We start from the raw sequence: 57,671 nt of genomic DNA, 5'->3' as shown, positions 1-57,671 counted from the left end.
GCAGGCACGGACCGTCGACCTGCTCGAGCAGCAACCGTCCATGAACGGCACCGCCAATCCCGCACCGCACGTCTACCGACTGCTGGCGGACCATCTCGCCGCCCGCATCGCAGCCCAGCCCCCGTACGAGCACGGCGGAAAACAGCTGGCGTTCCACCAGGTCGCCGGTCTCGGCGGAGCCCGGGGCGCCGGCAGCGGTGGCGCGGAGCTGATGTCGTGGCCGCCGATCAAATACCGGACCAAACGCGGCACCGGTACCCCCGCGTACTACTCGGCCACCCTCCGAGTCACCGTCCGCACCGTCCCGTTCTCCCCCGTCCCACGTGTCCACCTCAGTGCAGGGGTCCGCCGCTTCGTCAGCGGCCAAGTATGGCTTCCCTACCGCAAGGGAGCCTCGGTGTACCTGCTGCCGGACTCCTCCTTGGTGCCGAACGGGCCCTCATCCACCCGCTTCTCCGTCGCCACGCTCCAGTGGCGCAATGGCACCACGGAATGGCGCCAAGGCGGCGCCGGCGGAATGCTGGCTGCCGTCACGGCACTCGACCACATTCCCTCCCCGGAGCGACTGGTGAAGGAGGCCGAGCACTGGATCGGCGGCCGTGACGGAATCCAGCTCGCAGTCGGTCATCAAACGGCCATGGGATCCCACTCGGTGCACTCCGGCCTCATGCCGAGCGAGCGCCGCCGAGTCGTCGAGTGGGCCGAACAGGCGCTCCTGCCCGACCTCATGCCTGCCCCGTACCTCGAGCGCAGCCGGCTCGCCCGGCCACCGAAGAAGCAACTCCGCAAACTGCCGGCCATCCCGAAGAAGGAGACCTTGCCGGAGAAGCTCGCCGCCATCCTGGACACCCATGGCCAGATCTCGGCAGCCAACGCCGCGACCCGCCGCCGGGCGATGGCCGAGGCACTGCCCGACACCGAACTCATCGGCGTACTGCTGTACCAGTCGGACGGTCAACGCGACCGGCTGGTCGCCGCTGCTGAGAAGGGACTCGGCCTGGTCGACGGGCGGGCCGAACACGGCCCGAGCAGCTGGACGTGGAAGACGCCTGAGCTCACGGTGCGGCTCCACGCACACCCGCTGGGCGCGCTCGGCGAACCGCTCGGCCGTGACCGCGTCCCGCGGATCGGCATCGAGCACGACGAGGCGATCGCGGACCGGCGGCGGCTGGTCTCCGCCGAGGTGGCAGCGCTGCGCGAGCGGGTACCCGGCGCCCAGCTCGCTCTCGTCGAGCTGGAGGGCCTCGATGTGTACCGCGGCCCCCGGCGGCGTGCCGACCCGAAGCACGCGATCCGGCTGGGCTGCGCGGACGGCGGGTTGGTCACCCAGTTCATCCGGCCGCTGGACACGGAGGGCGATCCGGAAAAGGCGGCTGAGGAAGCCGCTCTTCGGGCCGAGGCCGCGTGGGCGGACGCGCTCCGTCAGCTCGGTCTGCGGCTCGTTCCCCAGCACACCTTGGGCGAGCTGATCCCGGAGGGGCTGAACCAGGTCGCCTTCCATCTGGTCGAACGCCGGAGCGACGGGCCGACCGGCAAGCCGCAGTTCACCCCGATCGCGGTGCTACTCCGTCCCGGCGCCACCTGCGTCCTCGGCCGAAGCGCCGACATGCAGGAGTGGGTGCCCTACCCGGTGCTGCTGAAGTCGCTCACCGGGCGGGTGCGGGACGAGGAGCTGCGGAGCGAGCTGGCTCAGTCAGCCCTCACGGCAGCGTTCATCAAGAACACGCTGTCGCGGCTGCGCAGCACCCCCACCCTGGTCCTGGCCCACGCCCAGGACATCCGCAAGCGCTGGCCGTGGCTGCGGAACGACGGGCTGGAGCGAGACAGGCTCGGGCTCGACGGCGGTCCGACCCAGCGACTCGGCCTGTACGGCAAGGGGCTGCGGATCGTCCGGATCGCTGACGCCACCCGGGACGAAACGGCGCAGTGGTGGGCAGAACGGGAGGAGCTCACCGCGGACCTCGCCGGCCAGCAGCGCGGCGGCATCGCCAAGGGGCTCTGGGTGCCGACGGAGCCCGACGCATCGGGCCGCGTCTTCTACAGCACGGCCGACAAGTCGAGTACGCAGACCGGTCTGACCAACGACGACGCCAAGCTGACCCCGCACGTCAACCCGAGTGGGCGGGATGCATACCGCCCCACCGCGAACGCCTGGAACCCGAGCCTGCTGGAGGTCACCGTCGCCTGCCTTCAGCCGGGAGACGACGCCGAGGCATGGGCGGCCTTCGTCCACCAGCAGCGGTTCAGCGAGGAGTACCGCGACGCACTCGGGCTGCCGCTGGTCCTGCACCTGGCGAGGCTGGCCGACCAGTACGCGCTCCCCCACGAAGACGAAGACGACGTGGTAGACCCGACTGATGCCGCAGACCTGCTCCCCGAAGCGGCTGTGCCCACGGAACAGCTGTTCTTCGCCTTCGACACCGACGAGTAACCTAGGAACGCCCCAGGGCCGGAACCGCACTCGGCCGGACCGGCCTGCACACTATGCCCGAACACCGAAAACGGGTCGGGGTCGTCCTCCACCAGTAGCCGGCGTCCGGTCGGTGCGACGGGACGCCGGGGAGATCCCCCTTCACGAATTCTCCGCCCCGGCCGTGAATCGGCCGAGACGTTACATCCACTCACCTGGTGGCGGCCGGGACTGGGTACCGGCGCAAAGCCGTCACTCCTCTTGTGGCAGGACGAAGCGCAGCCGCATCGCGGTGCTGACGATCTGATAGACGGTCAGGCCGGACTCGCTGAAGGGGTTGGGCAGCGGCGTGATCCTCCGGCGCTCGTGGTCGTTGACGTGGGAGACGTAGACAATCCGGTACTCAACGTCGGGCTCCAGCTGGCTCGCCCGCGCGGCCCGCGTCTCGGTGTCCCCGAGGTGGATGTCGCCGTCCGCGCCGGTGGACGACTTGACCTCGAAGAGCAGCGTGCGCTCGCCGTCCCGGATCAGGAAGTCGTAGCCGAGGCTGTCGTTGCCCAGCCCGTCGGCGAGTACATGGCGGCGCATCTCCGACTTCCACGACTCCTCGGGCGGCACCCCGAAGTGCCGTTCCAGCCAGGCGCCGACCACCACCTCGCCAGCGAGGCCGACCGCGACGGGCTTCTCGCCATTGCCGGACTCCCGCATGCCGCCCGTGCCGTTCCCTGAGCCGCCGGATCCGCGCTGGCGCGGGATGGCGACAGCGGGGCCGGGAGCCTCGGGGGGCACCACGTTGACCGGCGTCGCCAGCTGCGCCTCGGTAAGGTCGCCTACCACTGTGCGCGCGAGTTCGCGCAGGTCGTCGCTCCCTATGGGCAGGAGCTCGCCGTTGAACTCCAGCGTCGGTGTCTGGGACCGCCCCGACGGTGCCGCTGCCCGGCGGTCGCGCGGCGACGACGGCCGACGGCCCGCCATGTCGCCCTCCAGCCCGAGATCGGCGAGGTTCGTCGTGGCTGGCATCCCGTCCGGCCAGTAACCACGCGAGCGCAGCCAGGCAATCAGTGCCTTGCGGGTGAGCGGAGCGAAGTCGAGGAGCCCCTCCGCCTCCATCTCCTGGGCGACTCGCGCCGCCCCAGGGCAGGTGAACTCCATGCCGGCCCCCTGCCGGGTGACCCAGCGCTCGATCAGGCTGCGTAGTTCCGGCAGTCGGGCGTGCACGAAGCCCACACACACGCCCCGGACCTCGCTCACCGGCGGCAGCGCCCCCGAGTCCTTGCCCGCCGGGGGCAGGTGCTCGGCCAGCCACCGGTCCGCATGGTCGGCCATCAGCTGGACGGGGAGCTCCCAAAGCGTCCGGTGCCACGCCGGGTCGGGGCCGAGCCCCGGCAATTCGCGAAGCCGCAGGTACTCCCCCAGCGCCCGCCCGGCGCGGTGGGAGGCCTCGAACGCGTCGCGCACCCGGTCCACCAGCCGCGAGCGGTTGCCCTGCAGCCATGCCTCGAATTGGCGGGTATGCAGGGCGGAGTTGTCGATCGTGGCAAGCCCGAGGACCTCCCACGCGCGGTTGGCCCGCTCCAGCGGCACGCCGAGCCGTAGCAGCAGCCGCTGCCAGTCGTCCTCCGGGAGTGAGAGCAGCAGCTCGGCGCGATCGTCGCCGATGTTCTCGGCCAACCAACCGCGCAGCTCCTCGCGACTGTTGAACGTCTCCTGGAGCTGTTGCAGCTGTTCCGCCAGCTCGACGTCCTCGCAGGCGAGCACGGGGACCATCCGGGCGCTGCCCGAGCGGGCGGAGGCACGGTCGGAGAGCACCGCCTCCAGCCGGTGGAGCGGCAGGCGGAGTGCTGCGGCCAGGTCAGCCTCCGTCACCTCGGCGGTTCCACGATTCCGCATTCGCTGCCCCAGTCTCACCAGGGCGATCTCCAGTGCGTCGGCTCGGTACGGCGCGCCGACCAGCTCGGCGATGCCCGGCGCGGCCGCCTCCAGGATCGGCCAGTCCGCTCGCGGCGGTGCCTGGACGACGACCAGGCAGGGGCGCTCGGGGTCGTCGTGCAACACCGCGCGGTCGGTGGCGGCCAGCACGTGTCCGGCGACATGGGTGACGGCCTTGGCAGCGAGCACCAGGGAGCAGGAGCGCAGCCTCCGGGTGAGCCGGGCGACCGTGACCGTCCCCGGACGCAGGGCGCGGTCCTCGTCGTACTCCACTACCGCGGCCACCAGGGTGCGCAGCCAGGGGCCGGCGAACTCCAGCAGGGGCGTGCTCGGCGCCTGCGGTGCGGGCAGCTGGTCCGCGACCACCTGGACCGCCGCCTCGCTGCACGGACGGGGCTCGAACCCGTCGTGGTCCGAGAGGTGCTTGTACACCCGGCCGCCCAGCGCCCGGTCGTCCAGCGGCAGCACCGGCACGGGGACCTGGTCGAGCAGATTGCGCTGCTGGCTGCTGCCCGGGTCCGGCAGGTAGACCGGCTCGGCGGCTTCACCGTCGGGGCCGACTTGAAGGACCTCCAGGGCGCCGGCCCGGGAGATCACGAGGGCTTCCGGCACGGTGGGCCGACCGCCGACCGGACGGACGTCCCGGCCTGGGTGGGGCGGCAGCAGGTCCGACCAGGCCCGCTCGTAGGCGCGACGGATCGCGTTGACGTGAACGCCGCGGCGCAACTGAGGTGCCTGGATGAGGAGTTGGGGCAGGTGACGAAGCCGGTCCAGGGCGGTGCGGGGGTCGGACCAGCGGCGCACGCCCAGCAGGTCGAGCCGGCCCAGCGCCGTGCCGGTGGCCAGCTGCCGCAGCCCCGCGGGCACGACGGAGAGGTAGGCGGGCGGCTGCTCGCTCTCGCTCCACCACCACGCGGTGGAGACCGGGGCGAAGGTGCTCCGGCCGCGGTGGTCCAGGGTCTGCGGTATCCACGGCGCGTGGCAGAGGAAGGCGGCGAGCGGAGTCGGCCAGAGGGCGCCGGAGCGGTCGCTGCCTCCGGTGAAGCGGACCTCCAGCGCGCTGTCCCGCCACCTGTCCAGGCCGTGGACGATCAGCTCGGCGTAGAGCCGACGGCCCTCCTCGGAGAACTCGGCGTAGACGTCCTGGCCCGGGAGCTTCGCCAGCACGCCGTTGTGGGGCCGGTAGGCCACAGTCGAGTAGAGGCTCCCGCGCCTGTTCCGCCAGTTCTGGGCCGTCTCCGTCCAGGCCCGGTGCGCCAGGAGGGTACTGCAGACGGACCCGTACGCGTCCAAGGACCTCGGGTAGTTGAGCTGGCTCCCCTTCACCGACCCCATGACAGCCCGGTACGTCGGGCGCAGGCCGTGGCTCACACCCTGGCGCTCCAGGAAGCGCTGGAGCGCGGCCGGATCGGTGCCGCTGCCCTCGCACACCTCGGCGGCCGGCCGGAGGAGCGCGTCGTGGGCCTTCCGGAGGGAGTCGTCCAGGGCCTGAGTCAGGTCCAGGAAGCTGACGAGCGTGTCGTCGACGGCCGAGGTCACGCCCAGCCAGCCCGGGCCGAACATCGCGTGCCGGGCGGACGACCACCCTCTCCTGGTGGGAACGAGCAGGCCCTCGATGCGACCGGCCCGCTGGCCCTGCGCGCTCCACAGGCGGCAGGCCAGGTGCAGGCACTCGCGCCGGGTCTCGTCGTCCTGCCCGTCCTGCCGCATCACAGCGGTCAGGACGGGCAGCAGCGCCACCGGGGTGTACGTCTGCACGAGCCCCTGCTGCTCGAGCCACCGGCGCCCGGCGACACGTCGGCTCCGGGCCCGGCCCCGGCCTCCCGACCACGGGATCGCGTCGTGGACGAAGGCGAGGTGCTCCCGCACGCGGACGGGCAGCGCGTCGGGTTGGAGCAGGACGTCGCCGGTGTCGGGGAAGAATACGTGCTCGCCACCGGCGGGGACGAGTCGGCCGCTCGTGTCGAGGACGATCCGCTTGCCCCGTAGCTCGGCGGCGTCGGGGAACGACAGCGCCAGGTCGTGGTAGAAGTCGGCCCAGCGCTCGTGATCCGCCTCCTCCGTGCCGGTGTCTGCGGCCAGCCCCTCGGCCACAGCCTCGGCCCACCGCGCGAGTTCGGCGGTCGGTGGCTCCAAACGCAGTCGGAGCAGACGGCCCATCGTCCGGAGCCGTTCGGCGCGCAGCGGGTCCAGGGCCGGGTCGATGATCTCGGCCCTACCGGTCGCGCCGATGGCCTGCGGGGTGAAGACCTCGACGCCCTCGGGCTGCTCGACGAGGTAGCCGTGGTCGAACGAGGTGCGGGAGCCCTCCGGGTGGACCCTCGACATGAAGGCCACCTCGTTGAGCTTGCGGTCCAGCTTCCGGAACGCTTCCCGCAGGCGCTCCAGTTCCGCGCCCTGTCGGCAGACCAGGTCGATCACGGCCTCGCCCGGCAGCGACACCCGCCCCTCGTCGACCAGTACGGCCGCGCGGGCGCAGGCCCTCGCCACCTCGTCCAGCAGAAGCTGGTTCCACGGCGTCTCGACGGCGAGTGAGCGGCGGCTGACATGGGCGAAGAACGGGGCGTTGACGTACCCGTCAACCGGGCACTCGGTCGTGGTGCTCATCGGCAGGAAGGTGTAGAGCCGGCCGCGCGTCAACGGCTTGCCCACCGGGACCGCCACCACCACCTCGGCCGACCCGCGCCACTTGTCCCATGCCGTGCCCATGTCGCCGCTGGCCGCGATGGCGGGGAGGACGCGCTCCTCCGGCACGCTGCTGCGGACCAGGACCAGCTTCAGGCGCCCCCGGCGCAGCGCCACCTCCTCGATCCTGAGGCCGCGGGCCTTGTACAGCGTCGTCACCCGCCGCCCGAAGACGGCGCGTGTCGGGGCGGCACCGGCCTCGGCGTGGGTCACCACGACCGTGGCCAGCCGGTCGAGGAAGAGTTCGAACGGCGCGCTGTCGTCGATGAGTTCGCGCAGCTGTCGGGCGGCCGAGGCGCGGGCGGCGGCGTCCTTGAGGGGCAGGCGGACGACGGTGACGATCCCGTGGCGACGGAGCTGCCGCACCGGCTCGGGGATCTCGTCCACCAGCACCGGGACGGTCAGCGCGGACAGGTTGGCGCGCAGCTTGTCCGCCGCGCCGGGGTCGTCCGGGGCCGCCTCCGCCGCGAGCCGGTCGAAGTCCGACGGCAGGGCGAACCGGAAGCAGTAGCCGTCGAATGCCTTCGCGGCCGGGCCCGAGACGCTGTACAACTCCGGAGCCTCGGTCAGCTCACGGACGCTCTTGAAGCCCACCCCCTTGTGCCCGATGCCCTCGTCCGGCCGCTTGCTGGACGACGCGACCCGGCACAGCGCGCCGAAGCGCTTCGGCGTCAGCTCACGGCCGCCGTTGGCCACGTAGAGGACCCCGTGCTCGCCCTCGGTCTCGTCGAGCAGGATCTCCACCCGCCCGCCGCCCGGTGTGGCCAGGTGCGCGTCGTGGGCGTTCTGCAGGAGCTCGACGATCACCCGCCCCTTGTACTCGGGTGCCAGTACCTCCTCGATCACGTCCTTCAGCTCGCGCGAGGTCGTGTCGCCCTCCGCCAGGCCCCTCAGGCAGATCCGCGCCTTCCTCACGGACTGCGCCCACACCTGCCGCCGACGGGAACCCGCCGCCCCGGAGCCCTTCAACCGCCGCCTCCCCGTGCCGTACGAAATCATCCGCGGCCACGCTACTAGCTGGCTGGTCAGGAGGCGGGGTGTCGGCAAGGGTCTGGCCGTCCTCACCGTCGCTCCTCAGCAGGGTCACCGAGCAAGCTGACCCTGCCTGCGCGGTTACCCACTATGAGCTGGTCATCTGCTGCATCGTGGGTGCCCGGCACGACGAACGGCAGATGCACCCCCGGCGCCACCGCCGGCTGGGGCGCGCCCGGGGACGGCGAGTGGGCACGTGGCACTACATCAGTGAGTGCTCGACTGGGCGCCCAGGCAGGCGTTGCCTCAGCGACACAGCTTGCTGCTCGACAGACCCATGCCCGATAAACAGTCCGCCGAGCCGGTCAGGTCCGGCCGGTCCATGCAGCAAGTGCCGGCCACGTGGGCGTGGGGAAGGTTCCGACACTACCCTCCTCGCCGACGTGTGCTCGAGCGAACTTGAGGGCTGCGCTGGGGCTCGGCGCGCTCTTGGATCGCTGGAGCCCATCAAATTGGAGAATGTGTATGGATCCCGATGATTCGGCGACGGTGGAGACCATCAGCGGAGTCAAAGAGATCGGTTCGGCGTCCTTGTGGAGAAGCAGGACGGAGCCGTTGACCGGCGGATTCTTGGCGGACACCGTATTTGGACTGGGCCTCCCGGTTCCGCGGAAGGTCAGGACGTCGACGGCGTAACTCTCCCCGTCATAGGTCATGGCCGTGGCGACGGCGATCTCGCCGACGCCGGACGAGACGGCCCGGTGCGCGAAGCGGCGCAGCAGCGTGTCGAGGCGGTCCAGGTCTGCTCGGCGTGCGGTCGTGCTGCCGTGGGCGAGTTGGTTCCGGATGGTGACGAATTCCTGGATGGCCTGCCGGGCTTGGGAGTCTGGTGCGAGGCAGGCGAAGAGACGCTGGAAGCTGCCGCTCGGGGCGGGGCTGTTGGCGAGTGCGGTGCACAGGGTCAGCCACGTTCCCATGCTCGGGGCGGCGAGGCGGTCGAGGGTGATCCCAGGTAGGGCGAACGGTGGTGTGCTGGCCAATCCGATCAATGCGGCGAGGCGGAGTACTGCCTCGAGGGTGTGGAGTCCTTCGGTCAGCTGCTTGTCGGGGTCGGTTGTCCGGAGGTAGCGGGCAAGGCGGGAAGCGACGGGGGTAGGGAGTTGCTCGCTGCCAGCGGACAGAGCCTGCTGATGGTGTTGGGCGAGGATGGTGATGGTTCGGTCGAGGAGTTCCTTATCTGTGTCGGCTTTGTCGATCCAGTCGGTGGCTCCTAGGCGCATGGCCTGGATGACCTGCTGCTTTGCTCCTTCACCGGAGAGGACGAGGGTTGGAGTTCGCGAGCCGCTGGTCTGGAGCTGCTGCAGGAGCCAGACGCCGCCCCATTCGTCGGGGGGCATCTTCATATCGAGGAGGACGAGGTCAAAGGAGTTGCTGGCGAGGGCCTGGAGCGCTGCTTGGCCGTCCGTGACGAAATGCAGGCGTGCTTTGGCCCGGCGGAGTGGACTGCACAGAGTTCTGGCGACGTCTTCTTGGTCGTCTGCTACGAGGATACGGACGTCGGCGAGGGGTTGGGTCACGATGTCTCCCGGGACGGCGCTGGTGCGACGGGAAGGGTAAGGAGCCAGGTGGTGCCGGACGCGGTGGGTGGCGCGGCCAGGTGTCCGCCGGCGCGGGTCAGGAGTGAGCGTGCCCCGAGCAGGCCGAGTCCGTTTCCGCCGGGTTTGGTGCTGCGGATCCGTTCGCCGGAGGTGAGGGCGTTGAGGATGTCGGGGGGTACGCCGGGGCCGGTGTCGGCGATCTCGACGACGGCCTCATAGTCGTCGGCGGTCCATTCAAGGGTGATCGCGCCTCCGTGGGGCATGGCTTCGATGGCATTGCCGACGAGATTGTCCAAGATGGCGCGGAGCGTTCGATCTCCGATCGCTATGTGGGCGGCGCGGCGGGCGTCCGGTATGGACAGGGAGATCGTTCCGGGGAGCCGGGTGAGGACGGTGGCGGCGTACGTGCGCAAGAACGGCCCGAGCTCGATGGCCTGTTCGCCGTCGTAGCTGAGCGTGGAAGTGGAGGCTTTCAGACGGATGGCCAGGGCCTGGGCCTGGTCGAGGTGCCGGCTGGCGGTCAGCTGGTGCTCGAGTCTGGCCGTTCGGCTGTTGGCCGGCGTCGAGGCCGCCGTTCGCGCGGCGGTGACCTGGTTCTTCAGGTCGTGGAGGAGGTCGGCGACGGAGGCGAGGTACGGCTCGGTGCCGGGTCTCAGCGCAGTGAGGGCGGCTCGGGTGATGGGGCCGCGGGTCGCTGGGGCGTGGGTGCCGGCGATGGTTGCCTCTATGCCCTGGTGTACGGGTGTGATGGTCACAGTCCGGGTTACGCCAGCCCAGAGCGTGCATGCCTGGTCGACGGCTTGCTGTTGGGTGGCGTCGAGGTCGGCGTTGAACCGCAGGCGCAGCGGCTGGCTGCCAAGTATCTCGACGGAGGCCGTGCGGGCGGTCTTGAGGAGGGTGCTGGCGAGGGCGTCGAGAACGGCCCGTTCGCGGCCTGTGAGTTCGGCGTCGGGCTTGTCCGGGCTGCCGGTGATGTCGAGGCGTCCGCGGTGTAGCAGGGTCCAGTCGTCGACGATGTCCGCGAGGGCGGTGTCGGGATCATCGGTGCCCATGCAGCGGTAGATGTCGCATAGCTGGACCAGCCGTTGGAGGTCATCGCCGGTCAGGGCTTCGGGGTCGTCCAGGCGCTCGATGCGGCCCAAGAGGTTGGAGAGCTCGAGGTCGATGCTGCGGGCCTGGTCATCAGCCCGCTCGGCGTCGCGGGCGGCTCGGAAGGCCTTCTGGAACGAGCTGATTCCGTCCGCGAAGCTCATTGCGCGCGTCATGAGCTGGTCTGCTTCGGTGGCCCACTCGAGGAGGGCTTCGGATGAGGCTGCCCAGTGGAGGCCGAACAGCTGCCCGCTGATCCAGCGGGGCAGAGGGATCGTGCTCCGTGTCAGAGCGGCGGCTTGGTGGGCGAGGATGAAGCGGGCGACCGATCGGTCGCGTTCAGGCGCGGCGGCGAGCGCCTTGGCGGGCCTGCGGCTGGCCAAGGCGTCGAGGATGTCCAGCACGACCTGGGCCGCGGCCTGCCGTGCGGCCTTCTTCGCGGAGATCGGCTCACCCTCGCGGGCGCTGACACTGGTCTGCAGTAGGGGGCTGGTCAGTACGGCAGTGGCGCGGCGCTGCTTGTCGTGGTCCGGGCCGTACTCGCGGTACGTGTACTCGACCTGCAGTTGCATGCCGCTGGCGATCTTCTCAAGCGCCGTTGTGGTGTCGAATGCGGCTTCGGGCATGAGCCCGGGCCATACAGCCTTCCACTCCAGCGGCCAATCCTCCGCGAGGGAGGGCGGGAAGTTCTTGGCGACGAACACGGCGGCGATCACCGCTTGGAAGGCGTTGGAACCCAGTTCGATGGGAATGCCCTGACCTTCTTGGCCGACCCCGAGTAGCAGTGCTGATTCAAGGCCTGCCAGGCGGAGAGCGGAGTCGTAGACGGCGTTGGGCACGGATGTGCTGAGAAACGCGTCTGGGGGTGAGAGAACCGCGCGGCGGGCTTGGGCGAGAACGTACTCGAAGCTGAGGACGTGCGACCCGATGAACCCGAGTGGCTGGTTGTCGTGCTGGTGCATCGCTTCGAGGAGCGGGCGCTGTTCATATGCCCAGGACGCATGGACCAGCGCCTGTCCCAGCAGCGGGCGGGCGCTGGGAGGCAACGAGAACAGATCCTGGATTCGCCGGACGGCAGCCACGTGTGCTGCGTGACCCGGTATCTCACCTGGCGGCACTCGTCGGACTTCGAGGCGCTCGACGGCCTGGAGGGCATGGGGCAGGTGGCGGGCGATGAAGTCCAGCGCCGCGTTGCGGGAGGCTGCCTTCTTGCTGCTGCCCCTCCCAATTCCCTGCCGGCCCGTGCTGTCGGCCGCTATAGCCGTGAACACCGCCTCGTGGTCAGGGCCTTCACGGTTGAACTCGTAGGTCGGCGCGTCCTTGCCGAGAAGAACCTGGAGTCTCGTCTTGGGATCGGCGACTGCCTCGGATCGGGTCACGTCGGCGACCAGGCTCTCGGTGAGCCTCTCGGCCACATCCTGCCGGTCCAGCACGCACAGCACTCCAACTAGCTGGAGGAGCACGGTGGCAGCCACTCGAGGCGGCAGTGGCTTCCCTTCCAGTCCCGTACTCAACCGGCACGAGCGCAAAAGCCAGGGCTGCTGCATGGCCCAGTCGGGGACCTGGCGGGAGACCGTGCTGGCATGCTTGCTCAGCGCGCCCGCCGTGAGCGGGGACTGTAGCTGCTGGTATCCCCGGATCCCGGCATGCCGCCAGATGTAGGTGTTCCCGAGTCCGTACAGCGTATCCAGCAGACCTCTCGTCACACCGGGAAACAGATCAGGGTGTTCGTAGAGGAACGAGCAGTGGGCGAGTCCGACCGCCAGAGAACGCTTCACCGTCCAGGAAGGATCGCGCAGCCCGAGGTCGTGAAGGTGGTTCAGGACCGGGGTGAGGTCATACCCGGCGTCCAGTACGGCCTGCTCCAGCACGCCCAGCGACCCCGTGCGAACAGTTGCAGGCGTGCCTGCGGCCATCTATCCCCCCACACCTGATCAATGGTCGTAAGACTCCCTGACTCAAGGACCCTAGCCGCGACATGGATGACGCGTTGGGTGATCACCGAGATCCGTCCCGCGACCCGCGCCCGCGGCCTCTGCCGTCGGCAATCTCCTGTCACGGGCCAGCCGAGGGATCAGGACCCGCCGGAGCCGATGCCCGATGTGCCGAGGCTGCGTTCCGCCCAGCGCCCACCACCGTCCGGGCCCATGTCCGCGTGGACCCGGTCCATCCAGTCCGGTCTGTCGTCGAGACGTGGAGGTTGTTGTTCTGCGGTCGGTGAGGGCTGTGGTCTCGAGCGCGGTGTCGGAGCAGCGAGCGGCCGGCAACTCGATCGACGTCCCGCGTCATGCGCCTTGTTGCCGCACTCTCGCGTTGAGTTGGGCGGGCAGGTACCAACCCTCGACGGTCGGCGCCATGTAGAGGCGGGCCTTGAGGCCGATCAGCAGCTGGCGGCGGTGCTCCTGGCCAGCTTGGGTCCAGGCGTCGGCGAATGTCTGGCCGGTCTCCACGTCCACCCAGGCGGAGGGCCGTTGCGGGAGGGCGGCGAGGCGTCGGCGTTCGTCGACAAGGGTTTCGAGGGCTTCGGAGTACTCGTCGTCACCGCCCGGGTAGTCGAACAGGCCACGGCGCTTCTCCTCCCGGAGGTCCTTCATGGCCTGGGCAACGTGGTTCAGCTGCTCGGTGTGGTCTTCCCCGGGGATGAACTTGCGGACCGTCATCGCCATGCCGGCCAAGCGGTCGACCAGTGCGGCGACCGCCGCGGTCACCCGCTGCGCCTTCACGGACTGCCCCTTGCACGCCGGCTTCCCGGTCTTCCGCACGCACCGGTAGTACTCGTAGACCCGACCGTTGCGGGCGTGGTTCTCCTGCCGGTAGAGCCGGTCCCCGCACCGGTCGCAGTGCACCACCCCCAGCCACGGCGCCGCCCCGTTCGAGCGCTCTCTGGTCACCGACCGCTCGTCCATCGCCGCCTGGATCGCCGCCCATTCCTCGTCGGTGAAGAGCGGCTTGGCCATTCGGATCGGGAGGCCCTTCGCGTCACGGGCGAGCCTGCGGGCCTTCACGGAGCGGCCGATCAGCTTGAAGCCCATCGTCGCCGGAGAGCGGAGGATCTTGCCGACGCTGGAGGCGTTCCAGTGGTTCGACGGCGGCGTCTTGCGCTTGCTCGAGTACGTCTCGCCCTGGTGCTTGAACACGTGGGTGGCGGGGGTGTCGAAGCCGGCCGCTTCCAGGGCCGTGGCGATCATCCACTGGCTCTGCCCCTCCAAGAGCAGCTTGCCCATGTAGCGGACCGCCTCGGAGGTGACCGGGTCCGGCTCCAGCGTCCGCCCGCCGCCAGGCCGGTCGACAATCCGGTACCCGTACGGCGGCTGCCCGCCCGCCCACCGGTCCGTCTTCCGCAGATGCCGGTGCGCGCCGGCCACCCGGGCCTTGATCCGCTTGAGCTCCATCTCCGCGAAGATCGACGCCAGCATCAGGAACACCTTGGCCAGCTCGTTCCCGAACGACGACTCCCTCCCCTCCCGGTAGTCCAGGGTGATCCCGTCGTCGGTGAAGACCAGGACCTTGCAGTTCTCCTCCGCCCAGTGCGCCACGTCCGCGCAGTCCTTCGCCGACCGGAACGCCCGGTCCACCTTGGCCCACACCAACGCGTCCCACTCGCCCTGCCGGTCGGTGAGCCACGGCCCCAGGTCCGGGCGCTTCCACGGCGTGATCTCCGCGGAGACGTCCAGGTCCTCGAACGACCCGACGATCTCCCACTCCTTCGACAGCGCGTGCCGGGCAGCGGACTCCGCCTGCACCAGGTGTGAGACCTTCCCGTCCTGCCCGTGCGTGTCCGAGACACGCGAACCAACCACCGCCCGAACCGGCGCCAGGGTCGTCATACTGCCCACGGGTAGTCCCCTCCGCCCAGGCCAGCCGACGTATCCGAACCACCCGCACTCGAACGGGTGGACCTTTTAGAAAACGCGTCGTTCCGCTGGAGGATCGACCTAATCGTGTCCACCAAGAATCTCGCCGATAAGGCCATCGAGGCCTACGTCGAGCGGGCGGCCACCCATGCCGACCGTTGGTCCGACCACGCACCGGTCACCGCCGTGTTTGATCTCGGCTAACTGGCGGACAGCCAACGATAGTTCAGCAGCACTGAGAGGCAGCCAGAGCCGCGAGGACCCGGACGGGCTTATCTGGGCGGACCGGCTCGACCAGGCCGCAGAGCGGGCACACGACGATCCCGACATCGACAGCCGCCGAACCACACTCGTCCTGCTAGCCCAACTCCAGCTCAACCGCGGACAACCAGAGATCGCCCTACACTTGGCCGACGAGGCGGTCCTGCTCGACAGCGACGACGAGAATGCCTGGGTCACCACGGGCTACGCCGAGCTGGTGGGTGGTGACGTCACTTCCGCAAGGGAGAGTCTGCGGCAGGCGCTGCGCGTCAACTGCGCCTCTAGCGGCGCCACTGCGCTGCAGGCCACCATTGAGCACTTGAGTGGCGACGAGAACGCACCGTTCACGCTAGCCCGAGCAGTCACCCTCGGCGTCATCTTTCGGCCGCCCGGCTGAGCAGGTTCGTGCGCGTCACCGCCACGGATGCTGATGGCCAACTGCACAAAAACTGCTTGGACAGGCACGGCGATGAGAGGTTTTTCGGCGACCGCGCCATGGCACGAACCCGTGACTACCCGGTGGAGGAAGTCAACAGTGGCGCGGTCCGCGCCTGGAGGATCGAACGGATAAATGACCGGGACCGAGCCGGTCGACGGCGGCGTCCTGGTGGTCAACTACCAGACCAAGATCCCGCCGGCGCGGCGGGACGCCAAGGTCTACACCGACCGGGCGTTCGCCGAGGCGTTGGCCGTGCCGGTGATCGGCAGCACCCACCCGTTCGACTGGTGGCGCAGCGAGGACTGGGAGGCCGTTCGACGTGCCGTCTTCGTCGGCACCAATGAGGTGTAGCCCGTCGAGACCTCCGTGCCGGACGTGGTGCCGAAGCCGTCCGGGCTGTCCGGATTGTTCGCGCGCTTCCGCCGGTAGTCGGCGGCCGTCGGAGCGCGGCGGGCCGTTAGTCCTGCTCGGCCTTGAGGATGTCCGGCGGCAGGTGGACCATCCACGGCAGCACCACGCCGAGGAGCAGGAGGCAGGACGACTCACCCAGGGCCGGCCACCAACCCCATCCGAACACCGGCCCCTGCTGCTGGTGCCACGCTTGGTGGACCAACACCATCAGCAGCGCACCGAGGGGCACCAGCAGCAGCCGCTGACGCAGCGCGAACGCCGCGAACAGCGGCAGCACCGCGGGCGCGGCCCAGGCTTCTACGGGCCCGAACCCGGCCTCGCGCAGGGACGGTCCGAGGTCGGTGAGCAGCAGGCCCCAAGTCGCGAGCGCGACGCCTCCGGCAGCGCCGGTCGCCAGGAGAGACGGGAGGCTGCGCCCACGGGTGAGCGGCAGGGAGTGCAGGATGGTCACGGCCGGACCGTACCGCCGTACTCCCGTTGGCCAGACTGCGGCGCGCGCTCAGGTCGCCCGGTCGAGCTACGCGGCCTGCACACTTCCGAGCAGGCCAAGGCGCGGCGCCGCGAGGTGCGAAAGCGGTGGCGCGATACGGGCGGCCGCGGCTGGATCGCCCTGCTGTGCCGCAACCACCGCCCAGCGCGGTGAGTCTCACGAGCAAAGGACCAGGACGGTGTCCGCGCCCCATTGCGCCGGCGTGTCCGCCGTCAGTTCCGCTCGCCGGGACCCGCAGCGAGGCGGCCGAGCATCCCGAGTACGGTGATCCGCGCCGCCTTGTCGTTCGTCACCGTACAGTGGGCATCGACGCCGCGCGCGTCCGGTGCCTGATCCGGATCAGCGAGGCCCACCCAACAGATCAGGTCGACGGTGTACTCGTGGAACCGGGAGTAGTGCGCCGCTGCGCTCACTGCTTCGACGTGGTCGATGCCGCCGGGGTCCGCACCGCGCAGCAGCGCCAGAGTGGGCAGTGGGCCCAGCACCTCCCCGACCCACCCCGAGACGGCCTCCCGGGAACAGCCCCGTTCCAGCTTCGAGGCGGTTGCGGCGGCGAGCACCAGGTGGATGAGAAGCGACCCAAACCAGGTGGCAGCTTCGGCCGGAGGTGTGGCGGTGCCGGCTGGCGGCATGACGGCCCGGTACAGCTCTGCAGAGTCGTCGGCGTGCGCGGCGGCAACGACCGCCTTCACGGCGCCATTGAGGGTGGCCCGATCGATGGTCATGTCAGCGGTTCTCCCACGGTCCACGGCAGACCGTCAACTTACCGCTCCCGGCACGCGGGTCGGGAACGACTTGCAACTACAGGGCACGACCAGCGGTGCAGCGCGGACGGTTCGGGGCGCGCCCCTCGCGTGACTGAGACCGTTCTGAGATCTGCCGTTTCCCTTGGCGGGCGGGCTCCGCCGTCGGCTGGCTGCTAGACGGCGAGAAAGCACGTGCGCTCGCTCTGATCGGCGTGCCGCGGACGCGGGACTGCTGTACGTCGGCTCGGTCAGCACCGGGCTCTCGACAGCCGCGCGGCGGGCCATGGCCGCGGCGCTGCGCCGCAAAGGGGGACACACTCAGAGCGCTAGCGGAGCCCGTTCGCCGGCGACTGGGTGAGGACGCAGGTGAACCCGATGCCCCACTCGTCGCGGTCGTCGCAGCGCAACTCCCGGTCGCCGAACGCGTCCAGCAGGTCTTCCAGCGGGACGACGGTGCCCTCGGCGGTGGGCTCAGCGACGTGCAGCACCTCGATCGCTCCCTCGCGGACGAACCGGACCACCGGGGCAAGCTCCGCCGCCACGTACGCCCGCAGCTCCTCGCCCTCCAGCTCGGACGGCAGATCGGCGAGGATCCCGAACGGTCCGGTCAGCCAGCCGCTCGCTTCCATGGCACAGACCCGGACCCGGTCCTCGTCCTCCGTCAGGTCCAGCTGGTGGATGGTGGGCGGGGCGTCTGGAGCATACGCCCGGGCCTCCCAGCGGCGGCGCCCCTCGTGGGTGGCCCGCAGGGAGAGCTCCGGCGCCCCGGACCGGTCGTCGCACGACCACACCCACGTCCCCGGATCGGAAACCAGCAGCTCCAGCTCCATGCCCGTCACCTCCGGGCTGTCCTCCTGGACGAACGCGGTGCCGAACGCCCGACGCAACGTCAACCACCTGTCCGCGACCAGCCCGAGCGTCGCCACCGCCAGCTCCGGCCCCCGCGCCGACTGCTCCTCGGGCGATGTGGTGCGCCGCCTCGGTACCTCTGGCGAGCCCGCCCAGCGCAGCACGGCCGTGACGTGCTGCGCGCTTCCACGCGGGGTGGCGCCGTTGACAGCGCGGCGGACCAGCACCTGCTCGGTGACAGTCAGTTCGTCCCAAGTCTTCACAGCAGGCGATCCTGACACACTCAGCCGCTCTGACGTGGTGGCTTTTCGCCCGCGGCCCCGGACCCTGATGGGGCCCTACCGACAGTTGCGCAGACCACCCGGACACGGGCAGTCGGACCGTCCCACATCCAAGCCCCGGCTGGCACCCAATGCCGGGACCATCCGCTACCGCTGACCACCCGCCAGGCGCACATCGCGAGAAGTAGCCCGTCTGCCCCACGTCCGTCCTGTGCCGGCAGCCACCCGAGGAAGGCATCCAGCGGGAACGGTCACACGGTCACGGAGTAGGCCAGTGCAGTCCGTCGCGCCACTGCGGAGCAGTCAGAAGGAGCCGTTTGCCGACTGTCTCCTGGGCGAGCCGGCACCCGCGGGTGAGGAGCGCAGCGGATTGGCTCGCATGCGGCTCGCCGAGCCAGCTGGTCAGTTCCGCGGCCTTGTCCTGGGAGAGCCGTGGTTGTCCGGGTTGCGGCACACCTGCCTGGAGGAGTAGCTGATACAACCCTGTTGCTGGCCGGACTGGGGGCAGTTCATCTCGCGCGGCGGTCGCGCTCGCGCTGGTAGGGATGCGTAGTCCGTCCGCGTCGATGTCACCGAAGTAGGCGACGTGCCGCACCTCGGTCAGGTCGGCGATCGAGGCCACCGAGGCCTCGAAGGCCGCACCTGCCCCCCACGCGATCCAGCCCACCTCGCAAGGTGCGTCAGTCAGTACCCGGCTCAGCGTGTCGAAGGTGTCCGCGTTCTCCACAACGAGCATGACCGGGCCGTCACCAACGCGGCGGGTCGACAGCGGTGGACGGGACCGGAATGTGCGTAGCAGAGTCAGACTGAGTCGATCTGGGGCGAACAGCGACGTACCTAGCAGCGTGTCAAGGCGCTTCTCGTATCCGAACACTTCGAGGGAGCGTTCCCGCAGCGGCGCGTTGTCGTCGTCGCGGCCGCGGTCGCGTAGCCAGACGTTTACCGCTCGCAGCACCTCGACTTGTCCGAGTGTCAGCCTTGCTGAGGTAGCCCATGCGAGTTCCGGCCGCCAGGCGATGGTGCGTGCCAGTGCTGCGGCCGTCGGCGACGGTTGCGCGCTCGGCAGGGTGAGCCTGGTCGGCAGCGCTGGTGTCGCTGAGGTGTCGCGGGTTCGCGAGCAAGTGATCAAACGGGCCGCGATGAGCGCCTCGAGAGTGGTGGCGAGTTCGGCACGCCGGGTTGGGCGCATGGCTGAAGCGGGGTCGGCTGTCGCGTACACATCCCACACCTCGGAGAGGGTGATGGTGCGTCGTGGCCACTCCTCCAGCGCAGCTGCGAGCCGAACTGCTCTGGCTGGTAGTGGGTCTGAATGGTTGGTGTAGGCGATCACGCTGCTCATTCTGTGGTCACCCTCCGGCGGTAGACCCGGGCGGCTGTGATGGCTCCTGGTGCCGATGTCGGGCTGTCGGCGTCGGGGGCGTCAAAGGGGTCCGGCAGTTGAGCACGGACGATCTCAGCGACGCGGATGTACTTCAGTCCGGCGCGCAGGTCAGCGTCATTGCGCATGCGGATCCACAAGGGGAAAGCCGCAAGGGCCCTGTCGTCGGACAGTCCAGTCGTGTAGATGAGTTGGACGCCCAGCGCGGCGGCCACGCCTTGCTGCAAGTCCAGGAGGTAGGTGGCGCTCGCCTTGCCGATTGGGTTGTCGAGGAACAGAACACCAGAATGGCGGGTCCGCATCTGGCCTCGCTCGTTGGCTCGAAGTGCCGCCATGGTGCAGTAGAGAATGATGGCGGCGGTGAGCTCTTGCCCCCCGGAGAACACGTCATTCATTTGCTCGACCGCCACCCGTTCGTCCCGCAGTACGGCGTCCGGCTTGAGTACGTCGACGGTGAATCCCTTGGGCACGGCTGCCTCGGCCGATCGCAACAGCAGAGTCATGCCGTCACGCTTCGAGGCGCTGCCGCGGTTGCCGAGCTTCCGGTTCGCCGTGGCGGCGGCGAGTTCGTCGACGAGCTCACCGATGCGCGCAACGAGCAGGCTTGGATCGGGGTCCGCGAAGCGGATGCGGAGGAACTCCTTCCCCTCCCATTCGCCCATGCCGGAGGGCAGGCGGGACAGTCGTGATGCTGTGCGCAGCGTCTTCAGCGCGCCTTCGGTCAGTGCGGCGAGCCGGTCAACGATGAGCTTGCGGTGCTTGCTTGCACTGTCGAGGTCCGTGTCCAGGGTGGCGAGGCGTTGCGCGAGCTGGTCGGCGAATTCAGCGACACGGACGCCCAGGTGTTCCCGCCCGAGGCTGATGATTGCCCGTCGGGCCACGTTCGTCATTGCTTCGAAGCGCGGCTCGCTGGCGTAACGGACCACCGCGTCAATGAGGCTGTGGAGCTTTCGTGTGGCAGCTGCCTCTGTGGCACGTGCATCGCGTAGGGAGCTCCTGAGGTGCTGGGCTTGCTCTCGTGCGGTCTCAACAGACTTGTCGTAGGACGCGACCGTGTCGGTGGCCGTCCCTGCCGTAGCGGTCTGGCGTGTCGGGTGGGCTGCGCTGTCGTCGAGGCCGGCCTCGAGGGCGACGAGCGCTTCCCGGAAGTCTCGGGCAGCCTCTCCGGCGTTCTGCGCCTTGTCGTGCAGGTCAGCGGCGTGCCGCACTGCATTGTCGAGGGCCTCCTGCGCGTCACGTTGCTGGGCCTGTGCGTCCTCCAGTAGCTGATAGCCGTGTTGCACCGTGGTGGGCCGGCGCTCGTCTGGTAGGACGATCCATACGTTGCGGTCGCGGTCAGCGGGGCTCGCTTGGCGTAGCTCACTGGTCAGTTGTCCGACTCGTTCGGCTGCGGTGCTGAGTACTGTGCGGAGTCGCTCCTTCTCCCGGTTGGCCCTTGCGATGGCTGCTTCCCGACCGGCGCGGTCGGCGCCGGCCGCAGTGGCGAGCAGCTGTTCGGCTTCGGTCAGCAGGTCGGGCGGAAGGCGCTCGGCTTCGCCGCGACGGCGGGCGGCCTCGATGGCAGCCCGTTCGGCCTCTGCACGGAGATCGTGGCCGACCTCGACCTTGCGGTAGGCATCACTGGCTGCGGCGTAGACCTGTCGTAGCGTCAGCAGGCTCTCACTCGGCACTGTCGAGCTCACTTCGCCACTGGAGGTGACGACTTCTTCCGCCGCGGCCAGGTGCCGCGAGGCGCGGTCGCGGGAGTTTTCCGCGGCCCGAGCCGCCTCTTCCGCTTTCTCCAACGCGCGTTCCCACACCGCTTTCGCGTCAATGGCCTTGCGGTGGGCCGCCTCTGCGGTCTGCTGGTGCTCGATGGCGCGGCGTTGCGCGACGGTGGCGCGCTCTACCCGAGCGGCGAGCTGTTCCAGAGCGTTTGCCGTCTCGGCGGCTGCTCGCTCTGCGGCGCGCAGCTCGGTAGTGAGGGCCGTGCTCTCAGAGATGCGCTCCCGCAGGGTGCTGGCCTCGGTTTCCGCTGTCGTTTGCTGTTCTCTGGCAGTCTCGACGAGGGCTTCCAAGGTCCCAAGCTCCTCAGCCAGTTCGGCGAGCCTGCCTGCTGGGCAAGCTCGCCGCCAGGCGGCCAGCTCGGCCACCACGTCACGGGTACGGAGCAGCGCTGTCGACATCGGCGTGATCTGGTCACCGCGGCGAGCCATGCCGTCCCGCAACGCGAGTCGGCGCAGCTCCGCGGCGTCTTCGTCGAACATGGCTGGGTTCGGCTCGATGACATAGCGGCTGCTGACCTGCTCTGTTTCGATGAGCAACGTCGCGCCAGAGTCAACGGTGATAGCGGCCGCTGGGAGCAGTCGCGCAGTCTCCAGTACGACACGCGCCCTTGGCAACTGAGCGGAGTCGATGAGGACGATCCCGTCGGCGATCTCAGGGTGGGTTGCCACCAGGGTGGCGCGCTCGCCCGTGGGCGCGTTCTGTGCCAGGTAGCGCCAGCCCGGATGCGCAGCAATCCCAGCTGCGTCCAGGACCTCGATGGCCGCCTCCACTTCCGCTCGGGCCGGCAGCAATCCACCGTTGCCGAGGGCGTTGAGCACCCTCTGGTCCTCGCGTTGCTCAGCGCGAAGCGCGTCCAGACGCTCCTCACGTGTGGCGATGTCGTCGGCAAGCTGGCTTGCGAGTGCGTCCGCGGACGCGTCCAGTGTGTTTGCGTCAAGCGTGGCGACTGCGAGCGCGGCAAGGATGACATCGTCGGCGCCCAGGCGTACCGCTCGATCAGTGACATCCTGCAGCTGTTGGGCTTTCCCGTCCCGCTGCTGCTCGAGGCGCGCCACTTCGATGGTGGTCCGGCGGGCGAGAGCGTCTGCTGACTCGAGGCTGCTGGCGAGGGTGTTACTGTCCGTCTCCGCAGTCGTGAGTGCCGTGGCGAGCCTGGTGGCCTGTGCGCGCGCTGCGGCTGCTGCCGTGGGCACGTCCTCGCCAGCGGATAGGAGTCCGTCGACCGTGGCTCGCTCGACCTCCCGGCCGATCTCAGCAACCTCCTCCAGGGCGGACTTCCGCCCGCTGCGAGCCCGTTCTTCAGCCACCAAGGCGTCAGTGCGGTCCTGATCTGCCCGCTTGGCATCCTTCTTGAACTGCGCGGCGGCGCCGTCCTGCACTGTGGCGTCAGTTCGAGCCTTGTCCACCTCATCGTGCAGTTTCGCCAGAAGCCCCGCGGCGGCAGCATCACGCGCGGCAAGGGCCGGCCGTGCGCCCTCTTCTGCATCAGCCAAGCGCTGGGCCAGTGCTTGTGCGTCCGCGACTGCCTGATCTCGGACCTGGACTGCCTCGCATGCGGCCCAGGCGGCGAGCTCCCTGTCGATCGCAGCTTGCTCTCGCCCCGTGTTCTCGTGGTCCTTTTCGGCGAGAGCGAGCGCCAGGCTCAGTGTTTGCCTGCGGATCTCATTGACGGCGTCTCGTGCCCGGTCGCGATCGCTCTCGCGCGCGCTCGCCTCTGTGGCAGCCGATGAATGCGTACTTCGGAGCGCTTGGGCCTCGTCCTGCTCTGCGAGGTGCCGTGCGGTGACCGCGGCGACAAAGTCCCTTGCGGCGAGCTCTGTTTGCTCCAACTCCGCCCGTGCCGTGACCGTCCTGCCGTGTGCCTCACCGGCAGGCCGCAAGGCCGAAACGGCGCCCTCGGTGAACTCCCTCTCCAGCAGCATGGCTGCCCGGTCGCCGATGTTGACGGTGTAGCTGTCAAAGTTCTCGGCGACGCTGACCGCGTCCGCTGGGTCCAGCACAACCGTCAGCAGCCAGTCGACGAACTCCTTGCTGCTCTTGAACTGGAATGCGTTCGCGGCGTCGCCCTCGTCGGCGTTCATTCGTCGCTGGATGGAGAACAGGTCGGGCTCGATGCCAAGGCTGCGCAGGTGCTCGACCCACTCGCCCTGATTGCTGCCAAGCCAGGCCAGCTGCGTCGTCGGGTGTACGCGGTCGAGTTCCTCCAGTGCTTCTTTGAAGCCGTCCATTCGAAGCCGACGTCCATCGAGGGCAAATGGCAGCGTGTCCAACTCGACTTCAGTCCTAGGGCGCAGTGACCACCAGGCTTCACCCAACTTGCTGCCCTCGCGGTTACTCGTCCGCCGCCACTGGTACGTCTTTCCCGTGATCACCCGCTCGGCTGACTTCACGTGCATCCACTCCAGGACGACGTGCCCGGCCTCCTCCCCTACGACGAACTTCTCGAGCACGTCGGACGAACCCCCCAGCGTGTTGCGCTTGCCAGGCAGCATCACTGAGAACACCAGCTTCAGGAGAACGCTCTTGCCCCCGCCGTTCTCGAGCATCAGCAGGCTGTAGGGACTCGGCCGGCGCGGCGGTGCCTCGAACAGGCTTCCGCTGCCGATCGGCGCTCCCACTCCGGACAGGTCCAGCACGACGTCACCGAAGCGCGCTCCTCGCGGTCCCATGCCGAACAGTCGAACCCGGTTCAGCTCGTACACAGCGCCCTCTCACAGCCTCGTTACGTCTTCAGGAGCCCACTCGACAGCCAAGCTTCCTGTTCCGTCGGTGACTTCAGTGATGCCCAGTTCCAGCAACTCACCGAACATGAGCGCGCCGGCCTCCCGCACTTGTGCCCGATAGCGCGGCGTGGTCCGGTAGGTGCCTCCACGGTCATCTCCGGTGCGCACCAGAAGGCCCTGATCCGCCAGGAAGGTGAGCGCTTTTCCGACGATGCCGGTCGTCGAGCTGTACAGCTTGCGCTTGTCTCCGGTTGCCCCGGTGCGCGCCCTGCGCACGTAGACTCGCCACACCGCCTCCAGCCCTGGGCGGCCGCTGGAGGGGTCGGTGATCTCGCCCTCTTCAACTGCTTTCTCCGCGACCCGGTTCGCCGCCTCGCGCACGAACGCTTCGACGCCTTCGACCGTGACTCGTCCCAGGTATGAGTCGTCGGCAAGGTCAGCCGGGCGGGGGAAAGCCAGTGTGGCGGCGCCCAAGTGCGCCAGTGCGTGCAGGACTCGCTCATGTGCCTTGCCCTCGCCACCGGTTCGGCGCGCGTACTCGCCCATCCGGACAGCAAAGACGCTGTCGTCCAGCGACGCCGCCACGATCCCAGTGCGCTCGGTCACCTCAAGAATGACCAGACCCAGCCCGTTGGCGGCAGCAGCCGTCACGGCCGCGAACTCGTCGTCAGTACGGAATCGCTGCACGAGCCGCCGGTACTCTTCGTCCCGCGATGGAACCATCTTGGGCCGCAAGCCAAACGCTAAGAGACGGTTGGCGTCAGCGGTCGTCTCAGTGCCACTCATGCTGCACCCCTTTCACGCATCGAGGGGAGGGAGAGTCTCGGATCGTCTGCCCGGGCTCCGCCCATGTGAGAGTGCTCCTCCAGCTCCTGGGGCGGTACCAGGACGGCTCGAGCGACGAGCAGGTCAGTGCCTGCGAACTCGTCGTCCTCCAAGACCGTGCCGTCGTCGACGGCAATGAGGACCGATTCTGCGCCGTGCCGCCTCGCTGGGCCGATCTCCTGCGCCGCGAGCGCCAGCACCCGAACCACCAGGAGGAGCGGCAGTTCTGGGTGCAGTTCTCGGGCCTCCTCCAGCAGGCCGGACAGACGCCGCGGCGCCTCCGGATCCAGGTCCAGGAGTCCATCCAGATAGTCATAGCACTCATCTGGAAAGGCCGGAGGCTCCGGCTCGTCGGACAGTTCCGGCTCCTCGATCTCCCCTCCCAGCAGTTCCCGCTCGATCGGCGGTGTCACCAAGGCGGTGAAGAGGTCAACCAGGCGTAGCGCCAGCGGTATCGTCAGGCCGGCCTCGCGGGTGAAGAACGTGCTCAACACGCCGTCGGCATCGTGTACCGGCAGTGCCAGGACGGGCTGGAGCAACTGGGCGTGCAGATCGATGTCGGCCCGCGCAGGCTGCGGTGCGAACGTCTGGCGGTCCTGCTCTGCTCGGAACCGCCGCCCAGCGTTCTGCAGTCCGGCCTGGAGCTGCTCATGGCGTCGGAGGCAGTCACGCACAATCTCTACCAGCGCTGCGGCCTGCTGCTTGCGCAGGGGAGTGTCAGCGGTGTCGCGCACATCTGTGATGTTCACCAGGATGGCGTTCTCGGCCTTGTACCGCGCCTCGATGTGTTCCAGTGCCTCTGCGATGAAGTCCGGCATGCTGGTCAGCCAGTCAACAGAGCGGACGTCGCGGCTGGTCGCCTCGAGCCGCTGGCGCAGCATCTCACCGTACTGGATCGTGCGGTAGCGAGCGGCCTGCGCAGCAGCCTGCGCGTCGGACAGCCGACCGCGGCGAATCAACGTCTCCAGGCGTATGTCCGCCGCAATCTGCGCGGACTCGATGTCGATCTCGAGCGCGCCGACGAGGACGTTGACCGCCTCGTTCGAGGCCCGCAAGTAGATGTCACCGTCGGCCCCCGGGACCTCCTCCAACAGCTTGAAGTCGAAGTCTCGACGTTCGTAGTGGCCATCCGCCCCGGTCAGGCCATAGACGGCACGAAAGCCACGGTCGGCTGAGCCGACATTGATCAGGTTCTCAAGCACCCACCGAGCGACCCTCTCGTATTCGCCCGTCGGGCGCTCCGGGACCTGCCTGGCCGCGAAGGTCGACAAGTCTGCAACGACGCGCTCCGGGGAAGCGCCGGCATCGAAGTCCATCGCGAGGGTCACGAGATCAATCGCGTGCAGAGCCAGCTCGCTCATCTGATAGACCGTAAAGTCAGCAGCCTGAACTGCCGACTTCCGCCCATCGAGATCATGTAGAGGTGCGGTGCACGCCAACGCCTTCATGCGGTGCGCGAACCCGGTATCCAAGAGCGCCTGTCCAGCAGCCACGCTCAGACGGTAGCCCCTGGCACCGACAAGCCGACGGCTGTTCGGCGAATCCCGGACCTGAAACAGGCATCCCGTGGCTAGAAAAGGGCGCCTGACATGGCCAACGATGCGCTCGGTTAGGTGCTCGACGATCAGGCTGGCCGCTTCCTCGGAGTCCAGGCCCCTGAGAACGGCTCTGGCCGGAGTCCGTGAAGGCCGAGGTCAGCCCCGTGAGGGCGATGGCTGGCGAACCCGGTCTCAGAAGGAGCGTGGCTGCATTAGAGCGCGACAGCCGGCAGGTCGGTAGCGACTTCGAGCAGACGCTGCTGTCCTACGGCGACAACGCCCAGCCGCGTTCAAGCAGCTTCGGGAAGACCCGTCCGGCCTCTGCCCGTTCCTGAGGCCGGCGGCACCGATCGCCAGACAGGCTGCGCTGACTGGCGCCTGTCGAACGTGCGACCGGTCGACAGTTCACACGGTGGCGTGCTACATCCAGGCTGTGTCCACATCCAGGAGTGCCCTCAACGAGAAGCAGATCAGCGTGCTGCGCTGGATTGCCGATGGCTGCCCAGAGGGAAGGTGGGAGGACACTGCCTACAAGAACAGCGCCCGCGCGCTCCAGGATCGCCATCTGGCATCCGTCAGCAAGCGCGGCGGCACCTGGAGTGCCGAACTCACCGATGCCGGACGGCATTATCTCGAACACGGCACCTACCCACCTCCGCGACCCACAGCCCACAGCAGCCGCCCCACCACCCGGCCGGCTCGCCAGACAAAACCCGCTACTGCCCGAGAGGCCGATACCCCTGCAACGCGCGCCGAGCCCGAGCGCCACGATTCACCGCAGCACCCAACTGCAACGGCAACACGCCCGACGCCGAAGCCGGAGCGGCGGACCCTGGGCGAGCAACTCATCGACGACCTCATCGCGGCCGGCGGCCGCCTGGTGGTGCAGCATGACGGCGGCCCCGGAACACCCAACTGGCCGGCCCGGGTCAACTCCGCCAAACGCTCGGGCAAACTGCCTGCAGGCAAGGACATCAAGAGCGGGTGGGCCAAAGGCGGCTACGAGATCCGGCTCGAGGACATCCCGGCATGGCGACTCGCCGTCCCGGACCCGGTCCCGATCCCGGAACGCCTGACCAAACCCCACAGCGTCGTCGCCGCGCTGCGCGACGGCAAGCGAACACTCAACCTCACCAAACCCGTACTCCCTCGCGCGCTGCGCCTGATCCAAGCCATCGTGGCGGAGGCTGAACACCGCGGGCACACCGTCCGCGTCATCAAGCAGCGAACCGACCGGCACGGCTATGAGCACGCCGAGTCCGAGGACCACTTCATCGTCACCGCGCAGGGACACCCCTGCGGCGTGCGCATCACACAACTGAAGGAACGTACCGAGCACATCGCCTCCGCGAAGGAGCTCGCCGATGCCGCGCGCAACTCCTGGGTGAAGATCCCCCGCTTCGACTACTTTCCCGGCAACCGTCTGGGGATCGCCGTAAGCGGCGGCTTCGTCCACCGACAGTCGCAGTGGTCGGACACCGATTCCGAGCCACTCGAAGACGAGCTTCCGCAGATCCTGCAGGAGATCGACCTGCGCGGAGCCGCAGCGGAGGCCAAACGCCACGCGGACCAGGAAGCCGCCCGCGAGCGTCGTCGGCAATGGGAAGCCGCCGTACACCGAGCCCGCCAGGACTACGCCGAGGCATACCGGATCCGTGCCCTTGAACAGCAGGAACTCTCCTGGCGCCGCGCCGCACAGCTCTCCGAGTACCTAGACGCAGCCCAAAAGCGAATCGAGAGCATCCACTCCGCCGCCGAACGCGAAGCAGCTCAGTCGTGGCTCCGCTGGATCCAGGGATACCTGGAGCGCCTGGACCCGCTCAACGGCGAACTGCGCGCTCCCGCTATCCCAGATCCCAGGCCTTCGGACCTCGAACCCTTCCTCAAGGGGTGGAGCCCCTACGGCCCCTGAGAGAGGACCGGCCGCCGAGCAGCGGCAACAGGCTGACCTCGCCGGCCACCCGCCAGCACACTCGCGGGTGAATCCGGGCTGCCCTCATTGCGCGCCGCCATCCGCAGCGAGCACCATATCTGCAGTGGAACTGGGGCTGGCCGCACTGAATCCGCTACTGCCGTGAAGCGCCAAACTGTCGCAGCCGCCGACTAGGCTACCGCGAGCTGTCGGATCAACCGTAGCCTCCAGCCACCGGAACGCGTCGAACGTCAAGTCGAGACGCCGATCGTCCACACACTCTGAGCCAGGAGCGGCGACTTGTCCGCCGCAATGCCCACGCGATGGAGCTAGACCCGATGCTCTTACGCCAACCAGACTCAGCGGTCCTCGACGATGAAACACGCCCGCTGGTAGAGCTCGTCGAACGTGATGATCTCGACGTCCTGGATCGACGTCCGGTACAGCTCGAAGGAGCTGAGCTTCTCCGGGTTCACGGCGCCGTTCTGGATGAACTCCTGCAGGCTCCCGATCACCACGACCTGCCGCGGGCGGGTGGTAGACAGCCCGACATCGATCGGGGTGCCGTCGTCCTCGTAGATGCGATCGAGGAACTGGCGGGAGATGAGCTGCTGGGCCTTGTTGACGGTCTTCTGCACCTGAGCCACGCCCCCGCCCAGCTCCTTCGATGCCTGGTAGACGCCCGAGCGGTACGGGATTCTGGCGAGTAGCTCAGTCTCGTGGGTCTTGATCTCGCAGAAGAGCATGCTGCTGATCAGGCCCTTGGAACGCATAATGGCGTCGATGCGCTTCCCGGCGCCGCCGAAGATGTTGGCGCCTGTGGTGATGCGTTCCAGCTTGCCGTCGTCGATGGATTGGCAGGCGATGAGGTTGAGGCCGTAACCGAAGATCCACTGGTTCTCCTCGAAGAAGGCCTGCCAGACCGCCTCCGCCCCGCGTGTCGTGGCCAGGCTCTCCGCCTGCTGGAAGTACTCCGGATCGGTAAGCAGTCGCTCGAACCTCTGGAGCTGTTCCTTGCGGTTGCTGATCAGCCGGATGTCCGCTTCCGTGAGTCCGCCGCCGATCGCGGACCTGACCGCACCGAGAACCATCGTCCGGTCCTGACCGGTCAGTAGCTGGGCCAGCTGCGCTTCGTCCCCGGTCACCAGCTGGTGGAGGTCACCGGGGGTGCTCAGGCCGGCGCAGGCCTGGAGGAAGTTGATGACCTTCCAGAAGTTCTCGTGAACGTCGCCGGTATCGACGAGCGCCTTGACCGCCCGGGTGGCGCCGGTGTCAGGCATCATCTGGGAGATGGGGGTGTCCCCCGCCTTCTTCTTGTCCTTCTTCCAGAGCTTGATCCTCGGCGTATAGCTGTCGCCCTTCTTGATGACGGTGACGTTCAGCAGGGTCGCTACCTGCGGCCGATCGTCGAGGACGAAGTCGGTGATCATTCGGCGTGCGCGTGTGTCGTAGAGGTGCTGGAGCCCATCGCCATCTTGGGAACCGCGGATCTCCAGGCTGGCGAAGTCCCCTCGGGTGACGTCGAACTCGGTGGTGGTGAAGGGGAGACGGAAGCCCCGAACGATGGGGGTGGCAGGGGCAGCGGCCCAGGTCCGCCAGTCAGGCGCGACCCGCTTCGGCCCCCGACCCGACCAGATGACCGACTACTGGACCCCCAACTCCCGGATGTACGTGCCAGAAGGACGCCGGCCTCATCAGCCACGTCCGAGAAAACCGACGCACCATCAGTTGACTTCAGGGAAAGCAATCTCAGCGGCCGTCCTGTTGTCGCTACCAGGGTCCGACGGGACTTTCGAAGTTGCCAGTAGATCGCTACCCGGAGTGGCACGCTGGATGCGGAACCCTCTCGGTGGCGGGCGGGTGCTGGCGAATGGAGGATGCTGGGTGGACGGGGGGCGTGTCGCCGCACGCGGCTACCAGTATCAGTACCTGCGCACGTTGGAACAGCTGATCGCGGTGATCGACGATGAGAAGGTGGCGTGTGTTCGTGTGGAGGGGCCCTCTGCCAGTGAGGGAGCCGAAGATCAGGTGGACTTAGATGTCGTCGAGCTCGACGGCTCCCTGCGATCGGTCGTCCAGGTCAAGAGCAAGGTTGCGGGCGGCACGATCAGCGGGGCAACGGCTCTGGGCATCCTCCTGGACATGGTGGGCGGTACCCAAGAGGCTCGCCAGTACTGGCTGTTGACCAATGGCCGACGCGGTGCCCTCAGCGACCAGCTCAATGACATCCTCTCCTCACAACCGGAGCCCTCGCAGCTGCGCGACCACCTGCTCAAGCTGTTCCGCGCCGCGCCGCAGCGGCACAGGCAGCTGGAAAGCCTCAACGAGGAGCAACTCGCCCGACTGACGCGCTGCCGGGTGGCCTACGACCAGCGTGACGACGAGGAGATCCGCGAAAACCTACGCGAGGCACTGCGAGCGTTGCGCAACCGAGCACGATATGGGCTCGGGGAACAGTCCGCTGGTCTGCTGACCGGATACTTGATCTCCGAGATCCTAGGCCGAGCCGCTGACGTCACCGGCAACCGGGCGAGCTTTCCGGTAGAGGAGTTGCGCAGGCTCGTGCTGGTCGATGGCGAGACCTTGGCCTACTCGATCGGGTTCCGGGACTGGGGCACACTGGTCGGGTCGATCCCCACAATCCCCGATGTTGAACGACCCACGCTGCTCGTACCGCTGGAGAGAGCGTTCGAGGTAGTTGCCCGGCAGACCGTGCGCCGTGCGACGCTGGTCGGTCCCTCAGGCATCGGGAAGTCGAGTGCCGCTGCGCTGTTCATCGCGGCCCATGCTGATGAGTACGACCTCATTGGGTGGATCGACTGTGAGACGGAGTCCTCGATCCGGACGTCTTTCGATCGCGTCGTCGCCGCAGTTGATCCAGCTTCCGCGAACACCCTGCGCGGGGGTCCGATCTGGGCACTCCAGCAGGCGGTGCAGGATGTTCTCGGCCGACTGGCGGGGCGCTGGCTGCTGGTCCTCGACAATGTGAACTCGGCTCGGGAGGTTGAGAGGTGGGTGCCGAAGGTGGGTCGTGGTGATGTGATCGTCACCACCCTCAACGGGGCATCCCACCCTGGAGGTGGTGCAGTCATCGCGGTGCCGGTGATGGAGCGTGGCGAGTCCGTTGAGCTGTTGAGCCGGCGCCTTCGCCTCAACGATGATGAGCGTGCCCTCTGGGAAGCGGTTCTCGGTCGCCTGGCTCAGGCCTTGGGCGACTGGCCGCTGGCCTTGGAACTGGGGGCCGGCTACCTCGACGGCTGTCATCACGGGCCCGAGTACGTCGACAGCTACCTGGAAGAGCTGGCGGTCCGCTCGCTCAGTGACGAGGACTCCGTTCCTCCCGGATATCCCGATACGCTGGCGGCAGCACTCAATCTCTGTATCGACCGCCTTGAAGCCCGTACTCGGCCCGGCGTCGCTGACCTGCCGACGCTGGCCCTGAACATGCTCTACGCATCTGCATATCTGGCGTCACACCGTATCCCGGGACACCTGCTCCTGGCAGCCGCACTCACCGACATCGACTCGCAAGAGAGCGAGCACCGCGGGTACTTCCTCGTCTCGCCCGAACTCGCCAATCTCGGTGAGACGCTTAGGGAACTCAACCGCTTCTCGCTGATCAAGAACGACCTCCCGTTGCCATCCACCCTCGGAAGATCCCTGCCGGACGCGGACCGAACTTTCGCCGTCAACACTGTCAGCCAGGCCCTGCTCCGAGCACGGCTGCGGGCGCACTACGAACTGCCCGCCGCCCTGGACCGGCTCCTCGGACACCTTGAGCGCTGGCTCTACTGGCCGTTGCAGCTCGGAGAACTTGAACGGGTACAGGCGATCACCCCCCATGCCGAGACCTTGCTGTTCCGCATCGAGCAGATGCGGTTCTCCAGCACACGCGTTGCCCACCTGTACGGCAATCTCGCCGGCTCCCATCACACTCAGGGGGATGTACTCCGCGCAGAGGCGCTATTCAACCTCGAACTCCAGCACCTGGGGCGCCTTGACCCCACGAATGATGTGCTGCTTGTACAGACTCGACAGTCCCTAGCCCTGATCTATATCCAGGCCCAAGAGATAGGCGGTGACCTGAAGACCAACCTCACGACCACCTTCCAGGAGGCGGTAGAGCACCTGGAGTTCATACTCCAGCAAGCCAGAGCCTGGGCGTTCGACGCCCCGAAGGCCGCCCTCAAGCTGGCCATCGACTCGCGGATAGCAATCCAGTACGCGCATCTGCCGCAGGCCGAGGCAGCACGGCTTGCACCGCTGGCGCTCGCCTTCGCCGACCTGGAGGGGAGGATCGAACCGTCCGACTACTCCACCAGCCAGACGACTATCGAACAGGCGAATGAGCTGATCCATCAGGGCCGGCATGCCGAAGCAGAGCAGTGCTGCCGGAAGCTGCTGGAAGACGGGCTGGTCGGCCCGACCGCGGGGGAAGCCCGACGCTTCATGATCGAGGCGCTCGCCCGGCAGGCGAAGTGGCGCGAAGCCATCGAGGAGGTTCGCTTCTGGAAGCTATCAGCCGAGGGTCCCCGCCTGTTTCGGCACTCCGTCATCGACCTCCTCCGCAACGCCGGCCACGCCTGCGCCGAGGCGTTGAAAGTTGGTGACATGCGCTCCATAGCGCTGCTGAGCGAACTCATCGACTGGCCGGACCTTGACGACTTTCTCGCCGTGGGAAATGACGACGATCGATTCGTGATCCACACAATGCGCTCCCTGCACCAGAGGTTTCAAGGGAACTGACATCGGGCTACCGACATGGGACCCAGCCGGTCTGCGCGAGTCCTAGCTGAGTGGGTGGCCAGACGACTGGGACTAGGACAACTCGAACATCACCCAAGGTCGTCACTCAGGGCAACCAAGGGCCGTCCTGTAAGTGATCTCGCTCTGCGATGATCTTGACGTGTCAGGTGTGATCACGGCCTCCGAGCCGTCCTGGATAGCCCCGTTTGAACTCGCCGGGGCCGTGGGGCACGTTCTCCGTGATGTCGCCCGGCACCAATCCACCATCACCTGGTCGAGAATCAGCCGTCGGTTGAATCGCGACCTGCCCTGGCTTCAGGGCTCGGAGCAGCGTGAGTTGCTCGCCCGGGTCGACGGTGACACGCCAGCTGGCGAGCCGTTGCTGTCGGCTCTTGTCGTCACGGGTGACCACGCCCGACGGAGGTCTACCGCGAGGTCGCATCAGCGCTCGGCAGGGAGCTGCCACACCCGCAGAACGGCCTCCAACAGCACTGGCAGATGGACGTCCTGCGGCTGCACTCGCTGTGGCGGCACCGTTGAGTCGACAGCAACGCCTGCACCTCAGGAAAGCCCGCCCGCAGGTACCTCATCTCGGCCACTGCCCCACGCCCTATCCGGACCACCCGAGTTATGCCGAGCGCCCGGCGCACGCCAGATTCGGTACGCGCGCTTCGAGTTCGGCGGGTAGGTACCAGCCCTCAATGTCGGGTGTCATGTAGAGGCGGGCCTTGAGGCCGAGGAGGAGCTGGCGGCGGTGTTCCTGGTCGGCCTGGGTCCAGGCGTCGGCGAACGTCTGGCCGGTCTCGACCTCGACCCAGGCGGAGGGGCGTTGTGGGAGGGCGGCGAGGCGGCGGCGTTCATCGACGAGGACTTCGAGGGCTTCGGCGTACTCGTCGTCGCCGCCGGGGTAGTCGAACAGGTTGCGGCATTTCTCCTCGCGCAGGTCGCGCATGGCCTGGGTGACGTGGTTGAGCTGTTCGGTGTGGTCCTCGCCGGGGATGAACCTGCGCACCGTCATGGCCAGCCCGGCCAGGTGATCCACTGTCGACGGTCAGCCAATTCCCCACGTCAAACGCCAGACAATTCCCCGCCCTCTCGCGTCCGGTCGCTGACCTGAAACACCTTACGGAGAGCCCGGGTGCGGCGGAGCTGCCCGATCGAGGAGGCAACCACCTGCTCAGCCTGAGCTCTGCCGGGGGCATCGACGGCACACCACGCCACAATCCTCGTATGAGCGATGTGCCGAACCACCTCGAATCATCCCTGCCACACAACGCGCAGATTCTGATGGCTAGCACCGATTGGGCTGCGCTGGATCACGCCTGTCCGGATGAGCAGGAGGCAGATCGTACGGAGGAGATCCTGGTGCAGCTGCTGGCCAGTGACTTCGACGCTCGGCGCCGGGCGGTGCGCGATCTAGCCTCACTGGTGCTTCACCAGAACACGGTCTACGGATCGACGGCCGCAGCCTCGCTGGTCGTGGCGGCCATCCTCGGGGACGTGCGGACGGAGGATTGCGGCGTTTTCTACGACGAGGAGCGGTGTTTGCGGGCAGAGTTGCTGGACTGGCTGGGCAGCGTCGCGGACGCGGTGGCATGGGACTCCGGTAGCGAAACAGACCTGGCAGCCGTGCGGGCGGTCCTGCCGGCACTCCTGAATGACGTGAACCGCTTCTTGGACGACCCTGACCCGACGGTCGGTGAGGCTTCACTGGCTGCTGCCGCCACGATTCTCCTAGATCCCGGACTTGCCGAACAGCGCTCGCTGATCGCCGACAGGGTCAGGAGTGGACTCGCGGTCAGCTCTCGAAGGTGCTACCGCGGCGACGCACTCAGAGCCTTGGAGGCATGGGGCGAGGACGTCACTGAGCTACGCGAGCGCCACGACGCCGCATGGCAGGCCGAACGCGCAGCAATGTTTGATGGCAGCGTGCTGTGGGCCAGCGGCTGGAACGAGGAAGCACCCTTCTGAGCATGCCGACGTGGGGCTGGTGACCGTGCCCCAATCGTGTCCCATACGGTAGTCACAGGCGGTGAATCAGGTTCAATGGCGAAACGTTCTGAGCCGTCCTGGCGGCGCTCAGTCGTCCTCAGGGCCTGCACTGGCTCTCCAGGCGGCAGTGACACATCCTTCTTCCCAGTGCCACCAACCTTTCGCGGCGCCGTGTTGCAAGAGCTTTCGGATCCGCTGGATGTCCGCTTCCGGCGGGATGTCCAGCGCGACCATCCGGAACTGCTCGATGCCCTCGCCGGTGGTGCCGAGTCGGTGGAAGGTCTCCAGTACGGTCTGTCAAACCACAGCCGAGCCTCCGTCCTTCAGCACGATCAACCGGATGGTGCAGTTCTCCGAGGGATGAATGGTCTCGCTGGCCCAGCGCAGGCCGTCGTTATCGATGTCCACGCGGATGACATCGCCGCTGGCGACCCCGCGGACGAACCATGGAGTGTTGTCGAGACGCACCGTTCCGTCGCCGAGGTCCACTGCCCACAGGCTTTCGACGCTCGCGGGCGGCCAGCCGTCCTCGTCCACCTCCATCCGGAAGTGGACCTTCACGTGGGCGTCGCTGATGTTCGTCACTGGGCCATCATCCACGTGGACCAGCGGGACGGAACCGCGGCTGCGGCCAGCGATTACTTCAGCATCCCGTGGCGTCGGTCAGGTGGTCGGAGGTTTCTCGGTGGGGTTCCGGGGGCGCTTGTTCGGCCGGTAGCTGGGGCCGTTCATGATGACCTGGTGGCTGGTGTTGATCAGCCGGTCCAGGAGCGACTCGGCGACGACCGGGTTCGGGAACAGCGGATACCAGTCGCTGGGAGCCCGGTTGCTGGTGACGATCAGGGACCGGCCCTGCCGCTCGCTGACCAGCTCATAGAGGTCGTCGGCCTGGGCCGCGGTGAGCTGGCGCATCGCGAAGTCGTCGAGGATGAGCACGTCGGGGCGGACCAGCTCGCGCATCCGCTTCTCCCAGGTGCGGTCGGCATGGCCACCGGCCAACTCGGCAAGGACACGGCTGGTCTTCGTGAAGCGGACGTTCGCACCCTGGCGGATCGCGAGGTGCCCGAGGGCCTGGGCGACGTGTGTCTTGCCCACCCCAACCGGACCGAACAGAATTACGGACTCGCCGGCGTGGAGCCAGCGCAGGGCGGCCAGGTCGCGGATCTGGGCCGCGGGAAGCTTCGGGGAGGCAACGAAGTCGAACTCCTCCAGGGTGACCTGCTGCTCGAACTTCGCTTTCTGCAAGCGCCGTTGGAAGGCAACGGTCTCGCGTCGGGTGATCTCGTCCTGGCAGAGGACCTGGAGGAAGTCCAGGTGCCCGAGTTCGCCGCCGTGGGCCTGGGCCAGGCGGGCGTCGAGGGTCTCCAGCATGCCGGACAGGCGAAGCGCTTTGAGCGACTCGCGCAGGGCGGTGTCCATCACGCTCATCGCACGCTCTCCTCGGCGTCGGCGCGGCCCTGGTCGCCGTGGAGTTCGTCCGCGGTCTGCATGGGGATCGCGGCGGCGAACAGGCCCTGGGGCCCGTGCAGGAAGGCCGCCGCCCCGGCGTCGCCGGTTTCCGGCTCGGGGTCGGTCTCGGTGCCGGCGATCAGGATGCCCTTGATCGTGCGGTAGGACGGGTCGCCGACCGTGATGGCCTTGGCGCAGGCGGCCTCCAGACGCTGGTCGCCGTACTTCTTCCGCAACCCGAGGATCCCCTGGGCGGCGCGGAGCCGGTAGAGCGCGCTGACTTCCAGCAGCTGGTCGATCACCTCGCGGCAGGCGTCCCCGACCTCGGATGCCTGAGTGCGGCACCAGATCGGCGTCTTCATCTGGAAGGCGATCTTCTCCGGCGGGTAGTCGCCTCTGTCGGTGCGCTTGCCCTGCTCCAGGGCGGCGTGGGTCTTGACCAGCACGCCCTCGTGGAAGACCTGGACCATCGTGGCGGTGGAGCGGACGTCGACTTTGCGGCCGATGAGCTTCCAGGGGACCGAGTAGAGGGTGCGCCCCACCTTGATGTGGATGTCCGGTCCGACCGTGGCGGTGGACCAGCGGGCCAGCACGAACGGCTTGTCCGGCAGCGGCAGCAGGGCCTGGGCCTCCACGGCCTCGAACACCGCCGCTGGCGCGGCTCCCTGCAGGGGTCGGCACTGCCGGCGACCGGCGACGTTCCTCGTCCAGGTGAGGGCCTCAGCCTGCATGTGTTCGAGGGAGGTGAACTGGCGCCCGCTCCAGAACGAGTCCCGGACGTAGGGCATCGGCCGCTCGACCCGCGGCTTGTCCTTCGGATGTGACGCTCTCGCCGGATCGACCAACGTCCCGTAGTAGGTGGCGAGTTCGGCATACGACTTGTTGATCTTCGGGTCGTACAGGTCGGGCTTGTCGACGCCCGTTCGCAGGTTGTCGGGCACCAACCGGCGCGGGACGCCGCCGAAGAACCGGAACGCTTCCGCGTGGGCCTCGGTCCAGGCGTTCTGGTCCATGTGGACCACCGGGCGGACGAACATGTGCCGCGAGCAGGGCAGGACCATCACGAACGCCCAGATCCGGTGACGCTTTCCGGTGGCGGGGTTGATCCACTGCCCCAGGAAGCCGTAGTCGATCTGGGCTTCCGAGCCGGGCTCGACGTCGTCCCGCAGCACGGTGACCTTCGACCTGGCCGTCATCTCCGGCAGGTTCTCGTGCACCCAGCGTCTGAACGACGACAGTGACGCCTTCAACTTCCCCTCGTCACACAGTCGTTGGTGGATCGTGGTGACGGTCGTCGTCTCCAGCAGGCTCTTGACGTAGTCGCGGTGCTGTTCGATCTCACCCCAGGTGACCTGGTTCAGCCGACGACTGACGAGTTCCGGGAACCAGCTCTTGATCAGCTTCGCCCAGTCCGCCTCGCTCATCGGCGGCCCGCCCGGGGTGATCCCGGCTGCCTCCGCCGGCCTCAGGTACTTCCTGACCGTCTTGCGGTCCACCCCGAGCGAGGCGGCGAGCTGCATCTTCGAGCGGCCCGCGTACCAGTAAATGTAGATCTCGACGATGTCGACCACGGTGAACGTTCTCCTAGCCATCCGGTGTGTCCGTCGACCTCTCGGCCCGTAGGTCGAGGGACGGCCATGCCTCGGAGATGGTCAGGCCCCTCAACCCGGCTCCGGCATGCCCATGGGGAACCAGGAGGAATCGATTGGCATGGCAACTCAACGCTCAAACCACCCGAAACAGGGAAAGTTCGATCCCAGCCTCGGCGTGTCACGACCCCAATCGACGACCACCGTCCCCCTGGGGAACCGTGACTGTGGGGGTGGGGAATTGTTTGACGCGAAAGTGGTCAAACGTGGGGAATTGGATGACCGCTGACATCCATCAACGCGGTGATCGCGGCGGTGACGCGCTCGCCCTTGACGGACTGGCCCTTGCAGGCCGGCTTCCCCGCGGTCTTCGCGCACCGGTAGTACTCGTAGACCTTCCCGTTCTTCGCGAGGTTCACCTGCCGGTAGAACCGGTCACCGCAGCGGTCGTAGTGCGACACACCCAGCCATGGCGAGGCGCCGTTCGAGCGCTCCTTCGTGATCGACCGCTCGTCCATCGCCGCCTGGATCGCAGCCCACTCCTCCTCCGAGAACAGCGGCTTGGCCATCTGGATCGGCAGGCCCTTGGCGTCGCGGGCGATCTTGCGCGCCTCCACGGAGCGGCCGGTCAGTTTCAGGCCCATCATCGCCGGCGAGCGCAGGATCTTCCCCACGCTGGTCGGGTTCCAGTGGTTCGACGGCGCGGTCTTGCGCTTGCTGGTGTAGCTGTCGCCCTGGTTCTTGTACGCGTGGGTCGACGGGGTGTCGAAGCCGGCGGCTTCCAGGGCCGTGGCGATCATCCACTGGCTCTGCCCCTCCAGCAGGAGCTTGCCCATGTAGCGGACGGCTTCGGAGGTGACCGGGTCCGGCTCCAGGGTGCGGCCACCGCCAGGTCGGTCGACGATCCGGTACCCGTACGGCGGCTGGCCACCCGCCCAGCGGTCCGTCTTGCGCAGGTGCTTGTGTGCGGCACTGACGCGGGCCTTGATCCGCTTGAGTTCCATCTCCGCGAAGATCGACGCCAGCATCAGGAAGACCTTGGCCAGCTCGTTCCCGAACGACGATTCGCGGCCCTCGCGGTAGTCCAGGGTGATCCCGTCGTCGGTGAAGACCAGGACCTTGTGGTTCTCCTCCGCCCAGTGGGCGAGGTCCGCGCAGTCCTTGGCCGAGCGGAACGCCCGGTCGACCTTGGCCCACACCAACGCGTCCCACTCGCTGTGGCGATCGGTGAGCCACGGGCCCAAATCCGGACGCTTCCACGGAGTGATCTCTGCGGAGACGTCCAGGTCCTCGAACGACCCGACGATCTCCCACTCCTTCGAGACCGCGTGCCGGGTCGCCGACTCCGCCTGCACCAGGTGCGAGACCTTGCCCTCGTCCCCGTGCGTGTCCGAGACACGCGAACCCACCACCGCCCGAACCGGCGCCAAAGCCGTCACAATGCCCATGGGCCTCCCCCTACCGCCCAGGCCAGCCGGCACCCTCGAACAAGCCATGCTCGAACGGGTGGACCTTTTTCGAAAAGGCGTCTATCCGCTGGCGAATCGACCTCATCGTCACCACCCCCGGCCTGGCCGCCAAGGCCATCGAGTCCCACGTCGAGCGCGCCGACACCCATGCCGAGCGCTGGAGCGACCACGCGCCCGTCACCGCAGTGTTCGACCACCAGTTCTGACAGCGATCGTGGAGACGGTCTCCTTGCTGGTCGTCATGTCGTAGACCTCGGCCACGTGGGCGACGATCTCGCCGCTGGTCAGGCCTTTCGCGGTCAGCGAGACCACGAGGTTGTCCAGGCCCTCGGTGCGGCGTGCGTGCCGGGGGCACGACCTTGGGGGCGAACGTGCCGGCCCGGTCCCTGGGCACCTCGAGTGTGACCGGTCCGGCTTCGGTCATCACGGTCTTCATCCGGTGGCCGTTGCGCGCGTTGCCGCCGTTGCGCACCGAGCGGCCCGGCTCCGCGGTCGAGGCCAGGTGCTCGTCCATCTCGACCTCCAGGGCTTCCTGAAGCAGGCGCCGAGTCAGCTGCTGCAGCAGCCCGCCATCACCGAGCAGCTGCATCCCGCCGGCCCTGGCCTGCTCGGTCGCCAGCTCGGCGACCGAGGCCACCACATTCGACGCACCCGTACTCTTCCTCGGACCCATGCCCAAGGCATCGGCAGCTTCCGGCTCCGACGAAACCGACCCGTCAGGAACCGACCCGATCTGCTGATCCGTCAGCGAGCTCATCAGTGTCTCCCTTGAACAGGGTGTCCACCTGATTCATGACACTCGCTTTGCGGTGGCTCCCGGCCCTGTCAGGCAGGCCGGTTGTTCGCCGGAGTGGTTTGCGGACTGCCCGGATCAGGGTCGGGCAGTGGCCAGTTGGGGTGGGTGAGGTGGTGGCGCAGGGCGTCAAGCCGGGCGAGGTGGTGGTCCAGGGCGGCGTTGACGGTGCTCGCGGTGGCGGCCAGTCGGGCTTCGAGGTCGTGGATCCGGTCCAGGAGGTCCTGCCAGCGCCTTTCGGCGGCGGCGAAGGGGTCAGGCGCGGCGTCGGTCGCTGTCATCGCGGAGCCGGGTGGCGTGGTGGGTGAGGGCGTCGAGGCGGGTGGCGAGGTCGCCCTGGCCGGTGCCGAGGTGGGGGCGGATGGCGGCGAGAGGCTCCATGAGGTCGGCGGGGTCGGTGGCGCCGAGGGCGGCGGTCAGGGCGGCCTGGGCGGGACGGGCGCCGGGAGCGAGTGCGGCCGTGGTGATCTGGGCGGCGAGGACCCGCAGCTCGGCGGCGTTGTCGCGGGCCCATGCGGTGACCGATCGGTTGGCGGCCCGCCGGTCGCGGACGGCCTTGACCCGTTCCGCGCCGGTTCCGGACCGCGAAGCGTCGCCGGCGGAGGGCTTGAGGCGCAGGTAGCGGTTCTCGGCGGCCTGGCGGCTGGCGACGCCCATCGGGTGGGCGAGGTCGGCCCAGGTGGCGCCGGCCTCCCGGGCGCTCTCCACCAGGCCGGCTTCCCAGCCGGCGAGCTGGCCGCGCAGCTCGCGCAGGAGGACGAGTGCGGCCAGGGCCTGCTCAGGGCCACCGTGCTCGTCAGGGGTGGTCGGGGGCTGGGACGCGGGGTTCTGGGCAGTGCGGACGGCGTCGTCGATGGCGGCCAGCGCCGCCGCGGCCGCCAGGAACGAGACGGGCTCGAACGGCGGGGCGGCGTCGGGGGCGGCTCTGCGGGACTTCTCGCTCATGCAGTCACTCTATAGGCGACACAGCAACTTGTCATCGGATGGATGACGCGCTAGAAAGGAGTCAGGTGAAGCGCACTGGCACCCATTCGATCCGTGGAGGTGTTTCGCAATGCTGCTGCGCACTGACCCGTTCCGCGAGCTGGACCGGCTGACCCAGCAGTTCCTCAACACGACCGGCACCTGGTCGCGTCCGACGCCGATGCCGCTGGACGCCTACCGGGCCGGCGACGAGTACGTGATCTGCTTCGACCTGCCGGGGGTTGACCCGGAGGCGATCGACATCGACGTCGAGCGGAACATGGTGACCGTCAAGGCCGAGCGCCGCCCGCGCCAGGAAGGCGAGGGCATCAAGTGGGAGCTGTCCGAGCGCCCGCTCGGCGTGTTCTCCCGCCAGGTCATGCTCTCCGACACCCTCGACCCCGCCGGGATCACCGCCGACTACGACGCCGGCGTGCTGACCCTGAAGATCCCGGTCGCCGAGAAGGCCAAGCCCCGCAAGATCGAGATCAGCCACAGCGGAAGCCGCAAGCAGATCCAGGCCTGACCGGCCTCCGATGCCGTTCCGGTCGCCCCTGATCTCTCCCCCCTCGATCGAAAGGGGCGGCCGGAACACCCCTCGACCGCCGGGCCGGCCTCGCCAGGACCGGCCTACCCGCAGCGACGCGGAAACGCCATGAACGGCCAGAGCAACCAGCCCTTCATCGTGCGAGTCCACGGCGAGATCGACCTCGACGCCGCACCCTCGCTGCGCCGTGCTCTGGCCACCGCGCTCGAGTCACACCGGGAGGTGGTGCTGGATCTGTCAGAGGTGACGTTCATGGACTGCGCGGGCCTGGGCGCCCTGGTCCGGGCCCGCAACCAGGCCGACCGGTGCGATGCCCGCCTGGTCCTGCGCGGGGCCGGTCGCTGCGTGGTGCGGCTGCTCAAGCTGACCGGTCTGCACCGGCGCCTGGCCGTCGAGCCTTGAGGTCGCCCGGGCGCGCCGGGCCTTGGGACGGAGGAAGAACCGAGATGACGCTTCGATGGGTGGCGTTCCTGGAAGAGGTCCGGGAGCGCGGTGAGTACGACAGCCCGCAGGAGGCCGAGCGGGCCGCCCGGGTGGTCCTGGCCCTGCTCGGCGCCCACCTGGTCGGCGACGTGCGGGCGGAACTGGCCGCCCGACTGCCAGAGACCATGGCCCTGATCCTGCTCAACCCGCTGCAGGCCGCCGAGCCCCTCAGCGCCGAGCGGTTCGTGCGCGCGACCGCGGCCTGGATCGAGGGCGCTACCGAGGCCACGGCCCTATGGGACATCGGCGCCGTCCTGTCCACGGTGGCCGACGCCACCGACGACGACCTCATGGACCAGGTCCTGCTCCAACTGCCGCCCGGCTACGACCTGCTGTTCGGCCGCCCGACCGCAGGGACACGACCCTGACCCTGACCACCCCTCACGCGCCGCCGGCCCGCCCAGCGGCCAGCCCCTGGAAGGCCCCACGGTCATGACCCGCTACCGCCACCTCCTCCAGCAGGTCCGCAACCTCGGCCGCTACACCACCGACGAGGAAGCCGAACGGGTCCTCGACGCCGTCCTGGCCCTCCTCGGCTCCCAGCTCACCGGCGACGAACGCTGCGACCTCGCCGCAGCCCTGCCCGAACGGGCCCGCGCCGTCCTCGCCGCCCAGATCCCCCTGCCCCATCCCGTCACCGCCCCCGCCTTCGTCGAAAGCCTCGCCCGCACCCTGGGCACCAGCCTCACCGCCGCCCGCTGGGACGCCTCCTCCGTCCTGGCCGCCCTCACCACCCTCACCGACGACAACCTCACCGACCGCCTCCTCGCCCACCTACCCCGCGGCTACGCCCTGCTATTCGGCCGCGCGGACCTGGCCGCCGTCGCCTGAAACAGCGGGCCCGACCCGCCAGCGCAGAGTGCTCCGCGCCGCCCTGGCAAGCACCCAACCGCACACCGGATGAGGCGAGGCGACCCATGGACAGACCCCAGCGCTACGCGGTCACCCTGCCCGGCCCGCCCGGCCGGCACGGGCCGCCCGAGATCGTCGTCGTCCACCTCACCGGCGCGCACACCGCTGCCGGGGAACCGGTGTACGCGGATGAGACGGGCGCATTCCGGGTGGCGATCGAAGGAGAGGTGGCCCGGCCGCTTACCGCGTTGCCGGGGCCGGGCCGCCATGCCTGCCTTCACGCCGTGCCACTGCCCTGACCGGAGCTCGCGGCCCTCGATTCCGGGGCGCCGTGCCGCACTCCCGAGCCGGTGGGCAGCCGTTTACAGGCCGAGTTCCCGTCACCGCCGTGACATCGCCGGTTGCACATGCACCCTCACGCCTGTGCACGCAGAGTAGTAGGACGGGCGGAAGTCGCTACTTCACTGAACGCGACCTCACCAGACAACGTGCTCGGCCGCTACAGCGTCACCGCCTCCACCCCGGCCGCTGGCGCCCTGCGCCCGCTGCGTGACCCGGGCGCGGCCGGGCTCGGCCTGGATGAGAACGACCAGGTGTAGGGCGCGTGGGCCAACTGGTGATGGCCGGTCCGGGCTGGTTCTAATTCTGCTGGGATTGGGCGACGGGGAACATCACGCCGGTGAGGTCTTCGGAGACGGCCCACAGCCGTTGCTGGACGGCCGTCTCGTACGACTGTGCGCTGGAGGTGGCCAGCTGAGGGTGACCCTTGATCTCAAGGCGTCCGCCGGGGCCGTAGTACTGGCCGCCCAGCACGGCGGGGTCGGCGGCGGCGCGTAGGGTCGGCAGCGCGCCCATCGCCGGGGTTTGGGTGACCAGCGGCGCGAGCCAAGTGAGCGGAAGCCGGATGGCCGCAGGGCTGTTACGGACCAGCTCGGTGCTGGACAGGCCGGGATGTGCGGCCACCGCGACGGTGGTGCCGTGCGAGGCGAGCCGGCGCTGCAGCTCGTAGGTGAACATCAGGTTGGCCAGCTTGGACTGGCCGTAGGCGCCGGCCCGGCTGTACGACCGCTCCCATTGCAGGTCGTCGAAGTGGATCGCGGCCCGGATGCGGTGGCCGGTGCTGCTGACCGTCACCACGCGCGAGCCGGGCACCGGCAGCATCAGGTCCAGCAGAAGGCCGGTGAGTGCGAAGTGGCCCAGATGGTTGGTCCCGAACTGCATCTCGAAACCGTCGGTGGTCGTCTGCTTCGGGGTGTACATGACGCCGGCGTTGTTGATCAGCAGGTCGAGCCGGCCGTACCGGGATCGCAGGGCCTGGGCTGCGGCCCGGACGGAGTCGAGCGAGGTCAGGTCCAGCGCCTGCACGGTCACCTCGCCGCCGATGCGGGCCGCCGCCTTCTCGCCCTTCTCGACGTTGCGCACGGCGAGCACCACGGAGGCGCCGCGTTCGGCGAGCGCCCTGGCGGTCTCGAATCCCAGGCCGGTGTTGGCGCCGGTCACGACGGCCACCCGCCCGTGCTGGTCAGGGATGCGTGCGGTCGTCCACTTGTCGCTCATGCCAGACTCCCAGCCTCTGAAAGTACCGAAGGTATCTTGCGCCTAGACGTTAAGGTACCGTCGGTACGATGTCAACGTACCGACGGTACGCAATCTAGACTGGGGAACGTGACTTTCCAGCGCGCGCGAACAGAGGAACAACGGGAGATCCGCCGGCAGGCGATCCTCGACGTGGCGTCGGCCATGCTCGACGAGATGCCGGTGGCCGCGGTCACCCTCAACGAGCTCAGCCGCCGGGTAGGGCTGGCGAAGCCGAATGTGCTGCGCTACTTCGAGTCCCGGGAGGCGGTGCTCTTGGAACTGCTCGACCGCTTCTTGCAGGAGTGGCTGGCAGAACTGACAGAGGAGATGGCCGCCGCTCTCGACAACGATCTCTCCATGCCCGAGCGAGCCGCAGCGGTGGCCGAGGTCCTCAGTCGCTCGCTGTCCGGCCGGGTGGTGCTGTGCGAGCTCTTCGGTGCACAGGGCAGCGTTCTCGAACACAATGTCTCCGTCGAGGTCGCAGCCCGCTACAAGCGCGCCTCCCTGGCCCGCCTGACGACCATGACCGACCTGCTCCGGACGTACCTACCGGAACTGGGTGAGAACGCCACCCTGTTCAGTCTGCAAACCATGGTCATGGCCGGGGCGCTGTCGGCGTACAGCACCCCCCCACCCAGTCTGCAGGCGGCCTACCAGGCCGAGCCCGACCTGGCCCGCTTCCACCTGGACCTGGAGGACTACTTGAAGCGGGCCTTGACTGCAACTCTTCTGGGTGTACTACCCCGCCGCTGAAAACAACGCGTTGCCGTCCTCGCCGTCGCCGGCCAGATCGACCAAGTGCGAGACCTTGCCCTCATCCCCATGCGTGTCCGACACACGCGAACCAACCACCGTCCGAATCGGCGCCAACGCTGTCATGATGCTCACAGGAGGCCCCCTACCGCCCAGGCCAGCAGACACCCTCGAACAACCTGCGCTCGAACGGGTGGACCTCTTTCGAAAAGGTGTCGTTCCGCTGGCGGATCGACCTCCAGGTCGCCACCCCCGGCCTCGCCGCCAAGGCCATCGAGGCCTACGTCGAGCGGCCTGCCTCCCATGCCGAGCGGTGGAGCGACCACGCGCCGGTCACCGCAGAGTTCGACTTCGGCAATAACTAACCTATGGACATCCGCAGTTGATCAGATCCCAAATACCGCCCCGGCTGGCGCTGCGCTTCCAGCCCAGAGCCGCTCGCATCGGCTAACAAGGCCCGCAATCTCGCCCGACCGGCTTGACAAGTCGATTCGTTTCACCGATTCCCGCCACGGGCGTCGCGACCACTGACTGGCGATAGGACTTTGTGATACCAACATAAGATCGGCCAGGGCGGCTATCCGTAGCCTCCGCTGGCGTCCTCTCCACGGTGAGAGTACGCCAGCGGGGAGTGCGCCGGTTTCAAGTCACCACATCGATGCGGAACTCCTCATCGGCGCCTGGGAGTCGCCCCCGCGCATGGGGCCGACCTCGCGACATCTACCGCCCAGCCCGGCGCCAGGCCTCTGTGCACGGGGCCTGATCCCAGGTGCGTTGCCAGTACATCCTCGTCGGAGAAGTCCCCGCGCACGCGGAGGTGGACCCTCGGCAGAACGATCACCTGGACGCAGAAAGGCTCCGACGTAACGGAGTTCCTGATCGATCAGTTCGATGCAGCGGCGGTCCCCGGAAACCGCGGCCACAGCCGAATCGCTCGCCGTACCCTCCGCTAAGGAACCCCTAAGCCTCCGCTAAACTCACCCGAATCCCGCCCGCAGCACCCTGCTGACCAGCGGAAATCCACGACAACCGGGGTCGCAGCCGGCCTACCGGCCCGGTGTGCCCGCCCTTGCCCGCTCGCCGGTTCGAAGACACTGTCAACCGGATCGGCCGGTCGGCTACGGTGTGCGCCATGACATCCGTCCTCGTGGTGGAAGACGACCCCGCCATCCGCGCCTCGCTGATAGAACTGCTGGCCAGCCATCAGATGGTGGTGCGCAGTTCCCCCGACGGGTTCGGCGCACTGCGCGAGGTCGCCCAGTGGCAGCCGGACGCCGTGGTGCTGGACCTGGGCCTGCCGGATCTCGACGGCGCCGACGCGCTGAAGATGATCCGCGGCCTGTCCCAGGTCCCCGTGGTGGTGGCGACCGCGCGGGACGACGACGCCGAGATCATCAAGCTGCTCAACGCGGGTGCGGACGACTACCTGGTCAAGCCGTTCTCCGGCGGGCAGTTGCTCGCCCGACTGGACGCCGTCCTGCGTCGCTGCACCGGCCCCGCCCGCACGTTCGCCCCCGGAGACGGCGTCCCCGGGACGAACCACGGGCCGCTGGTTCTGGGCGAGCTGCGGATCGACCCGCTCGCCCGGACGGTCCATCTCGCCGGCCGCGAGATCGGCCTGACCCGGCGCGAGTTCGACCTGCTGTCGTTCCTGGCGCTGAACGCCGACCGGGTGGTCTCCAAACGCCAGCTGCTCGCCGAGGTGTGGCGGCAGACGTACGTGGACGAGCAGACCGTGGACGTGCACCTGTCGTGCCTGCGCCGGAAGTTGGGCGAGCGCGCCGCCCGGCCGCGCTTCCTGCACACCGTCCGGGGCGTGGGGGTGAAGCTGGTGTCGCCCCTGTGAGATCCGCCCTTGCCACGGTCGCACTCGCGGTGACGGTCATGGTCACCGTGTCGTTCCTCGTCCCGCTGGCCCTGCTCCTGCGCACCCACGTCCAGACCCAGGCGATGCTCGCCGCCGAGCAACGCGTGAACACCGCGATGCCGCTGCTGACCCTGGGCACGGATCAGGCCGATCTCGCCGAGGCGGTGGCCCGCACGGACACCACGGGCCAGCTCTGCATCCATCTTCCCGATGGCAGCCGGCTGGGCACCACGCACGCCGAAACCCCGTTCCTGAACCGGGCGACGCAGGGCAGGACCGCTCTGACCGGCGACGTTCCCGGAGGCCGGGACTACCTCCAGCCCGTCCTGCTCGGCCACGACCAGGTCGCCGTGATCGAGGAGTTCGTGCCCGATTCGGAGCTGAACCGCGGACTCGCCCGGGCCTGGACCATCATGGCCCTGCTCGCCACAGGCCTGGTCATTGGCTCGGTGCTGGTCGCCGACCGCCTCGGCGCCCGCGTGGTACGCGCCTCACGCAAGCTCTCCCACGCCGCGGCGGCCCTCGGTGTGGGTGATCTCGGAACCCGCGTCGAACTCACCGGTCCGCCCGAGCTCCGGGCGGTCGGCGACGCCTTCAACACCATGGCCGAGCGGGTCAGGCAGCTGCTGGCGACCGAGCGGGAGCTGGTCGCCGACCTGTCGCACCGGCTGCGCACCCCGATGACCGCACTGCGCCTCGCAGCCGAACGGATCGGCCCCTCACCGGCCTCACCCCAGCTGGCGAAGGCGATCGAACAACTCGAGGACGAACTGGACGCGATCATCGTCGCCGCCCGCACGCCCCTGTCCACTAGGCCCACCGGGGCGCAGGCTGGCATCGCGCCCGGCGACACGGGCATCGGACGGCTCGACCCGGCCCCAGGTGAGTCATGCCAGGTGTCCGAGGTCGCCGCCCACCGCGTCGGCTTCTGGGCCGTCCTCGCCGAGCAACAGGGCCGGGGCTGCACGTTCGAGGCGACGGACGAGCCAACGCCGGTTCAGCTGGCAGCCGATCACGTCGCGGCCGTGGTCGACGCCCTGGTGGGCAACGTGTTCCGGCACACCCCGGACGGCACCCACTTCGCCGTGAGGGTACGGCGGACCGCCCAGAGCGTCGTCCTGGTGGTCGAGGACGACGGGCTCGGCATCGCGGACCCGCTCGTCGCACTCTCCCGAGGAGCCAGCGGTGCCGGATCGACCGGCCTCGGTCTGGACATCGCGCGCAACGCGGCCGAGTCCACCCGAGGCCGCCTCCGCATCGGGGCCGGCCCGCTGGGTGGAGCACGGGTGGAGGTGGACCTCGCACTGGCGACCCAGGACCGCCTGACCCTCGGCCGCCGTTGGCGCAACCGCCGCCGGGGAGCGCAGAAGCCGCGCGGCCGACACGGCTGAAGGACCGATGCGCAGCAAGCATCGACCCGCTTCCGAACGCGGTCCGAACACAACCGAAATAATTCTTTACTGACGGAACGTCTCAGAAACTCATTCGCGCGCTGACGATTCATCACCTTTCGCCAACAGCTACCAGCTGGTAAATTCCGCCTCCGCCAAGGTCCCGTCACCAGTAGGCCTTGGCGGCGCCGGGTCCATGGATCCCCCCAGGGAAAGCCCGCCATGGATTCCACTGATCACGGCGCCGGGCGAGGTGCCTCACCCACGGCATCCTCCGACCTGCCCGCGGCGCCCGGCCCCACCCTCGCACCCAGGGCCGGACAGTGACTGTTCGACCACGTTCCTTCCCACCGGCATGGCCAGGAGTGAAGATGCCATATTCGGGGACCGCAACGATCCCGGAAGCCGATTCAGCCCACCGGCTCCCGGGCACCCGACAGCCGGACGAACCCACTGCCGCCCAGCCGACGCACCGCCACCACGAGGCCGTTTCGGCGTACGCCAGTACGTGCAGCGCCGACAGCCGCGCGGCGCAGGAGCTCGCGAACGAGGCGTGGCAGCGGGCAGGGGAAGCCGACGGCCCCGGCGGCGCCCCGGCCCCGAGCCGTCTGCACCTGCTGGCTGCGGCGACCAGGACGGCGGCCGAGTGGGCCGACACGGGACGTGGATCGGTTCTGAGCCCGGCCTTCACCGCCTGGCTCGCCGACCTTCCCCGGCCCGGCGACGGAGCTGCGTCGGCACGCGCGGCGCTCACCGCAGCCGAAGCGGGCTCGCTCCTCCTCGGCGCGTTCGAGAGTCTGCCCGCGGCGCTGCAGGAGGATCTGTGGCAGCGCCTCGACGACGCGGCCGGATCGCCCACCCGTACGCAGCAGGCCGACAGCCCTGCCGGGCGTCGCCTTCAGGACGCCTGTCTCCAGGCGTACGCCTCGCGCGCGCCCCAGCGCTCCTGCCGGCACCTGGCCGCACGGCTCGGCGACCACGTCCGACATGCCACCAGCGGCGAACCCGACGACCTCGAACGCCACCTCGCCAGGTGCGAGAGCTGTCGAAGCGTCCGGGCGGACCTGGATGCCATCCGCACCTGGCGGCGGCCCGCTCTGCTCAAGGCCCTGGTGCTGTGCGACGCGGGCCCGTCGCCATCGGCCGTGGCCCTCGCACCCGAGCAGGAGCCTCAGGACCCCGTGCCCGGCGATCCCGACCCCGCTGCCCACCAAAAGAGTCGGCGCCTGCCCCGACCGGCCAGCACCGACGGTCGAACCGGCCGGCGCCTGCTCATACCTCTCGCCGCGGCAGGCGCCGGGGCTCTGGCCGCACTCGCCATCGCCGGCCTGCTCCTCACCGCCGTGGAGAGGGCCGGAGAACATCCGCAGCCGGCCGACGCTCCGACCCTGCCCGCTCCCGGCAGACCGCTGCCGGCCAACAGCTTCGACAGTGCGTCCCCGGAGATCGGCTCGGCCGCGATGTCCTCCCTCCCGCCCACATCCGCCACCCCGGCCGCCGCACCCACCCCGGCCGCCGCACCCACCCTGACCGCCGCACCCACCGACACCCCCGCATCGCCCTCGCAACCGGCGACCGTCACGCCCACCAACACCACCCCTTCACCCACGCAACCGGCCGCCGCAGGGCTTCCGCTCGTCAACCACGTCTCGGAGCTCTGCGTCGGCACCGCGACCGCCGCACAGACCGCCGCACAGGCCGCCGGACCATTGCAGCTCCAGCAGTGCAACGGCCAGGCCACCCAGCGCTGGCAGCGGCTACCGGCCGGACAGGAGACGTACCAGCTGCGCAACACCGGTACCGGGACATGTCTCGACGGCACCACGGCGGGCGGAAACAGCGTCACCGTCACCCTCCAGGCCTGCCGATCCGATGCAGGGCGAACCGAGCAGCTCTGGCGATTCGCTCCGGACCCCCAGGCAGCCGCATTCCGCCTCCTGTTCGTCCCACCGGTTTCCTCCAGCGACTACCCCGCCCACCTCCTGGGCCCCCAGGACTGGCCGAAGGCGGATCCACCGCACCCGGGATCACTCCTGGTGCACCTGCCGAACTACTACAACTCGGACAGCTTCCTCTTCACCCTGGGCTGACGGGGACCCGGACACCGGCACCCGAGCTTGGGGTCCGGTGCCCAACCTCGATCAACCCTGCGACAACACCGCGTAGTTGGGTGGCGGTCAGGTGTGTGGCGTCGTGCGCGGGGCCGAGGCGTACAACGTCCCGCAGTGCGATCCCGGAGGCACGTCCCGTCTCCAGAACAGCGACGGAGGGGTACGGTCGGCCGAGGCCTGCCGGTCGCGGCTGCGGTCGCCGCGCCCATGGACGGGAGTGCGTGCGCAAGGGCGTGGAGGCAGTCGTAGAACTCGACCCGAACCGGGACGCGATGTCCGATGCTCCGCCCCGTGGGCGTGTCGACTGGGACGCTCACGGGCAGCGGCCGTTCTCTCACGCTTCGCAACTGGGTCTCAAAGCGTGGAGCACGGCCGCGCCGCATGCCCCGGTTCCGGGGGATCTCAGCAGGTCGAGTGACCGGCAAGGTTGGACCGGCAGGCTCAGAAGTGGGTGCCGAAGGCCGACGGAGTCTGGCTGGGCATGGCGGTCAGCCTTCCGTCAGCCGCGGGGCTGGGCATGCCGGTCGGCGTTCCGTCGGCCGTCAGGCTGGGGGCCGACGGGAGGACCTTGCGGCAGCCGAGGCCGGTGAAGGAGTCGGCCAACCGCTGGGCCAGGAAGTCGAACAGCGTGTGTCCGGGCTGCGGCGAGGCGGCCTTGGCGGTGAACTCCTTGTCCCGTAGGAGCCGATGGGTGTCCACGGTGGCGAGGGCCTGACAGTAGGTGCAGAGATCAGCGGTTGTGGCGTGATCGGCCCGCGGCGGATTGTTGTCAGCGGGGAACTGCCGGGTCCGGTCCTTGCCTGCCACGGGGGGCGGGCCGGTGGGGCTTCCGGTGAGCGGGGTCAGGCCCACGGGGGATGCCTTGAAGTTGGCCACCTGGAGCTCGTTCAGGGCGAGCAAGGTGACCCTACCGCGCTCGCCGGCCGGTCATCCAGCAGTGGCCGGCCGGTACGCGTTCTCACCGTCGGTCGGCGTCGGCACGGCCGGCTGCCCGATCGAGCGCGGGATCGCCACAACGGCCGCAGACCGGGCCGGGATGCCGCTCTCCGGAGAGGCCAGCACTGCTGGCCCGCCCGCCACCGCCGGTTCCCCGAAGGGCGGTTCGACGACCATGCTGGGCAACGGCGACGCCGCCATGCCGTCACGGGCGCCGGCCACTGTGCCAGGAGTGTCGTGGGTCGGAGCCACCGGGCGGCTCCGGGACCCCGACCGTCGGCCCACCTTCGTCGGTGGCGACCCGCTGCAGCGCTTCGGCGGCCGATACCGCCGCGGGGGCACCGACTTCGGCGACGTGCTCCCAGAGCGGGCGGACCGTGCGACTCGGCTCGGCGGCTCGTTTCAGGGCGGCTGCCTCGGTGGGGTCGGTCATGTCGTTCATGGTCTGATCCTCACTGTGCGGGTCGGGGACGCGAGGAGCCGCAGTGGAACGCAGGAAGTCGGGGGCCGACCGATTGCCAACGACGTTGTGCTGTAACGGCGTTGTCAGGCGGGGCCGGCCGGGCCGAGGCAGGTCCACAGTTGGAGCGGGGTACCGTTGGCCCGGTATCCATCAAGTACGTCCAGGCACAGCCCGGATCTGGCGTTGGCCAGATTGCCGTCCGGGCGCACGGTCCACTTCTGGCTGTCCGATCCGGTGCAGAGGGTTGCCACGACCCGGGTGCCGTCCTGCCCGAAGTCCTGTGCGGGAGCAAGGCAGAGCGCGCTGTTGGCTGTGCGCAGTTCGTCGGCGGCGGTACGGGTCCACTGCTGCGTCGCGCGCCCGTCGCAGGTCCAGATCTGCAGGATGCCGTCCGGGCCCGCCGCCAGGCAGTTGCCGGACGCGGCGTCCACCAGCGCCTGGGCGGCAGGGGCTTCGGGCGGGGCCGAGCGAATGGTGCCCGCCGGCGCCGGTACGGCGGGGCTCGGCGTGGTGCCCGCCGGCGCCGGCGCGACGGAGCCCGGTGCGCTACCGACCGGCTGCGGGGACGGCGCCCCGCTCGGGGAGGGCGACCCGACCGGCGAGAGCGAGAAATCGCTCTGCCCGACCGGGCCGCCGGGGATGGCCACCGCCCTCCCGTCCCCGGAGCCGGCCGGCGCGGTCAGTCCCGATATCCGCGTGTACAGGACCACCCCCACCGTCAAGGCCAGCGCGACGACCAGCACCGTTCTACGGGTGAGCCGGCGGTCGGTAGCCCCGGATGACTGTGGATCTCGACGTCTTTCGGGACCGGGATCACCGGCGCGGTGCTCGGCGGACGGATCCGGTTCGTCGATGACCGGGAACGCGACCGTCTCCGCCTCGGTTCCCGGCTCCGGCACATCGAGGTCCTGGACGTACGGCGGGATGCGTAGCTCGAAGCGGGAGTCCGGCGGGAACGGGGCGTCGGATCGTGGATTGCAGATGTGGCCGGTGCCGGGCCCGTCGAAAGGGCAGCGCTGACATCGCGGTCTGGAGTGCATTGGCACGACTCTCTTTGCTGTTATGCCGCTGGCAGGTGCGGCGCTGGTGGCGGTCGCGCACCGGCCACGCCCGGCGCCGACGCGATCACCCGGGCTGCTCGTCACTCCGGTAGCTCGTCCGGGGTGGCGAGCAGGGGTGCCGCCGGGCGGAGGGAGTGGCGCGGCGGCACCGGTCCTACTGCCCTGCGTTGGAGCAGGGCGGGAACTGGCTGATGGGTGTGGGGGTGGGTGTGGCACTCGTGTTCGGCGGGACCATGGGTTTGGTGGAGTTTCATGTCGGTACTCCTGGAGGAGGCACCGGCGCGGCGGATGCCTCGTCGGGAGAGGAAGCACAGGGCGATTGCTGACAGGGAGATCGCAATCGCGGTCGTTCTCGGGCGATGGCCGGCCAGGACGGTTACGGGCTGACGGACCGGCAGTTCGGTCGCTGATGACATGGATGCTAGGAGATCCACGCACTCGATGCTCCGTTCAGCGCCATTTCTAAACGACACATAAGGTTTTGCTCATTCAGGAGAGTGCTCACCCGATCCGATGGGCACGGCCGACATTTCCGATACTCGGTGATCCACTTCATGGCGACAGGGGCGTCGCAGCCACTGCCACATCGACCCTGACCTGCAGTGTCCTGACCCAGCGAGCGCCTTTGCGGGCTACGGACGAGACTGAGCGGATCCTTAGCAACCACTTAAGGCATATGCCGCCATAGGACCTCGACGTCGTTATGCCTATACGCTCAGCGGCGGACCGAGGGCTCGTCGATCGGACCGTACTCGATCATCCTGCCGGGGGCCACCCTCGGGCCGGGCTCGTCGGTCGGCGCGGCCTCGCTGGTGATGCGCGGCCAGGAGGTTCCGCCGGCCACCCGCTGGCTCGGCAGCCCGGTAGCCGCCTGGTCGCAGACGCTCCCCGAAACCCCCTTGCACCGCAGCCACGGAAGACACCGCGCGCCCAAGGCCGGACGGACAGCCCCGACGATGCCTCACCCGCCAGAGGCAATGAACTCGGGACCGAGTACCCCGCAACGCTGAACGGCGATCCGGCCCACGTCAGCAAGCCGAGCTGGAGCGCGGTCTCACCCAGTCATGAGCCCCGGGTCGGCAGCGGGTCGACCCCCTCCCCACCACGCCCAACTCCCTTCCATTGACTTCCGGTTGGAGACGATGATGGACACAACCAGCCACCCCGACAGCCGCCGCCCCGTCGCGGGCCCGGCCACGTCTGCCGTGCCCGATCTGCTGAGGGCCGTACACCTGGTCGATGTCGCCGCTCCCGGCATGGAGGGCCTGGCCCGGTGGCTGGCCGGCAGCGGCGCCGACGTCACCGGCAGCGTCCCCGAGGCCGACCGGGACAGCCCGGCGGTGGCCGCGCTGAGAGCTGTCGGCGTCCAGGTGCGGGTGGGCTTCAAGCCTGAGCACGTGCGCACCGACCGGACGGCCGTGGTGTGGTCGGGTGTCTTCGCCGGAGCACATCCCGAGCTCGACCACGCCCAGGTGCTGCGGTTGCCGATTCTCGGCCGGGCCGTCGCGCTCATGACCATCTGTGCCCAGGCGGGGTCCGAGGCGGTGGCGGTGGCGGGCAGTCACAGCACCGCGAGCGCGGCAGCCGCCCTGGCCGCCGTGCTGGATGACGGCCGGACGAGCTGGGTCCTGAACGCCCCGGCCAGCGGGGGCAGCGCCGGCCACGCCGGGGACGGCCGTATCGTCGCGGACTTCTGCCCGGACACCGCCACCCACGAAGCCGCTCCGCCCGGCGCCTGGCAGCACCGCCCCGCACCGCACTTCCTCCACCACGAGCCCCACTTCGCCGCCGCGCTCATCCTGTCCACCGGCGCGAACGCCCCGCACTACGACGACAACATCGCCGGCCTCGACGCCGCCGAGCGCCTCGCCCGCCGTGCCGGCACCGTCGTCCTGCCCACCTGGGACAACGGCGTGAAGATCCTGCGCGAGCGCCTGGGCGACCGGCCCGGACCGCACGTGGTCACCGTCGGCACCGACCCGGCCGACACCGTGTGGATCATGAGGCCCCGCTGGACCGGCGAGGACTTCCGCGTCACCCTGCGACACGAGGAGACGGACCACTCCTTCGTCCTCCCGGTCACCGGCCGCCACCACGCCCTGGCGGTGTGCGCCGCCATCGCCACCGCCCTGATCGTGGGCGAGGACCCGCAGGCCCTCGCCGAGCGAGCCGCCGCCTTCCGCGGCGTCGAGCGCTCGCTGGCCACGGTTGGCACACAGTCCGGCATCACCGTGGTGGACTCCCGTGCCCGGCACCCGCGCGAGATCGCCCAGGACGTCATGGCCGCCCGGATGCTCACCGAGGGCTCGCTGGTCGTGGTCCTGGAGCCGGACGGCATCGCCCGCACCAGCGCACACGCCGCCGAACTCGGTGCCGCTCTCGGCGATGCCGACCACGCGGTGCTGCTGCCGGTCAGCACCCCGCTTGCCGCCCAGCTCGCACCTGATCCGCTGGACGCTGTAGAGCAGGCCGCCCGCCAGGCGCTCGGAGCGGGAGCCGTCCACCGCGTCCGCTCCGGACCGTACGAACCCGGCCCGGAGCAGCGGATCTTCGAGACAACCGCCGAGGGCGACCTCGTGCTGCTCATCGGGACCGACCAGGCGGAACGGCTCGGACCGAGGCTCCTGTTCCACCTCGCCGCCCCCGACGCACCGATCCCGCAGCAGCTGCGACCCGCCCGAACCACCCCGCCGGAGAAGACGCCGTGATCTTCGGCAGTCTGCCCGACCTCACCGGCGCCGAGCGCAGCCCGATCGTCCTGGTGGCTGCCGGCGCCAACCACTGAGTTTTGCCCGGAGCCGCTGCTCGGCGACCTCGGCGTAGTGGGGCGACAGCTCGACGCCAACGCACGTCCTGCCCTCGCGGAGAGTGGCGACGCCGGTCGAGCTGCCGGTCTGTGACTTCGGTCTGGTGGGCCAGGACCAGAGCGACAACGTCACCGCCGAGTACCTGGCCACCCCGGACGGCCGGACCGCGCAGGAGTCCGCTGCCAACTCCGCGAAGCTCAAGGGCGGCACCACGCTCCTGAACGGCAGCGACAACCTGCTGCTGACCGAGTTCGAGGACCCGGCGCTCGGCTGCACCCCCTGGACCGCACCCGACCTCGCTGACCCCGGCCACCAGGCCACCTCGCTCGCCCTCAACGAGCTCCAGGCCAATCAGATTCCGAACGTCCAGAGCGGATTCGATCCCCCGCTCGCCTTCGTCCCCCTCAACGACCCCATGGTCCTCGACAACGGCCGGCAGAGCCCCACGCGAACCAACCTCTACCGAGCTGGGGTGGACCAGCCCCCGCTCGAGCCCACCGCGAACGGCGCTCCGAAGGAATACTGCACGAATCTCTCGGCCTTCGGCACCAAACGGATCAACGACGACAACCTCGAACAAGTTGGTGTCGGACTCAAGGAAGCGTGCGAGAACCTGGGTGTGCGCATAGGGCGCGGCCGCGGATCGCGGCGCGTTTGATGATCTCTGCGGCCGGCGGGGCCTGCTGCGGATCGGCGTGCCCCGCGCGCAGGACGGAGCTTGCCAAGCTACCGGCTCGTGCCCGTACCATCCAGCGCAATATGCGTCGCCGGTGCGCCAGTGTGATGTCACGATCCACCGCTGAGTCCCCGTACGAGCCGATGAAGGCACCGGGCTACCGGTGGCTGAAGAAGAACGTGACGGAGAAGACGGAGGCGACCTCCCACCGTCCCGGCCCCGTCGAAGCGGTGCCCCTGCCGGGAGATGGGGCCGGCAGCGGTCAAGGCCCGGCCGGGCACCCGCCTGCCGGTGAGCATGAGGGCACCATCCGGCCTGCCCCGCATGGCGCTCCTCCCCGAACCAGCGCACCGCGGGGCGGCGTGGGACGCCGGTGCGTCCGGCATCCCACGCCCCACCGCCCTGGCCGGGTCGTCCGGCGGCCGGAAGCCCGCTGGCTCCATACCGCCTGGTTGTGTCATCGCCAACGGCGTCCTTCCGCTGGTGACGGAAGGTCACGACAGGGAACGCCTGGTCCGGTCGGTCGGGGCTTGCTTATCGGGGTCGTCCTCTGTGTCAGGCACACCCACCGTCCAGGCCGCCGGCTTCTGCCGTGACCTGGGCACATCGCTGCAAGGAGTGACAATTGCCGAACGTCACCACCGGAAGTGGGCAGAGCCAGCGCTTGAGACCCAGCCGGCCCGCTACCGGCTGCGCCTGCTCAACGCGTCGAACGCCCGCCTCGGCAGCGGCACCACTGCCGAGGCGATGCGGTTCGCACCTGCGGCACTGGCAGTGGTCTCTGGTACGGCGGGGCGGCGACACCCGGCTCGCCAGCAGTCGGCCCAGCTGCCCCGCTCCCAGCAGCTTGGCGCCGAGCGGCACACCCTCCCCGGCCGCTCCCAACGCCGCGACTCCGACTCCCAGGAAACGCCGAGGATGCACAGGCCGTCCGCCCCCCCCACCCCCCCCCGCGCACCCCCAGATCGAAAATCTTGGTTTTGGCCGG

41 protein-coding genes and 5 pseudogenes (1 of these 46 running past the window's edge) are annotated in these 57,671 nt (G+C 68.9%); 21 read left to right on the top strand and 25 right to left on the bottom strand.

The features are described 5' to 3' along the window. Positions 1-2,431: the 3' portion of a pPIWI_RE module domain-containing protein gene (locus ABTY15_RS24930; RefSeq protein WP_350599456.1), read on the top strand. 410 nt of this gene lie to the left of the window's left edge; 2,431 of the gene's 2,841 nt are visible here — the last part of the coding sequence; its start codon lies beyond the left edge, outside the window; its stop codon occupies positions 2,429-2,431. 231 nt (positions 2,432-2,662) lie between these two features. Here the strand turns inward: ABTY15_RS24930 and ABTY15_RS24925 are convergent, their stop codons facing one another. The 4 genes from ABTY15_RS24925 to ABTY15_RS24910 all read right to left on the bottom strand — a co-directional run bounded on the left by ABTY15_RS24925 (position 2,663) and on the right by ABTY15_RS24910 (position 14,510). After that, a complete protein-coding gene (locus tag ABTY15_RS24925; RefSeq protein WP_350599454.1) occupies positions 2,663-7,939 on the bottom strand; it encodes a sacsin N-terminal ATP-binding-like domain-containing protein in 5,277 nt (1,758 codons plus the stop codon). Positions 7,940-8,361: 422 nt separating this feature from the next. Beyond that, a complete protein-coding gene (locus ABTY15_RS24920) occupies positions 8,362-9,573 on the bottom strand; it encodes a response regulator (RefSeq protein ID WP_350599451.1) in 1,212 nt (403 codons plus the stop codon). Beyond that, positions 9,570-12,599 (bottom strand): ATP-binding protein, encoded by a 3,030-nt coding sequence (locus ABTY15_RS24915; protein ID WP_350599448.1) that lies wholly within the window; start codon positions 12,597-12,599, stop codon positions 9,570-9,572. The genes ABTY15_RS24920 and ABTY15_RS24915 overlap by 4 nt, the downstream gene beginning before the upstream one ends. Positions 12,600-12,968: 369 nt before the next feature. Further along, on the bottom strand, positions 12,969-14,510 hold the full coding sequence (locus ABTY15_RS24910) for a recombinase family protein (protein ID WP_350599492.1): 1,542 nt from the start codon (positions 14,508-14,510) through the stop codon (positions 12,969-12,971). 96 nt (positions 14,511-14,606) lie between these two features. On the opposite strand from ABTY15_RS24910, the pseudogene ABTY15_RS39840 reads away from it, so the two are divergent. The 3 genes and pseudogenes from ABTY15_RS39840 to ABTY15_RS24900 all read left to right on the top strand — a co-directional run. Further along, a pseudogene (locus tag ABTY15_RS39840) lies at positions 14,607-14,741 on the top strand (exodeoxyribonuclease III); the annotation flags it as partial. Then, on the top strand, positions 14,728-15,195 hold the full coding sequence (locus tag ABTY15_RS24905) for a tetratricopeptide repeat protein (protein WP_350599445.1): 468 nt from the start codon (positions 14,728-14,730) through the stop codon (positions 15,193-15,195). The pseudogene ABTY15_RS39840 and the gene ABTY15_RS24905, both read left to right, overlap by 14 nt. A gap of 174 nt (positions 15,196-15,369) precedes the next feature. Then, complete coding sequence (locus ABTY15_RS24900) at positions 15,370-15,588, top strand: hypothetical protein (protein WP_350599443.1); 219 nt, start codon at positions 15,370-15,372, stop codon at positions 15,586-15,588. A gap of 106 nt (positions 15,589-15,694) precedes the next feature. Here ABTY15_RS24900 and ABTY15_RS24895 read toward each other — a convergent pair whose 3' ends face one another. From ABTY15_RS24895 to ABTY15_RS24865, 7 genes are all read right to left on the bottom strand, one after another. After that, positions 15,695-16,099: a hypothetical protein gene (locus ABTY15_RS24895; RefSeq protein WP_350599440.1), complete on the bottom strand. Its 405-nt coding sequence runs from the start codon at positions 16,097-16,099 to the stop codon at positions 15,695-15,697. A gap of 251 nt (positions 16,100-16,350) precedes the next feature. Beyond that, positions 16,351-16,863: a hypothetical protein gene (locus ABTY15_RS24890; RefSeq protein ID WP_350599437.1), complete on the bottom strand. Its 513-nt coding sequence runs from the start codon at positions 16,861-16,863 to the stop codon at positions 16,351-16,353. Positions 16,864-17,210: 347 nt separating this feature from the next. Beyond that, positions 17,211-17,996, bottom strand: coding sequence for a hypothetical protein (locus tag ABTY15_RS24885; protein ID WP_350599431.1), 786 nt, complete (start codon positions 17,994-17,996; stop codon positions 17,211-17,213). 277 nt (positions 17,997-18,273) lie between these two features. Next, the gene (locus ABTY15_RS24880) at positions 18,274-19,353 is read right to left on the bottom strand and encodes a Wadjet anti-phage system protein JetD domain-containing protein (RefSeq protein WP_350599424.1); all 1,080 of its coding nucleotides are present in this window, start codon (positions 19,351-19,353) and stop codon (positions 18,274-18,276) included. Continuing rightward, entirely contained in the window at positions 19,350-23,861 is a 4,512-nt protein-coding gene (locus ABTY15_RS24875; RefSeq protein ID WP_350599421.1) for a coiled-coil domain-containing protein, read from the bottom strand. The genes ABTY15_RS24880 and ABTY15_RS24875 overlap by 4 nt, the downstream gene beginning before the upstream one ends. Before the next feature lie 9 nt (positions 23,862-23,870). Then, the gene (locus ABTY15_RS24870; protein ID WP_350599413.1) at positions 23,871-24,668 is read right to left on the bottom strand and encodes a hypothetical protein; all 798 of its coding nucleotides are present in this window, start codon (positions 24,666-24,668) and stop codon (positions 23,871-23,873) included. Continuing rightward, positions 24,665-26,200 (bottom strand): hypothetical protein, encoded by a 1,536-nt coding sequence (locus tag ABTY15_RS24865; protein WP_350599411.1) that lies wholly within the window; start codon positions 26,198-26,200, stop codon positions 24,665-24,667. The genes ABTY15_RS24870 and ABTY15_RS24865 overlap by 4 nt, the downstream gene beginning before the upstream one ends. 248 nt (positions 26,201-26,448) lie before the next feature. On the opposite strand from ABTY15_RS24865, the gene ABTY15_RS24860 reads away from it, so the two are divergent. Both ABTY15_RS24860 and ABTY15_RS24855 read left to right on the top strand, forming a co-directional pair. Further along, positions 26,449-26,580 carry a hypothetical protein gene (locus tag ABTY15_RS24860; RefSeq protein ID WP_350599408.1) on the top strand — a complete coding sequence of 44 codons (132 nt, stop codon included), beginning with the start codon at positions 26,449-26,451 and terminating at the stop codon, positions 26,578-26,580. A 77-nt stretch (positions 26,581-26,657) separates the two neighbouring features. Beyond that, positions 26,658-28,157, top strand: a complete 1,500-nt coding sequence (locus tag ABTY15_RS24855) for a hypothetical protein (RefSeq protein WP_350599404.1) — start codon at positions 26,658-26,660, stop codon at positions 28,155-28,157. A 359-nt stretch (positions 28,158-28,516) separates the two neighbouring features. Here the strand turns inward: ABTY15_RS24855 and ABTY15_RS24850 are convergent, their stop codons facing one another. After that, a complete protein-coding gene (locus ABTY15_RS24850) occupies positions 28,517-29,587 on the bottom strand; it encodes a Shedu immune nuclease family protein (protein WP_350599398.1) in 1,071 nt (356 codons plus the stop codon). Positions 29,588-30,041: 454 nt separating this feature from the next. On the opposite strand from ABTY15_RS24850, the gene ABTY15_RS24845 reads away from it, so the two are divergent. Continuing rightward, positions 30,042-32,903 carry a tetratricopeptide repeat-containing protein gene (locus ABTY15_RS24845; RefSeq protein WP_350599393.1) on the top strand — a complete coding sequence of 954 codons (2,862 nt, stop codon included), beginning with the start codon at positions 30,042-30,044 and terminating at the stop codon, positions 32,901-32,903. A 628-nt stretch (positions 32,904-33,531) separates the two neighbouring features. On the opposite strand, the gene ABTY15_RS24840 is transcribed toward ABTY15_RS24845, so the two are convergent. Beyond that, positions 33,532-33,921, bottom strand: coding sequence for a hypothetical protein (locus ABTY15_RS24840; RefSeq protein ID WP_350599388.1), 390 nt, complete (start codon positions 33,919-33,921; stop codon positions 33,532-33,534). A gap of 212 nt (positions 33,922-34,133) precedes the next feature. Here ABTY15_RS24840 and ABTY15_RS24835 point away from each other — a divergent pair, with 212 nt between their 5' ends. Beyond that, positions 34,134-34,874, top strand: a complete 741-nt coding sequence (locus ABTY15_RS24835; protein ID WP_350599385.1) for a hypothetical protein — start codon at positions 34,134-34,136, stop codon at positions 34,872-34,874. Positions 34,875-34,982: 108 nt separating this feature from the next. Here the strand turns inward: ABTY15_RS24835 and ABTY15_RS24830 are convergent. From ABTY15_RS24830 to ABTY15_RS24815, 4 genes and pseudogenes are all read right to left on the bottom strand, one after another. Further along, positions 34,983-35,438 (bottom strand): annotated as a pseudogene (locus ABTY15_RS24830) (DUF4265 domain-containing protein). A gap of 120 nt (positions 35,439-35,558) precedes the next feature. Beyond that, positions 35,559-36,323 carry an IS21-like element helper ATPase IstB gene (istB, locus tag ABTY15_RS24825; RefSeq protein ID WP_350599380.1) on the bottom strand — a complete coding sequence of 255 codons (765 nt, stop codon included), beginning with the start codon at positions 36,321-36,323 and terminating at the stop codon, positions 35,559-35,561. Beyond that, positions 36,320-37,915, bottom strand: a complete 1,596-nt coding sequence (gene istA / locus ABTY15_RS24820) for an IS21 family transposase (RefSeq protein ID WP_502893580.1) — start codon at positions 37,913-37,915, stop codon at positions 36,320-36,322. The genes istB and istA overlap by 4 nt, the downstream gene beginning before the upstream one ends. A gap of 278 nt (positions 37,916-38,193) precedes the next feature. Beyond that, complete coding sequence (locus tag ABTY15_RS24815; RefSeq protein WP_350599368.1) at positions 38,194-39,381, bottom strand: recombinase family protein; 1,188 nt, start codon at positions 39,379-39,381, stop codon at positions 38,194-38,196. Between the two features lie 89 nt (positions 39,382-39,470). Here ABTY15_RS24815 and ABTY15_RS24810 point away from each other — a divergent pair. Continuing rightward, positions 39,471-39,608, top strand: a pseudogene (locus ABTY15_RS24810) (exodeoxyribonuclease III); the annotation flags it as partial. Here the strand turns inward: ABTY15_RS24810 and ABTY15_RS39835 are convergent. From ABTY15_RS39835 to ABTY15_RS24790, 3 genes and pseudogenes are all read right to left on the bottom strand, one after another. Continuing rightward, positions 39,604-40,075: pseudogene (locus ABTY15_RS39835) on the bottom strand (transposase); the annotation flags it as partial. The pseudogenes ABTY15_RS24810 and ABTY15_RS39835 overlap by 5 nt on opposite strands. Positions 40,076-40,227: 152 nt before the next feature. After that, positions 40,228-40,476: a hypothetical protein gene (locus tag ABTY15_RS24795; RefSeq protein ID WP_350599362.1), complete on the bottom strand. Its 249-nt coding sequence runs from the start codon at positions 40,474-40,476 to the stop codon at positions 40,228-40,230. Next, positions 40,451-41,140, bottom strand: a complete 690-nt coding sequence (locus ABTY15_RS24790) for a hypothetical protein (RefSeq protein WP_350599359.1) — start codon at positions 41,138-41,140, stop codon at positions 40,451-40,453. The genes ABTY15_RS24795 and ABTY15_RS24790 overlap by 26 nt, the downstream gene beginning before the upstream one ends. Positions 41,141-41,249: 109 nt before the next feature. On the opposite strand from ABTY15_RS24790, the gene ABTY15_RS24785 reads away from it, so the two are divergent. From ABTY15_RS24785 to ABTY15_RS24765, 5 genes are all read left to right on the top strand, one after another. Continuing rightward, positions 41,250-41,684, top strand: a complete 435-nt coding sequence (locus tag ABTY15_RS24785; RefSeq protein ID WP_049649656.1) for an Hsp20/alpha crystallin family protein — start codon at positions 41,250-41,252, stop codon at positions 41,682-41,684. A gap of 129 nt (positions 41,685-41,813) precedes the next feature. Next, on the top strand, positions 41,814-42,107 hold the full coding sequence (locus ABTY15_RS24780) for an STAS domain-containing protein (RefSeq protein ID WP_350599351.1): 294 nt from the start codon (positions 41,814-41,816) through the stop codon (positions 42,105-42,107). A gap of 44 nt (positions 42,108-42,151) precedes the next feature. Continuing rightward, entirely contained in the window at positions 42,152-42,556 is a 405-nt protein-coding gene (locus ABTY15_RS24775) for a DUF2267 domain-containing protein (protein ID WP_350599344.1), read from the top strand. 64 nt (positions 42,557-42,620) lie between these two features. Beyond that, positions 42,621-43,019 (top strand): DUF2267 domain-containing protein, encoded by a 399-nt coding sequence (locus tag ABTY15_RS24770; protein ID WP_350599341.1) that lies wholly within the window; start codon positions 42,621-42,623, stop codon positions 43,017-43,019. Between the two features lie 86 nt (positions 43,020-43,105). Next, positions 43,106-43,339, top strand: a complete 234-nt coding sequence (locus tag ABTY15_RS24765) for a DUF6296 family protein (RefSeq protein WP_350599336.1) — start codon at positions 43,106-43,108, stop codon at positions 43,337-43,339. A 340-nt stretch (positions 43,340-43,679) separates the two neighbouring features. Here the strand turns inward: ABTY15_RS24765 and ABTY15_RS24760 are convergent, their stop codons facing one another. Next, positions 43,680-44,597: an SDR family NAD(P)-dependent oxidoreductase gene (locus ABTY15_RS24760; RefSeq protein ID WP_350599330.1), complete on the bottom strand. Its 918-nt coding sequence runs from the start codon at positions 44,595-44,597 to the stop codon at positions 43,680-43,682. Positions 44,598-44,705: 108 nt separating this feature from the next. Between ABTY15_RS24760 and ABTY15_RS24755 the strand changes: the two genes are divergently transcribed. The 5 genes and pseudogenes from ABTY15_RS24755 to ABTY15_RS24735 all read left to right on the top strand — a co-directional run bounded on the left by ABTY15_RS24755 (position 44,706) and on the right by ABTY15_RS24735 (position 50,719). After that, positions 44,706-45,371, top strand: coding sequence for a TetR/AcrR family transcriptional regulator (locus tag ABTY15_RS24755; RefSeq protein ID WP_350599324.1), 666 nt, complete (start codon positions 44,706-44,708; stop codon positions 45,369-45,371). A 221-nt stretch (positions 45,372-45,592) separates the two neighbouring features. Next, positions 45,593-45,736 (top strand): annotated as a pseudogene (locus tag ABTY15_RS24750) (exodeoxyribonuclease III); the annotation flags it as partial. 767 nt (positions 45,737-46,503) lie between these two features. Continuing rightward, positions 46,504-47,217 (top strand): response regulator transcription factor, encoded by a 714-nt coding sequence (locus ABTY15_RS24745; protein ID WP_350599320.1) that lies wholly within the window; start codon positions 46,504-46,506, stop codon positions 47,215-47,217. Beyond that, a complete protein-coding gene (locus ABTY15_RS24740) occupies positions 47,214-48,629 on the top strand; it encodes a sensor histidine kinase (RefSeq protein ID WP_350599315.1) in 1,416 nt (471 codons plus the stop codon). The genes ABTY15_RS24745 and ABTY15_RS24740 overlap by 4 nt, the downstream gene beginning before the upstream one ends. 371 nt (positions 48,630-49,000) lie before the next feature. Then, positions 49,001-50,719: an RICIN domain-containing protein gene (locus ABTY15_RS24735; RefSeq protein ID WP_350599310.1), complete on the top strand. Its 1,719-nt coding sequence runs from the start codon at positions 49,001-49,003 to the stop codon at positions 50,717-50,719. A gap of 462 nt (positions 50,720-51,181) precedes the next feature. Here the strand turns inward: ABTY15_RS24735 and ABTY15_RS24730 are convergent, their stop codons facing one another. The 4 genes from ABTY15_RS24730 to ABTY15_RS24715 form a co-directional block, all read right to left on the bottom strand. Further along, on the bottom strand, positions 51,182-51,439 hold the full coding sequence (locus ABTY15_RS24730; RefSeq protein ID WP_350599304.1) for a hypothetical protein: 258 nt from the start codon (positions 51,437-51,439) through the stop codon (positions 51,182-51,184). Between the two features lie 442 nt (positions 51,440-51,881). Beyond that, positions 51,882-52,118: a hypothetical protein gene (locus tag ABTY15_RS24725; protein ID WP_350599299.1), complete on the bottom strand. Its 237-nt coding sequence runs from the start codon at positions 52,116-52,118 to the stop codon at positions 51,882-51,884. A gap of 104 nt (positions 52,119-52,222) precedes the next feature. Next, complete coding sequence (locus ABTY15_RS24720) at positions 52,223-53,179, bottom strand: RICIN domain-containing protein (protein ID WP_350599294.1); 957 nt, start codon at positions 53,177-53,179, stop codon at positions 52,223-52,225. 736 nt (positions 53,180-53,915) lie between these two features. Continuing rightward, positions 53,916-54,044: a hypothetical protein gene (locus ABTY15_RS24715; protein WP_350599289.1), complete on the bottom strand. Its 129-nt coding sequence runs from the start codon at positions 54,042-54,044 to the stop codon at positions 53,916-53,918. A gap of 301 nt (positions 54,045-54,345) precedes the next feature. Between ABTY15_RS24715 and ABTY15_RS24710 the strand changes: the two genes are divergently transcribed. Next, positions 54,346-55,908, top strand: a complete 1,563-nt coding sequence (locus ABTY15_RS24710; protein ID WP_350599282.1) for a Mur ligase domain-containing protein — start codon at positions 54,346-54,348, stop codon at positions 55,906-55,908. A gap of 160 nt (positions 55,909-56,068) precedes the next feature. After that, complete coding sequence (locus ABTY15_RS24705; protein WP_350599498.1) at positions 56,069-56,665, top strand: hypothetical protein; 597 nt, start codon at positions 56,069-56,071, stop codon at positions 56,663-56,665. Positions 56,666-57,671 lie beyond the last annotated feature (1,006 nt).

Origin of the sequence: Kitasatospora sp. NPDC097643 (assembly GCF_040302625.1) — a bacterium.
GTDB lineage: Bacteria > Actinomycetota > Actinomycetes > Streptomycetales > Streptomycetaceae > Kitasatospora.
Note: the sequence above shows the minus strand (reverse complement) of the source record. Positions and strands in the feature narration are given on the sequence as shown.

Bases quoted from the DNA above. Each gene is read 5' to 3' on its own strand.
- ABTY15_RS24910 (WP_350599492.1), bottom strand. From the start codon at position 14,510: ATGACGACCCTGGCGCCGGTTCGGGCGGTGGTTGGTTCGCGTGTCTCG.
- ABTY15_RS24780 (WP_350599351.1), top strand. From the start codon at position 41,814: ATGAACGGCCAGAGCAACCAGCCCTTCATCGTGCGAGTCCACGGCGAG.
- ABTY15_RS24890 (WP_350599437.1), bottom strand. From the start codon at position 16,863: ATGACCATCGATCGGGCCACCCTCAATGGCGCCGTGAAGGCGGTCGTT.
- ABTY15_RS24710 (WP_350599282.1), top strand. From the start codon at position 54,346: ATGGACACAACCAGCCACCCCGACAGCCGCCGCCCCGTCGCGGGCCCG.
- istB (WP_350599380.1), bottom strand. From the start codon at position 36,323: ATGAGCGTGATGGACACCGCCCTGCGCGAGTCGCTCAAAGCGCTTCGC.
- ABTY15_RS24745 (WP_350599320.1), top strand. From the start codon at position 46,504: ATGACATCCGTCCTCGTGGTGGAAGACGACCCCGCCATCCGCGCCTCG.
- ABTY15_RS24835 (WP_350599385.1), top strand. From the start codon at position 34,134: ATGAGCGATGTGCCGAACCACCTCGAATCATCCCTGCCACACAACGCG.
- ABTY15_RS24790 (WP_350599359.1), bottom strand. From the start codon at position 41,140: ATGAGCGAGAAGTCCCGCAGAGCCGCCCCCGACGCCGCCCCGCCGTTC.
- ABTY15_RS24915 (WP_350599448.1), bottom strand. From the start codon at position 12,599: ATGGCCGCAGGCACGCCTGCAACTGTTCGCACGGGGTCGCTGGGCGTG.
- ABTY15_RS24775 (WP_350599344.1), top strand. From the start codon at position 42,152: ATGACGCTTCGATGGGTGGCGTTCCTGGAAGAGGTCCGGGAGCGCGGT.
- ABTY15_RS24795 (WP_350599362.1), bottom strand. From the start codon at position 40,476: ATGACAGCGACCGACGCCGCGCCTGACCCCTTCGCCGCCGCCGAAAGG.
- ABTY15_RS24760 (WP_350599330.1), bottom strand. From the start codon at position 44,597: ATGAGCGACAAGTGGACGACCGCACGCATCCCTGACCAGCACGGGCGG.
- ABTY15_RS24765 (WP_350599336.1), top strand. From the start codon at position 43,106: ATGGACAGACCCCAGCGCTACGCGGTCACCCTGCCCGGCCCGCCCGGC.
- ABTY15_RS24840 (WP_350599388.1), bottom strand. From the start codon at position 33,921: ATGACGGTGCGCAGGTTCATCCCCGGCGAGGACCACACCGAACAGCTC.
- ABTY15_RS24900 (WP_350599443.1), top strand. From the start codon at position 15,370: ATGACCGGGACCGAGCCGGTCGACGGCGGCGTCCTGGTGGTCAACTAC.
- ABTY15_RS24735 (WP_350599310.1), top strand. From the start codon at position 49,001: ATGCCATATTCGGGGACCGCAACGATCCCGGAAGCCGATTCAGCCCAC.
- ABTY15_RS24815 (WP_350599368.1), bottom strand. From the start codon at position 39,381: ATGGGCATTGTGACGGCTTTGGCGCCGGTTCGGGCGGTGGTGGGTTCG.
- ABTY15_RS24850 (WP_350599398.1), bottom strand. From the start codon at position 29,587: ATGATCACCGACTTCGTCCTCGACGATCGGCCGCAGGTAGCGACCCTG.
- ABTY15_RS24725 (WP_350599299.1), bottom strand. From the start codon at position 52,118: ATGAACGACATGACCGACCCCACCGAGGCAGCCGCCCTGAAACGAGCC.
- ABTY15_RS24870 (WP_350599413.1), bottom strand. From the start codon at position 24,668: ATGAGTGGCACTGAGACGACCGCTGACGCCAACCGTCTCTTAGCGTTT.
- ABTY15_RS24785 (WP_049649656.1), top strand. From the start codon at position 41,250: ATGCTGCTGCGCACTGACCCGTTCCGCGAGCTGGACCGGCTGACCCAG.
- ABTY15_RS24880 (WP_350599424.1), bottom strand. From the start codon at position 19,353: ATGAGCAGCGTGATCGCCTACACCAACCATTCAGACCCACTACCAGCC.
- ABTY15_RS24720 (WP_350599294.1), bottom strand. From the start codon at position 53,179: ATGCACTCCAGACCGCGATGTCAGCGCTGCCCTTTCGACGGGCCCGGC.
- ABTY15_RS24770 (WP_350599341.1), top strand. From the start codon at position 42,621: ATGACCCGCTACCGCCACCTCCTCCAGCAGGTCCGCAACCTCGGCCGC.